The following is a 55,091-nucleotide window of genomic DNA, read 5'->3' as shown; positions in this document are numbered from 1 at the left end:
ATTTCCAGGTCGTCGACGACGCGCTTGCCGTCAACCTCGGTGAAGAACACGATCACCTTCACGCCGCTTTCGAGGCCGTCGAAGTTGAACTCCTCGGGAAGCGAATAGGTCTTCCCGTCGTCCAGCACCAGACTCAGGCCATCGACGTTGACCGCCTGAATGGTCGCTTCGACATCGTCGCTTCCCGCCAGCACGCTGAGCGGCGAGAGAAAGCTCGCGGTCGCCAGAAGCACTGAAATCATCATACGCATGCGGGTTACCTTTGCCAGTCTCGACGGATTGAGGATGTGTCTCAAAATAGGCCTCCAGAATGTGGCAAAAATCGCCCGTAACAATGACATTTTCGGTGCGATTGATGAACGGAAATACGACGCGGTTCAAGCACCCGGGACGGGCATCGCAAGCTTTGCCCTACTTTTCCGGAGGTTTTCGCCTGAAGCGGGCATTGCAGCATGCGCCCCTCTTTGGCGCGAACGTATTGACGCGGCAATACTATTGCCGATTCAATTCTATATTAACCCTCGCGCTTTAGGATTACCTCACAAGCTTGGGGAACATCCTGAATTGACCGTCTTCAATCGATACCGGCAACGTAATGGGGGGCAGACGCCCGGCGCGGCCGTCTTTCTCGTCGTCTGCGCGCTCATCGTTTTGACGATCGTCACTGCCGGCCTCGTGCTCGATCTGCGCAGCGGCATCGTCGCCGGCCTCGCCATGATCGTGCCGGTGCTCTTCAGCCTCCACCTGCTGCGCGAGCGCAATCGCAACATCGTGCAGTTGAAGGCACGCGAGGAAAAGCTGCTCGACCTGTCGCGGCGTTTCGACCTCGCCATGGAAACGGCCAATATCGGCATCTGGGAAGTCGACAATGGCGACGACCTGCTGTCCTGGGACGCGCGAGCCGCCGCCCTGCACGGCTTTGCCCCGCAAGAGGGCTTTGACCACATCGCCCACTGGTACAAGATCATCCATCCCGACGACGTCCAGAGCGTCGAAGCCGCCTTCGCGGCACGGCTCCACGGCGACTCGACCGCGAGCTGGGACATCAGTTACCGGATCACATTGCCCGACGGCATGACTCGCCACCTGCGTTCGGTGGGCGCCCATTCGAGCGGCGCGAACGGCCCCAGGCGACTGACCGGCATCGTCTGGGACGTCACCAACGACACGCTCTTCACCCAGGCCCTTCGCGAGGCGAAGGCGACCAGCGACATCAAGAATGCTGAGCTGGAACTGGCGCTCGACGAACTGTCGAGCCGCGAACACGAACTCTCGGAACTCTCGCACAAGCTGGATCTGGCGCTCGCCTCCTACAATTGCGGCATCTGGGAAGGCGACCCGGTGACGACCACCGCGATCTGGGACGAGCGGATGCGCCAGCTCTACAACGTGCCGAACAGGAACCGGCCCGTGAGCCGGCACGAGTGGCTGTCATCCATCCACCAGGAGGACAGGCAGCCCGTGCAGCTTGCGACCAACCGGGCCATCGCCTCCGGCACGACCGTAAACACCACCCAACGCATTGTCCTGCCCAACAACGAATTGCGCTATGTCCGCTCGGTCGGCCAGGTGCATGTGGGCAAGGATGGCAAGAAGAAGATCATCGGCATTGCCTTCGACGTGACCGCCGACGCCCTGCTCGCGGAACAGCTCAGGGCCGCCAAGTCGGACGCCGACAGCCGCAATCTCGAACTGGAACTCGCCAAGAACCGCATCGAGTTCAATGCCCTGCACGATCCGCTGACCGCGCTCGCCAACCGCCGCAAGCTCGACATCGAGCTCGACGAACTGAGCCAGTCCGGCCGGAACCATCGCACCAAGTTCACCATCCTTCACCTCGACCTTGACCGGTTCAAGGAGATCAACGACACGCTCGGCCATGCGGCGGGCGACGCAATGCTGGTGCATGCCTCCAGGGTACTGACCCGCAACGTGCCGCGCGGCGATCTGGTGGCGCGGATCGGCGGCGACGAGTTCGTCGTTCTCGCCCGCAGGGCCGTCACGGCCGCGGAACTCTCGGAATTGTGCGAGCGGATCATCGTCGAGATCAACAAGCCGATCGATTTCGAGGGCTTTTCCTGCCGGTGCGGCATTTCGATCGGCATTGCCCAGGCCTCCGGCATCTCGCCCGACGCGCGCCGTATCCTCGTCAATGCCGACATCGCGCTCTACCAGGCCAAGGAGAAGGGCCGGAACTGCCACGAGTTCTTCACCCCCGACCTGCAGGCCAACATCGTTTCCAAGAAGCGCATGGCCGACGAGATCCTGACCGGGCTCGAACGCGACGAGTTCACCGTCTGGTACCAGCCGCAGTTCGAAACCGCGACGATGCAGCTTTCCGGTGCGGAAGCGCTGGTGCGGTGGAACCACCCGGACAAGGGCGTGATCGCCTCCAACCATTTCATCAAGGTCGCCGAAGAGCTGAACGTCATGGCGCGGATCGACCAGCTGGTGCTGGAAAAGACCCTGCGCGACCAGATGCGCTGGACGGCGCTCGGCGTGAAGGTGCCGCGCATCTCGGTCAACGTCTCGTCGAAGCGCCTGCACGACGCCACCCTCGTCGAGCAGCTGCATGGCCTTGCCATCGACCCGGGCGCCATCTGCTTCGAACTGGTGGAATCGATCTTCCTCGACGAGAGCGACGACGTCGTCACCGAGAACATCGAGAAGATCAAGGCGCTCGGCATCGACATCGAGATCGATGACTTCGGCACCGGCCACACCTCGATCCTCAGCCTGCTGCGGCTGAAGCCGAAGCGGCTGAAGATCGACCGCCAGCTCGTCATGCCGATCCTCAACTCGCCGCAGGAGCGCGCCCTGGTGCGCTCGATCATCGAGATCGCCCGTTCGCTCGGCGTCGAGACTGTGGCCGAAGGCGTCGAAAGCCTCGACCATGCGGGCCTTCTGCGCCAGCTCGGCTGCGACTACCTGCAGGGCTATGCCTTCGCCAAGCCGCTTCCCTTCGACGAGTTCAGCCGATTCACCAAGGGGTTTCCCCAGCGCAAGGCGTCGTGAACCGACGACAAATCCCGAACGCAGCGTTTCCAAGAAAGGCTTGTCGCGCTTGGGCCTTTTCCACTATGAGTGAGCCCCAACAAAAGCCGCGGCGGCACGGTGAGATCCCAGTGCCGCCCGAACGTTCCGGTGCTTAGCCATGTCGCACAATACCTTCGGTCACCTGTTCCGCGTCACCACCTGGGGCGAAAGCCACGGGCCGGCGCTCGGCGCGGTGGTCGACGGCTGCCCTCCGGGCATCCGTTTCACCCTCGACGACCTGCAGTCCTTCCTCGACAAGCGCAAGCCCGGCCAGTCGCGCTTCGTGACGCAGCGCCGCGAGGAGGACCTCGTCAAGGTGCTCTCCGGCGTGATGCCGCAGGACGACGGCTCGATGATTTCGACCGGAACGCCGATCTCGCTTTTGATCGAGAATACCGACCAGCGCTCCAAGGACTATGGCGACATTGCCAAGCGCTATCGGCCCGGCCATGCCGACTACACGTATGACGTCAAATACGGCATTCGCGACTATCGCGGCGGCGGCCGATCCTCGGCCCGCGAAACGGCGGCCCGCGTCGCCGCCGGTGCCCTGGCCCGCCTCGTCGTGCCCGGCGTTACCATTCGCGGCGCGCTGGTGCAGATCGGCAAACACAAGATCAACCGGACCAACTGGGACTGGGCCCAGGTGAGCGAAAACCCGTTCTTCGCGCCGGACCCGGAAATCGTTCCCGTCTGGGAGGCCTATCTCGACGAAATCCGCAAGTCCGGCTCCTCCGTCGGCGCCGTGGTCGAAGTGGTGGCCGACGGGGTTCCCGCCGGCATCGGCGCACCGGTCTACGGCAAGCTCGACCAGGACATTGCCAGCCTGCTGATGTCGATCAATGCGGTGAAGGGCGTCGAGATCGGCAACGGTTTTGGCGCGGCCGAGATCACCGGCGAGGAAAACGCCGACGAGATGCGCATCGGGCCGGACGGCAAGCCGGTGTTTCTCTCCAACCATGCCGGCGGCATTCTCGGCGGGATTTCCACCGGCGAACCGATCGTCGCGCGCTTTGCCATCAAGCCGACCTCGTCGATCCTCACCGAGCGGCGCTCGATCGATGCCGACATGAACGAGGTGGACGTGCGCACCAAGGGCCGCCACGACCCCTGCGTCGGAATCCGGGCGGTTCCTGTCGGCGAGGCGATGCTCGCCTGCGCCATTGCCGATCATTATTTGCGAGACCGCGGCCAGACCGGCCGACTGAAGTGACGAGGACTTTCCCATGAGCTATGACCAGAGCCGCGTCGTCGACGCCATCCGCGCCTTCGAGGCCGGCGAAATCGTCGTCGTCACCGATGACGACGACCGCGAGAACGAGGGCGACCTGATCGTCGCCGCCGTGCATTGCACCGCCGAGAAGATGGCCTTCATCGTGCGCCACACCTCGGGCATCGTCTGCGCCCCCATGCCGAAGGAGGAGGCCAAGCGCCTCAACCTCAACGCCATGGTCGCCGAAAACGACAGCGCCCACACCACCGCATTTACCGTGACCGTCGACTTCAAGCACGGCACGACGACCGGGATTTCCGCCGAGGACCGCACGCTGACGGTCCGTAACCTCGCCAACCCGAATGTCGGCCCGGCCGATTTCGTCCGTCCCGGCCACATCTTCCCGCTGGTCGCCCGCGAAGGCGGCGTTCTCATGCGCTCCGGCCACACTGAAGCCGCCGTCGATCTCTGCAAGCTCGCCGGCCTGCCGCCGGTCGGCGTGATCGGCGAACTGGTCAACGACAACGGCACCGTCAAGCACGGGCCGGAGGTTTTTGCCTTCGCCGAGGAACACGGGCTGAAGCGCGTTTCGGTCGCCGATCTGATCGCCTATCGTCAGCGCAAGGAAACCCTCATCCAGCTCGCTTCGAGCTTCAGCATCGAGACACCCTATGGCCCGGCCAAGGCGCATGCCTATTCCCTGCCCTGGGACCCGATGCAGCATCTGGCCGTCGTCTTCGGCGACATCCGCGACGGCGTCGACATTCCGGTGCGCCTGCATCTCGAGCATGTCGGCACGGACGTGTTCGGCAAGGACCGCCAGATCGACGAGATCATGAAGAAGATCGCCGCCAAGGGCCGCGGCGTCATCGTCTACCTGCGCGAAGGCTCGGTCGGCGTCGGCGTCTCGACCACGGCCCGCACCGGCCTGCACGAGCGCGAAGCCCACGAACAGGCACAGGCCCGCGACAGCGAATGGCTGGAAATCGGCCTTGGCGCGCAGATCCTCAAAAACCTCGGCGTCAGCTCGATCCGCCTCTTTGCCTCGCGCGAACGCCATTATGTCGGGCTGGAAGGTTTTGGTATCCGCATCAGCGGGACGGAGATCGTTTGAGGGGCCTCACCCAGGACGGTCAGATCATACGGGCCATGGCTATAGGCCCCGTTTACCGGCCTCGTTGATTTGACGGGCCGGTATTGCCTGCTCTCCGGTACTCGCTGAGCGCGTCATGAGGCCGGACATCGACAGTGCAATTGGATCGGTACACTCTGCCCAGATCGGAAATGATTTCGATACAGCAAAGGGCTTTCGCCGAACCCATCATGGAAAACGTGATGGACGCATCCGCGAGCCAGCTTCGGGGCATCGCATTTGCGTCCATCAGCCGCGCTATGGCTCGTCGATAGTAGGCAGCCGAAGCGGTAAATATGGCATATTCAGGCACAGTCGACCCGTCTTGCAGCTGAAACACCAATTGGTCTTCGCCGCGGGCCATCAGGAAGGCTGCGTATTGACCCAGGGCCCAGTATCCGTCCAGATCGTTGTATCTGCTGACAAAACTATCAAGAATGTCGTGACAGATTCCTCTGAACTGCTTTCTTCTCGGCATAGGAACTCTGGTTCGCGCGTTGCCCGGCGGTTTCGGGAAGAGTGGCAAAGCTACCGCACGGTTTCACAATTGCAACCCCGGATGCCGGCTCGATTGCGAGGTTGAACCGCAGATCCGTCACAGCCGGCATGCTCGCTCCATCCGGCCGCTCCGCTGCCCTCTTTCCGCGCCCTGAGAACTTCGCAAGCCGCACGCCAGCCTTGAAATCTGCCGCCGCCCCGCGCTGCGAAAAAGCTTATCGGGCGAAGCGTTTTGCCCCGGCGACGCAGGCCACCACGGCGGCGGTGACCGCGACCATGGATCCGCTCACCGCTTCGCCGAGCAGGCCGGCCGCCAGCACCAGGCCGAAGAAGGGCTGCAGCAGCTGCAGCTGGCCGACGGCGGCGATGCCGCCCTGGGCGAGGCCGCGATACCAGAAGACGAAGCCAATCAGCATGCTGAACACCGAGACATAGGCAAGGCCGAGCCAGGCCGGCTGGCCGGTTTCGGCAAAGGACGAAGGCATGGTGGCGAGCGCCAGCACGACCATGACCGGCAGGGAAAGCACGAGCGCCCAGGAAATGACCTGCCAGCCGCCGAGCGTGCGCGACAGTTTTGCGCCCTCGGCATAACCCAGCCCGCAGACGATGATGGCGCCGAGCATCAGCAGGTCGCCGACCGGCGCGGCGGTCACGCCCTGCAGCAGGGCGAAGCCGGCGACCAGCAGGCTGCCCAGCCCCGAAAACAGCCAGAAGGCCGGCCTTGGCCGCTCGCCGCCGCGCAGCACGGCGAAGCTGGCGGTGGCCAGCGGCAGCAGCCCGACGAAGACGATCGAATGCGCCGAGGTGACGTGCTTGAGGGCCAGCGCGGTCAGCAGCGGAAAGCCGACGACGACGCCCAGCGCGACGACGACCAGCGAAATCATCTCGCCCGGCTTCGGCCATTTCTGCCGGAAGACCAGCAGCAGGCCGAGCGCCAGCGCGCCGGCAATGGCGGCCCGCGCCACGGTCAGAAAGACCGGATCGAAATCGGCCACCGCCACCCGCGTGGCGGGAAGCGAGCCGCTGAAGATCAGCACCCCGAGAAAGCCGTTGATCCAGCCACTTGTCGTCTTGTCCATCAAAAATCCATCCTCGTCGATTGGACGTGAGGATAGGCGATCGCGGATGGATTTTTCAGAGACAGTGCATTACAGTTTTGCCGAACTGTAATGATCACGAGAGCAGTACACATGTTGGACAAGGTCACAAGCGACGGCGAAGACGGCACGCGCGTCGGCCGCGTCATGGGCGCTATCCGCCAGAGGATCGGCGGGCGCACGCTGGCGCCGGGGGCAAGGCTGCCGTCGATCCGCGGTTTTGCCAAGGTCATGGCGGTCTCCACCTCGACCGTGGTCGAGGCCTATGACCGGCTGGCGGCCGAGGGGCTGATCCAGTCGCGGCCGGGCTCCGGCTTCTATGTCGCCGGCCATCTGCCGCCGCTGGTGCTGGCCGAGATCGGCCCGAGGCTCGATCGCGCCGTCGACCCCTTCTGGGTATCGCGGCAGTCGCTGGAGGCCGGCGCGGACACGCTGACGCCCGGCTGCGGCTGGCTGCCGGCCGCATGGATGCCGCAGGACGAGCTGCGCCGCTCGTTGCGCCAGTTGACCCGGGTCGCCGACACGGTGCTTGCCGACTACGGCACGCCGCTCGGGCTGCCGCCGCTCCGCCAGCTCCTGTCGCGGCGCATGGCCGAGCGCGGCATACAGGCCGCGCCCGACCAGATCATGCTGACGGAATCGGGCACGCAGGCGATCGACCTGCTCTGCCGCTTCCTGATCGAACCGGGCGACACCGTGCTGGTCGACGACCCGTGCTATTTCAACTTCCTGGCCCTCTTGCGCGCCCACCGCGTCAAGGTCGTTAGCGTGCCCTATACCGCGACCGGCCCGGACATCGCGCTGTTTGCCGCAGCACTCACCGAACACCGGCCGCGCCTCTACATCACCAATTCGGCCTTGCACAATCCGACGGGTGCCACGCTTTCGCCGGCGACCGCCCACCGGCTGCTCAAACTCGCCGAGCAATCGGGCCTCACCATCATCGAGGACGACATCTTTGCCGATTTCGAGCCCGAGCCGGCGCCGCGCCTTTCCGCCTTCGACGGGCTGGACCGGGTGATCCATATCGGCAGCTTTTCCAAGACGCTCTCGGCGGCGGCGCGCTGCGGCTTCATCGCCGCGCGCCCGGACTGGATCGAAGGGCTGATCGACCTGAAGATCGCCACGAGTTTCGGCGGCAATCCCGTCTCCGCCGAACTGGTGCTGAACATCCTCAAGGACGGGACCTATCGCAAGCACATCGCCACCTTGCGCGACCGCCTGTCGCGCGCCACGGGCGAGACCAACAAGAGGCTCAGGGCGCTCGGCATCAAACCCTTCCTCGAACCGCGCGGCGGCATGTTCCTCTGGTGCCAGTTGCCGGACGGCCTCGACGCCGCCGACGTCGCGCGCCGCGCACTCGCCGACAAGATCGTGCTCGCCCCCGGCAACGTCTTCAGCGTCTCACAGACGGCGACGCGGTTTCTCAGGTTCAATGTGGCGCAGTCGAGCGATCCGCGGGTGTTTGCGGCGGTCGAGCGGGCGATGCGGGGGTGATGGGGGGGGGGTGGCGGGGTAATCTTGTGCGCAGAAAGGTTGTGCGGTCCGCAGCAGTCATGTTTGGTGGCGTTCGAGGAGGTGCCCACCATCATTGAAGCCTCGGCAACCGAGCTTTCTAGGATGGTCAGGGGAACACAATCTAAGCCCTTTCAGCCAACTTAAATGGTTGAGCAAAAGAATGATTGCAATCAACGCATAAATCGCCCAACTGGTAATGGGGTTGGTTTGGGGGCCAAGTATGGAAGAAAATAAGCAGACCGTGAATTGGTTCGTTCGCATCATGATAATTGCTCTGAGCATTATGCTTGGCGCGATGGTGCTGTACAAATTTGTCGCGATATCTCCCGAAGGGGAGATCAGCGCTGGTGTAGTATCCTTCATTTGCCTAATATTGGTTTTGGTATTGTCAGAGGCTTTCGATAGCTTTTCTATCGGAAAGATGATTTCTATTTCTAGAGAGGTAAAGAAGAAAGAGAAGGAAGTATCCAAGCTGGAGCTGCAAAATTCTCAGCTTCTTTCTCAGCTTATCGCCATCTCAAATAACCAATCTCAACACCAGCAGCATACGAACATCTATGGCGACTATCACACTGTCTCAACCGTTCAAAAAGCTACGGATCAAGAGGTGGAGGACAAGCAGACTGCTGAGGCATCAATTACTACTCCGCCAGCCGTAGAAAATGGCGGGGCAGTGGCGGGTCCTGCAATAGTTAGAACGGATTGGCGGCGAGCCGAAGAAATTGCCTTAAACAAGTACGTTCAGCAGAAAAAGATCGATCCTTTGAAGGTCATATCTGATGCAAAGCTCGTAAATCACTTCGAGGGCGTCGATCCAATCAGCAAAAGTAATTACATCTATGACGCGTACATAAGAGATACCGATAGTGAAACATTCGTAGAAATAAAAAATGAGAGAGTATTCAGCCCAATTCTCAGAGACAGGATTTATGTTTTGCTATCGAAGATAAACTATTACCGGAACTCGAAGCGGGTTGATGCCCACCTTGATCTTGTAATAATGAAGATTCCAGGGGAAGAGCCGTCGAGATTTTATTCAGACACACGCTTCTTTGAAAGCTTTTCTCCAGCCATCGCTAGCGGCTTGCTGAATGTTGTACTTATAGAATTCAGCGCTGATGAAGCGGCGACATTGAGAGAGTAATAGTGGATACGGCGAACGTTACCTTGGAGGTGATCACGAAGGAACTTATGTGCGGTGAGAGCGCTTCCATCATCCGCCTAAGCCTTGAATTTCTTGATCCTGCCAGTGACCCGTTTGCGTCTCTGCATCGCACATGAGCGCGGCACGTGCAGCTGAAATTATATCGGCGCTACATCTTCTCAATAATGCTTGTCAGAATCAAAATCCGCCTTCTGACGGTTTGAACACTGCATGAGTAACAGTTGCATCAGGAAGGAGATCTTCCCGAAAGCTTGTAAAACCTCACTGTTTGTTTCCGCAGGGGTATACGCCTACGGATCTTGTTCGCTCCTAGATTTTGGATGTCCGGTAGGGATCTGTACCACCATCGTATAGCTTCAGTAATGAACAAGATCCCAACGGCCACGCCTGCAGGCCCTGCCTGCCATCCCCCTCACCCCAGCCACCCATCCCTCAGCACCCCCGCTCCACCCCCGCGAACTTCGCCAGCCGCACCAGCTCCGCCTCCAGCTTCTCCAGCCGTCCGGCCGACGGTTTGACGCCCTTTTCCAGCCAGAGCCGTTTCACGTCGAGCACGCCTGCCTTGCGGTCCGCCTTCATGTCGATGTGGCCGATCAGGCGGTCGGATTCCAAGAGCGGAAAGACGTGTAGCCATATTCGCGCTTCGGTTCGGGGATAAAAATCTCGATGCGGTAGAAGAAGCCGAACAGGCGTTCGGTGCGGTTGCGGTTACGGATCAGCGGTCGGGCATTCACGTCACGAAAGGCATGATGTCCACGCCGCCACCCGGAAAGACGGTGAGATGCGGGTGGTCGAGGAACAGCCGTACGGCGGCATCGGCGGTTTCTGCCTCCACGACCAGATAGCCGCAGAATGGATTGCGGGCTTCGGTCACGCCGTGCTTCGTCACACGCGTCGTCTTGCCCACCATGCCACCGCGATCGAGAATGCATGCGGCATTGCGTTCCTCCCACGCCGCCCATTGTCGTACGCCCTCCGCATTGATGGCATCCTGCTCGGCCTTGGGCAGGTTTCGAAACGATGCGAAGTCTTCGGGCTTCATGGTGTAAACGGCAAGAAATCGGGGCATCGGCACTACCTCCTCCTGACTTGATGGCGATCAGTTTACAGGCCGGGCGGCGAAAATCACCCCTGGGATCCAGGAGGCGGGTGCGAGGCGTGGGATGGCCGATCTCAGCGTTAGGCGGAACATTGCCACCCGCTGAACCACTGGACCTCCCCTCACCCCAACCACCCGTCCCTCAGATCCACCCGCTCCACGCCCGCGAACTTCGCCAGCCGGACCAGCTCCGCCTCCAGCCTCTCCAGCCGCCCGGCCGAGGGTTTGACGCCCTTTTCCAGCCAGAGCCGTTTCACGTCGAGCAGACCCGCCTTGCGGTCGGCCTTCATGTCGATGCGGCCGATCAGGCGGTCGGATTCGAGCAGCGGGAAGACGTAGTAGCCGTATTCGCGCTTCGGCTCGGGCACGAAGATTTCGATGCGGTAGAAGAAGCCGAACAGGCGTTCGGTGCGGTTACGGTCGCGGATCAGCGGGTCGAAGGGGCTTAAAGTGCGGATGCGGGCCGGCGGCTCGGGCGGGTTCAGGAGCGCGGGCAGGCTTTCGGCAAGTGCGAAGGAGGCGCGCGGCTTGCCGTCGACCGTCTCGATCGAGACCTCCTCCAGTTCGGCGCGGTGATCCTCCACCCAGGCCTTCGCCTCCTGCGGGGTGACCAGATCGAAGAAGGCGGCGATTTCGCCATGGGTGGCGAAGCCGAGCCTTGTCAGCGCCTGCCGGCAGGCCCAGTCGATGAAAGCGTCGGGATCGACCTCGGCGGCAAAGTGTTCGGGCGGGATGACGCGCTCGGAAAGGTCGTAGACCTTCTGGAAATTGTCGCGCCCGGCGATCGCCAGCTTGCCGGTGTGCCAGAGGAATTCGAGCGCGGTCTTCGACGGATGCCAGTTCCACCAGCCGCCCGACTTGTGGTCCTCGGCTTTCACCTCGCGCGCCATGATCGGGCCGCGTTCGCGGATCTTCTCATAGGTCTCGTCGAAGGCCTGGTCAAAACCCTCGCCCTGCCATTTCGCCCAGTTTTCCAGGATGCGGGCCTCGCGCCTGACGAAGCGGTGCTTCCAGTAGGGAAAGAAGGCGGACGGGATGATCGAGGCGTCGTGCGTCCAGTGCTCGAAGAGCGTGCGGTCCTTTTCCAGAAGGGCCGTCAGGTGTTCCGGCCGGTAGGTCTGGTTGCGGGAAAAGAGGATCTGGTGATGGGCGCGCTCGACGGTCGCGATGCTGTCGACCTGGACGAAGCCGAGGTCGTGGATCAGGTCATAGAGCCCGGCCTTGCCCAGCGCCCGCTGCGGCGGGCGGGACAGCCCCTGCCGCTCAAGGAAGATTTTTCGAGCCTGGATGTTGGAAAGGGGAATCGCCATGGGGAGGGAGGGTAGAGGATGTTCATGATATGTTCAATGGTCGATGCGAGGTTTGGTGCTCCTGTTTCGCCGCACGGGTCGGCACAATTGCCCCTCACCCCGCCCTCTCCCCGCAAGCGGGGCGAGGGAGACGAAACGTTGCAGCAAGTTCCTTTTCCCCAGCTCCGGCAGGGCCATCGGATATGGAACCTAAGGCGGCGCGGCATTCTTAACCCTCCCCCTTGTGGGGAGGGTGGCCGGCAGGCGGGAGGGGTTTTGCTGCGGAGCGAAGACCCCTCCCCAACCCCTCCCCACAAGGGGGAGGGGCTCCACCTGCCGACCCATGCCTTCATATGCGCTTGCTCCGTAGCCCTGGGGCATATTCCCCTCGCCCCTCCCCCGGTCTATAGAGACGCCCAGGACATCGGCGGGGATCACTACGCTTGCAGATCACATTCGACCGGGCAGAGGTGCGCTATGGCACGCAGACGGCGCTTCATCCGCTGACCGTCACGCTTAGCGAGCGCCGCATCGGCGTGATCGGGCTCAACGGGTCGGGCAAGACGACGTTTGCGCGGCTGATCAATGGCCTCGTCAAGCCGTCCGCCGGCACGGTTTCGCTCGACGGGCTCGATACGGTGAAGGATCACAAGGCGGTGCTGTCCAAGGCCGGCTTCATCTTCCAGAACCCGGCCAACCAGATCATCCTGCCGATCATCCGCGACGACATCGCCTTTGGACCGAAGAGCCGGGGGCTGAAGGGTGACGCCCTCGAACGGGCGGTCGATGCGGTGCTGCAACGCTTCGGCATAACCCACCTCGCCGGCCGGCGGCCGCACGAGCTGTCCGGCGGCGAATTGCAGCTGGCGGCGCTCGCGGCCGTCGTCGTCACGGAGCCGGAGCTTGTCATCTTCGACGAGCCGACCAACCAGCTCGACCTGAAGAACCGCGCCATGGTCAAGGCGGCGATCGACGGGCTCGCGCAGCAGGCGATCGTCATCAGCCACGATCTCGACCTGGTCGCCGGTTTCGAACGCGTGCTGGTCTTCCATCAGGGGCGGATCGCCTTCGACGGCGCGGCCGGCCAGGCCATCGCCCGCTACCGGGAGGTCGCGCTTTCATGAGAAGCCTGCATGTCGCCGGCGACAGCCTGATGCACCGGACGAAACCGGCGGTGAAGATCGCCGGGCTGGCGCTGATTGCCGTGCTGATCTTCCTGACGCGCGATCCGCGCCTTCTGGTCCCGGTGCTGCTCGCCGCAGGCCTGCTCTATTTCAGCCTCGGCCAGCCGCTGCGCGCGGCGCTGTCGCCGCTCAAGCCCGTCTTCCTCACCATCGCCATCGTCGGCCTCTTCAATCTGCTGCTGACCAGCGCCGAGGAGGCGATGGTGACGGTGCTTCGGCTTTCAACGCTGATGCTGCTGGGGGCGACGGTGACGGCGACGACCACGGTCTCGGCCTTCATCGACACGATCACCCAGGCCGCCTCGCCGCTCGAGCGGATCGGCCTCGTCAAGGCATCGGACATCGGGCTCTCGGTCGGGCTGGTGGTACGGTTCGTGCCGGAAATCCTTTCCCGCTACGAGGCGATCCGCGAGGCGCACCGGGCGCGCGGTATCCGGCCGAAGATCTCAACCCTGCTCGGGCCGCTGATCATCGCCACCCTCAAGGACGCGGATAATATCGCCGAGGCCATTGACGCCCGGGGCATTCGCGGGCAGTGACATTTTCCGTTGGGGAGAATTCCTGTTTCACATCTGTCGCTTTCGCCAGGCCACCTGATGGCCCTGCCCGACAGATCCAAGGGAGACATCATGCAGACTCGTGACCTCGTACTCATCTCGCTGTTTGCCGCGATCATCGTCGCGCTCGGCTTCGTTCCGCCGATCACGCTCGGCTTCATTCCGGTGCCGATCACCGCGCAGTCGCTCGGCGTCATGCTGGCCGGCGTCATTCTCGGCGCCAGGCGCGGGGCACTCGCCGCCGTGCTGGTCATCCTCCTGGTGGCGATCGGCCTGCCGGTTCTGTCCGGCGGCCGTGGCGGTCTTGCCGTCTTCGCCGGCCCGACCGTCGGCTTCCTGATCGGCTGGGTGCCGGCGGCCTTCGTCATCGGCCTGATCGCCGAGCGCTTCGCCCGTCCGGGCCTTTCCGCCGTCGCCCAGACGCTCGGCTTCTTTGCCGCGGCGGCACTGGGCGGCGTCGTCGTGCTCTATGTCTTCGGCATCGGCTATCTCGCCTTCGGCGCCGGCCTTGGCCTCGAAAAGGCCTTCCTCGGCTCGATGGCCTTCATCCCGGGCGACCTGCTGAAGGCCGCGATCGCCGGCCTTGCCGGCCGCGCCGTGATCGTCGGTTATCCGCTGCTGCCGCAGCGCGCCTGAGCGGCCGGTTTCCGGCAAAGTCTCACCGTCAGCTCTCTCGCCGCCGCAGCAGGAACCATGTTGCGGCGGCAAGGCCCAGCGCGCCGAGCCACGGGGCCAGCGAAACGGTCAGTGCGACGATGAAGGTCTCGTAGGACCGGCCTTCGAGCATCCACTGCAGGAAGAGGCCGGCGAGCCAGCCGCCGAGAGCGGCGGCAGCGGCCCATGCCAGGCGAACCGCCGACCCGCGCGGCGCCCGTGCCTGCGGGTTCCGCCTTCCGGAAAAAATCCAGTACCAGATTGCCGCCACCAGGGCGCAGACGATCGCCACCGCAGGGCAGATAATAAAAGCCAGCCCCATGGCGGCGGCCCCCTCGCGTTGCGACACCTCGAAAACGTCGAAGGCGACCAGCCCGACGCCGAGAGCCGCGAGATATCCCGCGACCAGAGCCGCAAGCGCGACCAGGACAGTTTTCAGCATTCTTGAAGCCATGCGATCCCGGCCGTTTGGCCGTCCTCCCCCGCCATGCACCATCGCCAGCGGCAGCAAAGCCGATGCGCGCCCGACGCCGGATCATAGCGAAATCCGCGACCGGCGCGAGCGGGATCTGGCTATCGGCGCGACCCGGCGGGGTGCGGCTGGTGCTTGCCCAAAACCGATACGTTTCGCTGTATTGCGGGCGTCGGACCCGCGCCCCTAAGATCGCAAGGCTTGGAGGAGTGTCCAGCCGGCAGCCTTCCGATCCGTCGGAAAATCGGCGTTTTGCTCTCGCAAAGGACGACAAGCGCGCTCTTCAACCTTGGGAGGAAGTACCATGAAATGGAATGCCCCTAAATTCGTCGAGGTCAGCTGCGGCATGGAAATCAACCGTTACGCCCCTGCGGACGGCGACGAGCCTGTGCTGTTCTGATTGAACGGTGACGGGGCACGAGGCGATGGCGCAAGTTCGTTTCCTCGTGCTCGGTGCCGCGGCCGGTGGAGGCCTGCCGCAGTGGAACTGCGGCTGCCCGAACTGTCGCGCGGCGCGTGATCCGGCGTCGGGCCTCAAACCCCAGACGCAATCGTCGCTGGCGGTCAGCCCGGACGGCGAGCGATGGGTCGTGTTCAACGCCTCGCCCGACATCCGCGCGCAGATCGAGCACAATGCCTGCCTTCATCCGCGCGCGCTGCGCGACAGCCCGATCAGAAGCGTGGTCGTCACCAATGGCGATATCGATCACATCACCGGGCTCCTGACGCTGCGGGAAAAGCAGAGCTTCACGCTTTTTGCCACGGCGGCGCTGATGGAGACGCTCGGGCAGAACCCGGTCTTCCAGGTGCTCGATCCCGCGCTCGTGCAGCAGCGGATGGTCGGCCTCGACACGTCGTTTTCGCCGCTTGACGGGCTGGAGATCCGGCTGTTCGCCGTGCCCGGCAAGGTGCCGCTCTATCTCGAAGGGGCAGACCTGAAGCTCGGCCAGGAAACCGACGACACCGTCGGCGTCGAATTCCTGATCGGCGGCAAGCGCGCCTATTACATTCCCGGCTGCGGCTCGATGCCGCCAACGCTTGCGCAGCGGCTCGAAGGCGCCGACCTGGTCTTCTTCGACGGCACCGTTTTCGAGGACGACGAGATGATCGTTGCCGGAGTGGGCCAAAAGACCGGACGGCGCATGGGGCACATGCCGATCAAAAGCGAAGGCGGAAGCCTCGCTGCCCTGTCGGCGCTGTCGATCGGCCGCAAGGTCTTCGTCCACATCAACAATACCAACCCGATCTGGCGGGCCGGGCCGGAGCGCGATCAGGTCGAGGCGCAGGGTTTCGAAATCGGCCATGACGGAATGGAGGTCATCCTTGTTGCCCACTCCTGACAGAGAACAATTCGAGGCGCGCCTGCGGGCGATCGGGGCGTCGCGCTATCACGACAAGCATCCGTTCCATCAGATGCTGCATGGCGGCGGCTGTTCGATGATCCAGGTGCGCGCCTGGGTGATCAACCGCTACTACTATCAGAGCCGCATTCCGATGAAGGACGCGGCCTTCCTGTCGCGCTGCGAGGATCCGCAATTGCGCCGCATCTGGCGCAGCCGCATCGAGGATCATGACGGCGGAGTGGACGAGGGTGGCGGCATCCGCCGCTGGCTGAAGCTTGCCGAAGCGGTCGGGCTCGATCCGGATTTCGTCGCCTCGACCCGCGGCGTGCTGCCGGGCACGCGCTTTGCCGTCGATGCCTATGTGCATTTCGTCCGCGAAAAGCCTTTGCTCGAAGCCGTCGCCTCGTCGCTCACCGAACTGTTTGCCCCGGCGATCCACGAGAACCGCATTGCCGGGCTGCTCAAGCATTATGCCTTCGCCGACGACAGCGCGCTTTCCTACTTCCGCCAGCGGCTCAACGAGGCGCCGCAGGACGTCAGGTTCGGTCTGGCCTTCGTGCTCGACCATGCCGACACGCTGGAAAAGCAGGATGCGGCAGCCGCCGCGCTCACCTTCAAGACGGATGTGCTGTGGTCGCAGCTCGATACGCTGCATTCGGCCTATGTGGCGCCGGCGCGCATCCCGCCGGGCGGCTGGGACGGGCGCGAGGGCGTGACCGGCGCGCTCGACGAAAACCCCTTGCGCGGGGCGGCGGAATGAGCGGCGAAGGGACGGCCCCGAGCACTGGCGAAGGCACGGAAGAGGCCGCCGCCGGCGGCACGGGCATCGCGGTCACCGGCGCAACCGTAGCCCGGCTGGCGCGCGGCGTGCGGCTGCGCGAGGACCCGGTGCGTGGCCAGACGGTACTGCTCGCGCCCGAACGGGCACTGGCGCTCGATGAGATCGCGGTCGCCATCGTCAAGGCACTGGACGGGGAACGCGACCTCGATACAATCGCTGCGGATTTTGCCCGTCAGTTCGAGGCGCCGCAGGATCAGGTGCTCGCCGACGTGATCGCCTTCATCCGCGAGTTTTCCGACCGGCGCCTGCTGGAGATCGTTAGATGAACGAACACGCCTCGCCCGTGCGCTTTGCCGCCCAGCGCCCGCCACCGCCGATCGCGCTACTGGCGGAACTCACCCATCGCTGTCCGCTCGCCTGTCCCTATTGCTCCAATCCGCTGGAGCTTTCCCGCGCCTCGGAAGAGCTTTCGACCGAGGAATGGATCGAGGTCTTCCGCCAGGCGGCAGACCTCGGCGTGCTGCACCTGCATCTCTCCGGCGGCGAACCCGCCTCGCGCCGCGATCTGGTGGCATTGACCAGGGCCGCCTCCGGCCTCGGGCTCTATACCAATCTCATCACCTCCGGCGTCGGGCTGACCGAGGCACGCATTCAGGAGTTGTCGGAGGCTGGTCTCGACCATCTGCAGCTGTCGATCCAGGGTGTCACGCCGGAAAAGGCCGATCTGGTGGGCGGCTATGCGGGCGGCTATGACCGCAAGATCGCGGTCGCCGGCTGGACCCATGCGGCCGGCATTCCGCTCACCGTCAACGCCGTCTGCCACAAGCAGAACATGGACGAGATCGAGGACATGGTGGGGCTTGCCATCGAGCTCGGCGCGCGGCGGATCGAAATCGCCACCGTGCAGTTCCACGGCTGGGCCGAACGCAACCGGGCCTCGCTCATGCCGACCCGCGCGCAGGTGGAAGCGACCACCGCCTTCGTCAATGAAGCGCGAAAGCGGCTCGCCGGCACGCTGGTGATCGACTATGTGCCGGCCGACCATCATTCGCGCTATCCGAAGGCCTGCATGGGCGGATGGGGCCGCACGGGCCTCAACGTCAATCCGGCGGGGCGCGTCTTGCCCTGCCATGCGGCCGAGACCATACCGGGGCTCACCTTCGACAATGTCCGCGCGACGAAGCTCTCCGAGATCTGGCTCGAGGGGGCGGCCTTCAACGCCTATCGCGGCGACGACTGGATGCAGGAACCCTGTCGCAGCTGCGAGCGCAAGCACATCGACTTCGGCGGCTGCCGCTGCCAGGCCATGGCGCTTGCCGGCGACGCCACCGCCACCGACCCGGTCTGCATCCGCTCCCCGCTCCACGCCGCACTTGCGGCGGCGGCCGAAGAGGACGGCGAGGCCGAACCCGGGCCGTTCGTCTACCGGGGACGGTGAGGTCGGCATCGCATCTCCTGCGGAATACGCCACTTGAAATGACACCTTAATGGTGGCATTCTTTTTCCGTGGAAAAGTTGCGCCCGGCCTATGATCTTGCGGCGATCAAGGCTGCGCTTGGCTCCGTCAGCACGTTGGCGATCACCTCGTCGGCGCTGCGGGACGCGATTGCGCTCGGCTTCGAGCGAAGCGGCATCGTGGCGACGATCGCAACCATCGAAGGGCGCATGTTCTACAAGTCGATGACGACGTTCGCCGACCACCGGGTCTGGCAGGACGTCTATCACGTGCCGACAGGTGACTTGCTGCTCTACGTGAAATTCCAGGCCGACGTCGTCACCGAATTCACCGTGATGTCGTTCAAGGAGAAATGATTATGACCTCGGTTGCGCGGACACTGCCGGATACGATGACCTCGCCCGAGACCGGAGCGATCCTGCGGCGCGACAGTCGCCCGTTCGAGCTTCGCTACAAGGGTGAAACCATGACGATCGACCTGCCCGGCTATTATCCCGAGGGCGACGGCGACGGCGTGCATGTCGGTGACGACATGGCCGTCGCGGACGAAGCCTTGCGCAGCCTGAAGGAAAAGATCGACGGCATTCCGTCGCCAAAGACGATCCGTCGGCTGAGAAAAAAGCTCGGGCTTTCGCAACGGGAGGCCGGGACGCTGCTGAAGGTCGGGGAGAGTGCCTTCGACAAATATGAGCGCGGCCTGATCGAGCCGAGCGGTCCGACCAGCCAGCTTCTGCGGCTGCTCGACCGGCATCCGGAGCTGATCGAGGATCTGCGCTGATTTTGCCGATCGTCAGTTCCAAGCGCTTCAGGCTTCGGTTATGGTTCCGGCGAAACTCTGAAGGAGACTGACATGACGGCCCTTTTCGCTCGCCTTGTCGCCATGATCGGCGCGGCGATGATCCTGATGCGGCGCTGGGGCAAGAGCCCGGAAAAGCCGGCTCTCGGCGGTGCACCGATCATTCCCGAAGCCCGGCCGCAGCGCATCCCGACACTGAAGATGCCGACCGCCAAGGGCTGGGACGACGGTCATGCGCCGACCGCCGCCCCCGGCCTCAAGGTCAATGCCTTTGCCAAGGGCCTCAAGCATCCGCGCTGGATCTATGTGCTGCCGAACGGCGACGTGCTGACGGCCGAGGCGCTGGGCGTCGACGGCGGTCGGATCAAGACCCCGTTCGACTATGCCATGTATTCGACGATGAAGCGCGCGGCGGCGGTCGGCAATAGCCCGAACCGCATCACGCTGCTGCGCGATGCCGACGGCGACGGGGTGGCGGAAGTGCGCCACACCTTCATGGAGGGGCTCAACCATCCCTTCGGCATGGCGATGCTCGACGGTACCTTCTATGTCGGCAATACCGACGGCATCATGGCCTTTCCCTATGCCGAGGGTGCAACGAAGATCCAGGCGCAGGGCCGCAAGATCGCCGACTACAAGCCGGCCGGCCACTGGACGCGCAGCATCCTGCCGAGCCGCGACGGCAAGAAACTCTATGTCGGCGTCGGTTCGCTCAGCAATATCGGCGAAGACGTCATGGACCAAGAGGAAGGCCGCGCCTGCATCTATGAGGTGAATCTCGAGACCGGCACGCAGAGAATCTTCGCCGGCGGCCTGCGCAACCCCGTCGGCCTTGCCTTCGAGCCGACGACCGGCGACCTCTTCACCGTGGTCAACGAGCGCGACGGGCTCGGCGACGAGACGCCGCCCGACTATCTCACCTCGGTCAAGGACGGCGGCTTCTACGGCTGGCCCTTCTGCTACTGGGGCCAGACGGTCGACGATCGCGTGCCGCAGGATCCGGCCAAGGTCGCGACCGCCATCCGCCCCGACTATGCGCTGGGTGGCCACACGGCTTCGCTCGGCCTCTGCTGGCTGCCCGCCGGCACGCTGCCGGGTTTTCCGGACGGCATGGTCATCGGCCAGCACGGCTCGTGGAACCGCTCCAACCTTGCCGGCTACAAGGTGATCTTCGTGCCGTTCGAGAACGGCCGCCCGTCCGGCCCGCCGCGCGACATCCTCACCGACTTCCTCGCCCCGGACGAGAAACATTCCTATGGCCGGCCGGTCGGCGTGACCATAGGCCCGGACGGCTCGCTGCTGGTCGCCGACGATGTCGGTGACGTCATCTGGCGGGTGACCGGAGCCGGGGCATAAGGCTTCGAGCGCCAGCCTGGCCGAGCAAATTTTGACCTCGCCGCAAAAGACGGCGGGGTCGTTGCCGAGGGCGATCAAATCCCCAAAATGGCCCGTGCTTCTGCGACGCGCTCCGTTAGCATGGACCTCCGTCGCGGCCGGCACGATGCCCGCCGCATCCAGCGTCCCGGGGCCTTCATGCGTCAGACACAGACTTTTCTTCTCGCCCTCTTCCCCCTGCTCCTCGCCTGCAGCGTCTCCACGCCGTCAAGGGCGCAGGGCTATGACGAGGCCTGCATGCAGGCGGTCGAAGAGCTCTGCGGCAAGACGCCGGTGATGCAGTGCTTCTCCGACGACGCCCAGTGGGGCAAGATCCCGGAGCGCTGCCACGGCGACGTGCAGAGCATGTTCGAGGCGGAAAACGATTCCGCCGCGGCGGACGGTGCGGCTTCCGCCGACGGCCAGGCGGCCACCCCGATCGAGGATCTTTCGGCGCTTTCCTATGGCGGCATCCTGCGCACCGGACCGAGCATGGATTCGAAGAAGAAGGCCAGCATCAGGCTCGGCCAGCCGATCGAGCTGATCGAAGCGACCGGGATCTGGACCGACGATTACCAGTGGTTCAAGGTCAAGACCGCCTCCGGCACCGGCTATCACTGGGGCGGCATCTTCTGCACCATGGGCGGTCCCAAGCCCGAAGGCGTTCTCTACGACTGCGACGAGAACCCGCCGGGAAGCTTCTGAAGCGGGTCGCCCGGCTTGGCGGTTCAGTGGAATTGCATCCTGGGTGAGATACAACCAAAATTCGAATCGAGCAGCCTAGATAAACTAAAAGTTGACAAAGGGTGCATGGCTCTCTATATGAAGCTTATCGAGATTTGCTTGCTGAGCTTTGGTTACCGCGCGTCTGGCACCGCGCCCTGAACGAACCTTCCTTTCAAAAATCGCTATCACCATCCGCGGCGCATCAGCGCTGTGGTCATTCAATATGCTATGAAAGGGTTCATCATGACCACTGGCACAGTAAAATGGTTCAATTCCACCAAGGGCTTCGGCTTCATTCAGCCTGACGACGGCGGCCAGGACGCCTTCGTCCACATCTCGGCCGTCGAACGCGCCGGAATGCGCGAAATCGTCGAAGGCCAGAAGATCGGCTACGACATGGAGCGCGACAGCAAGTCGGGCAAGATGTCTGCCTGCAACCTGCAAGCCGTATAATCGGTAACGGCTTTCCTTTGACCACGGATGTACTGGCACTGTCGAAAGCCAAGTTACCAAGCGAGGTCAGGCAAATTGCCTGGCCTTTTTTTATGCTTTTCGGTTCGTCTGACGGTTGTCCGGGCAAGATTTTCGCCGGCCGGCATGGTCCGAGCCGCGCGATCGGAGTGACCCATGACAGCAGCGGAAAAGGAACTCCAGGCGACCACCACCGCCTGGCAGATCGCCATCCAGGAAATCCTCAGGATCGTCGTGCGCGACATCTACCGGACCGGCAGCGAGGCCGAATTCAAGGCGCATATCAAGCGAATTGAAGAGGCCGCCGTCGACAGCATCTATACCGGCCTGATGCTTCGCGGTACAAATGAATGGACGGAGGTTCTGGTGAAGGAAAAAGCCAGCAACTTCGTCACCAGTCTCTTGACCTCGTTTACCTTTGACCGCGCGTAATTCTGGCGGGCATTGCCAAGATTGACGGGGTCGTTCAACGAACAGCAGCATGCGTGGCGGTCGCGGCAAGACAGCCATGCGACGGACCGCATCTTCTCCATTCGACGGAAAGCTGACCGATGACCAACCTTGCCAGTGCGCGGATCAAACCTTGAGCGGGTCGGACACGTCCTCATCGCTGGAACGGCTCGGCTGGTCGGATTTCTTTGCCGCTCAGGTGGAGCCGGGCGAGGCCGATCTCGAGCCCCGGCGCATTGCCTCGGTTCACCGGGCCCGCCTCGAAGCGATCGATGCCAAGGGACCGGTTGGGATCGAGATTGCGGCCAATGCCAATACCGCCGACTTTGCCGTCGGCGACTGGGTTCTGGCCGATCCGCTGACCGACATGGTTGTGCGCCGTCTTGAGCGAAAGACGCTGCTGCAACGCCACACCGAAGCCAGGAACGGACAGCAACTGGCGGCCGCCAATGTCGACACGCTGTTCATCACGACGTCCTGCAATGCCGACTTCAATCCGGGACGGCTGGAGCGCTATCTGATCATGGCCCACCAGGCCGGGACCTCGCCGGTGATCGTGCTCACCAAGGCGGATACGACCGCCGATGCCGAGGACTATTTTCGCCAGGCCGTGGCCCTGCAGCGCGACTTGCCGGTGGTGATCCTCAACGCGCGCTCGGCGGACGCGATCGACATCCTGAAGCCGTGGTGCGGCGCCGGGCAAACCGTGGCGCTGGTAGGCTCCTCCGGGGTCGGCAAATCGACACTGGTCAACACCCTGGCCGGATCCGGAAGTGAAACGGCGCAAAAGACCGGAACGATCCGCGAACATGACGCCCAGGGTCGACACACGACGACGGCGCGCTCGCTGCACGCCATTGCCGGCGGGGGCTGGGTGATCGACACGCCGGGGATCAGGACGCTCTATGTGAGCGACGTAACCGACGGCATCGACACGCTGTTCGGTGACATTTCCGATCTTGCGGAGCAATGCCGGTTCCGCGACTGCACCCATGTCCATGAACCGGGCTGTGCCGTGCAGGCGGCGGTCGCCTCCGGTCAGCTCGACGCCGACCGGCTGGGACGCTGGCGCAACCTGATCGAGGAAAGCCGTAGCCGAACGCCGGTCAAGACCGGACCACGCGGCAACAAGGTCGTGCGCCGCAACAAATACTGACGGGCCCTTGCCCGGACCGGATACCGGCCGATCAGGCCGCCTGCCGGCCCTGAGGGCAGCGCAAGATCATCTGCGCGTCCTTATCCTCTCACCCTCATCGCATCCCATGGCCCCGGTATCCCGCCGCGGCCCACACAACAGGAGACATTTCATGTCCGAGATCAAGACCAACGATTCGACGAAGAACCAGCCCTACGAGCCCGTTCAGTTCGCCAAGAAGCATCGCATCTCCGTCGAGGATGCAAAGGCCATCATCGACAGGCACGGCGCGGACCGCAAGTCGTCCGACAAGGAAGGCCGTCGTATCAGCCTTTGATCAATCCCGGTGTCCGCGGCAGCCTGGCTGTCCGCGGCCGCTGCCTTGGCGCAGAACGACGCGCCCGCAAGCATTTCTTCCATAGCGCACCCATTTGGACGACGCCCCGGACACATCCGGTCCGCCGGTCGTTCGGGCTGCCATGGCCCGATCTCCGTGCCTATTTCAGATAGCCATACAGCCAGTCGCGGATATCCTCCGGCAGTCCCACCGGGTCGGCGGTCTCCGGGTCGTTGGCGACCCAAATGATCTCGACCTCGGCGCACAGCGTCTTGTCTCTCTCGATCGCCACATTGAAGCCGATCGACTTGCCGCCGATCTTGTCGATGCGCACGGTGAGCCGCGCCTCGTCGTCCAGCCGCAGCGCCTCGTGCAGGCGCAGTTCGATCTTGGTGGCATGGAAATACGGTTCGTCTTCCAGCGGCGGACGGTAGCGCCAGAAATGGGAGAGCGCGGTTTCGGCATAGGCGAGATAGGCGGCATTGTGCAGCCGGCCGGTCATGTCGATGTCGCGATAGGGCACACGGATGTCCGTCACCTCGACGCGTTCTGTGTCGTCCATGGAACCTCTCCCCTTCTGCGATCGCCCTGACATTCAAGGGCATTTTCCCGGCGATCACAAGGCGCGGTCAAAAATGGCCATGCTGAACGGTGCCATCCGGCTCGGGCCATCCGCCCGCTCTGTCCACAGGTCACAGGCCTAAGTCTCAAGCGCACCGGTGGAACATGACGGCGGGGCGCACTATGTTGGCCTCGACCTTCGAGGAGAATGAGCGATGACCACACGCCTCTACGAGAACGCCGTTTTTCTCGAGCACGAGACCCCTGCCGGCCATCCGGAACGGGCCGACCGGCTGCGCTCGCTCAACATTGCGCTGGAGCACCCCAATTTTTCGCCGCTTGAGCGCGTCGAGGCGAAGATCGCCAATGAAGACGCCGTCCTGCTCGCCCATCCGGAAGAGCATCTCTTCGCCGTCATGCGGCAGATCCCGGAGGAAGAGGGCGAGATCAACCAGATCGAAGCCGACACCTACGCCTCCCCGAAGAGCCTGCAGGCGGCACTGACGGCGATCGGCGGAGCGATGGCGGCCGTCGATGCGGTGATGGCCGGCGAGATCTCCAATGCCTTCGTCGCCGGGCGCCCGCCGGGACACCATGCGGAGAAATCCAAGGCCATGGGTTTCTGCCTGTTCAACACGGTGGCGATCGCGGCGCGCCATGCGCAGAGGAAGTACGGCGCCGAGCGCGTGGCGATCGTCGACTGGGACGTGCACCACGGCAACGGCACGCAGGACATCTTCTGGGACGACCCATCCGTGCTGTTCTGCTCGACGCACCAGATGCCGCTCTATCCCGGCACCGGCGCCAGGGACGAGACGGGCACGAAGAACAACGTGGTCAATGCGCCGCTCTCGCCGAATGTCGGTTCGGATCATTTTCGCGAAGCGTTCAAGAGCCGCGTCCTGCCGGCGCTCAACGACTTCTCGCCCGACATCATCCTGATCTCGGCCGGCTTCGACGCGCATCACCGCGATCCGCTGGCGCAGATCAACCTGGTCGGCGAGGATTTCGACTGGGCGACGGGGCGGCTGATGGAGGTGGCCGACCGTTTTGCCCATAACCGGGTCGTCAGCATTCTCGAAGGCGGCTATGATCTGGAAGGTCTGGCCGAATCGGCCGGCCTGCATATCCTGAGACTGATGAAGGGTTGAGTATGACCGAGAATGCCGTTTCCGCCGAGATTTCCAGCTATTCCTTCGAGAAGGCGGTCGCCGAACTCGAAAGCATCGTGGCGCGGCTGGAGCGCGGCGACGTGGCGCTCGACGAGTCGATTTCCATCTACGAGCGCGGCGAACTGCTGAAGAAACATTGCGAGACGCTGCTCAACGCCGCCGAAAGCCGGATCGAAAAGATCCGGCTCGACCGCGCCGGAAAGCCCGCAGGCACCGAGCCGCTCGACCCGCAATAACCCGGCAGATCAGGGCGCCGACGCCCCGAATTCCCGTGCACCGGGCCCGGGCCAGCCAAGCCCGATCGGCAAAAGAGCATGCTAACGATTGACGGGGGCATGCCGCCTCCCCATGATGGCCCCTCATCAGAACGGTTTGGGAGGACCATTATGAAGATCACCAAAATCGCCAGAATGCTTGCCGGCGCGCTTGCGCTGTCCACCGCGCTCGCCGCCAACTCGGCCAGGGCCGAGGAGTTCATCAACGTTCTGACGGGCGGCACTTCGGGGGTCTACTACCCGCTCGGCGTGGCCTTGTCGAAGATCTACGGCGACAACATCGCCGGCGCCCGTACCCAGGTGCAGGCCACCAAGGCTTCGGTCGAAAACCTCAACCTTCTGCAGGCCGGACGCGGCGAAATCGGTTTCTCGCTCGGCGATTCCGTGCAGATGGCCTGGGACGGCAACAAGGAGGCCGGCTTCCCCGGCAAGCTCGACAAGCTGCGCGGCATTGCCGCGATCTATCCGAACTATATCCAGATCGTCGCATCGCAGGAATCCGGGGTGAAGACGCTGGCCGATCTCAAGGGCAAGAGCCTGTCGGTCGGCGCGCCGAAATCCGGCACAGAACTCAATGCGCGCGCCATCCTCAAGGCCGCCGGCATGGGCTATGACGCACTCGGCAAGACCGAATACCTGCCCTTTGCCGAATCGGTGGAGCTCATCAAGAACCGCCAGCTTGATGCCACGCTGCAGTCGGCCGGCATGGGCGTCGCCTCGATCCGCGATCTCTCCACCTCTGTGAAGATCAATGTCGTCGCGGTTCCGGCGGCCGATGTCGAAAAGATCGGCGCACCCTACATGGCGGCCGTCATTCCGGCCGGCACCTATGAGGGCCAGACCGAAGACGTGCCGACGGCCGCCGTCGGCAATTTCCTCATCACCCATGAGGGCGTCTCCGACGAGACCGCTTACCAGATGACCAAGCTTCTGTTCGACAATCTGCCGGCTCTGTCCGCCGCCCATGCCGCCGCCAAGGCGATCGACGTCAAGAAGGCGCTCGACGGCATGCCGGTGCCGCTGCATCCCGGTGCGGAGCGGTATTACAAGGAAATCGGTGTCCTGAAGTAGGGGCGGATTGCCGACGCGACACCCCCTCTGGCCTGCCGATGCTGCGAGCGGCCCCTCATCCGGCTGCCGCCACCTTCTCCCCGCAAGCGGGGAGAAGGAACATGCCGCACCCTCGCGGTTCTCGCAACCGTTCAGCACGATAGGAACCCGGACGCGAGCAGCATATTGCAGCAGCGTCCCCTCTCCCCGCCTGCGGGGAGAGGGTTAGGGTGAGGGGCATTTTTCAGGAGCAATGATGACCGATACGACAGGCCACCACGCACCGCACTCAGCCGAAGAAGCGATCGAGGGGCTGCCCTCCGGGTTCGGCGCCGGGCTGCCCGGCCAGGCGGCCTTCTGGATCGCCTTTGCCTTCGCGCTGTTCCAGCTGTGGACCGCCGCCTATGGCACGTTGCCGAGCCAGGTGGTGCGGGCCATGCATGTCGGCTTTCTGCTGCTGCTGGGTTTTTCGCTGTTCGGCAACCTCGTCGCCCAAAGCACGGCCGCGCGCATCTGGTTCTGGACGCTCGGCATTCTCGGCTTCCTCACCGGCCTCTACAACTGGGTGTTCTACGAGGGCCTGATCGAGCGTTCCGGCTTCCTGAACTCCCTCGACCTTGCCGTCGGCACGATCACGGTCATGCTCGTCTTCGAGGCCGCGCGCCGTCTCATGGGCCTGCCGCTCACCATCATTGCCGGGCTGTTCCTTGCCTATTGTTTCTTCGGGCAATACCTGCCCTCGCCCCTGGCCCATCGCGGCTATGACTTCGAGCTGATCGTCGAGCATTTCGCCTTCGGCACGGAGGGCATTTACGGCACGCCGATCTATGTCTCGGCCGCCTATATCTTCATCTTCGTCGTCTTCGCCGCCTTCCTCGAACGGGCCGGCATGCTGGCGCTGTTCAATGATTTCGCCCTGGGTCTCGTCGGGACCTGGAGGGGCGGGCCGGCGCAGGTCTGCATTCTCTCCTCCGCGCTGATGGGGACGATCTCCGGTTCGGGCGTCGCCAATGTGGTGGCAAGCGGCCAGTTCACCATTCCGCTGATGAAGAAGTTCGGCTTCCGCTCCGCCTTTGCCGGCGGGGTCGAGGCGACCTCCTCCATGGGCGGGCAGATCATGCCGCCGGTCATGGGCGCCGTCGCCTTCATCATGGCCGAGACGCTCAATGTTCCCTATGCCGACATCGTCAAGGCGGCGCTGATCCCGGCCATCCTCTATTTCGGCGTCTGTTTCTGGATGGTCTATCTCGAAGCCGGCAAGGCGGGCCTGAAGGGCATGGCCAAGGCCGAATTGCCCAATCCCTGGTCAGCGGTGAAGGAACACTGGCCGCTGGTATTGCCGCTGGCGGCTCTCGTCTACCTGCTGTTTGCCGGCTTTACGCCGATCTTCGCCGGTACGATGGGACTGGCGCTGGTCGTCGTGCTGATCCTCGGCACTCCGCTTGCCGCGCTGATCGGTCCCTTCGCCTTCCGCCTGGTGTTCTGGCTGGCGCTGGGTCTCGCCGCCGCCGCCTTTCTCAAGTTCGGCGTCAACATCCTGCTCCTGGTGATCGGCACGCTGGTCGTCGCCTGCGCCCTGTTCAAGGGCGGTCGCGAGACGCTCGCCATCTGCCGGGATTCGCTCGCCGAAGGGGCGAAGAACGCCCTTCCCGTCGGCATCGCCTGCGCCATCGTCGGCATCGTCATCGGCACGCTGACGCTGACCGGCATCGCCTCCACCTTCATCGGCGCGGTGATCGAGATCGGCCGCAACAACCTGTTCCTGTCGCTCATCCTCACCATGATCACCTGCCTGATCCTCGGCATGGGCATCCCGACCATTCCGAACTACATTATCACCTCGTCCCTGGCCGGCCCGGCACTCCTGGAACTCGGCGTGCCACTGCTCGTCAGCCACATGTTCGTCTTCTATTTCGGCATCATGGCGGACCTGACGCCGCCGGTGGCGCTCGCCTGCTTTGCCGCGGCCCCCATGGCCAAGACCTCCGGCCTGAAGATATCGCTGCAGGCGACCAAGCTCGCGACGGCCGGCTTCGTCGTGCCCTTCATGGCGGTCTATACGCCGGCGCTGATGCTGCAGGATGCCGGCCCGATGGCCGCCGCCTGGGGCTATCCGGTGGAGGTCGCCTATGTCTTCTTCAAGGCCTGCTTCGGCATCGCGCTTTGGGGCATAGCGGTGGTCGGATATCTCTTCGCGCGGCTCTCGCCGGTTGAACGCCTGCTCGCCTTCGTCGCCGGCTTCAGCGTCGTGCTCGCCCTGCCCTGGACAGATGAAGTCGGCTTCGCGCTCGGCGGCCTGCTTCTCGCCTTCCATTGGTGGCGCGCCCGCAAGGCGAGCGAAACGGCCGCCACTCCATGAGCGTGTGCGTGGTCGCAGGCGCCAAGGCCATGACCTTTGCCGTCTCGATCTTCTCGCTCACCTGGACCCATTCGGTGCAGAAGACCGAGTGGCAGGAGGACTGGGCGGTGACGCCGGCTGGCCTCCATCTGACCAAGGCCCGCGTCAAGGGCTCGGGCGCCGGCATGGAGCCGGGCGACGGCGCCGTGCTGAAAGACGGCTGGTGGGAGTGGCCACCGAACAATCCGCCGATCGCCGAACTGCGCCTCGCCGCCTCTGGCGCGACCGGCGGAGGCTGGAGGTTCTGCCATGCCGGAGGATGCGTGGAGTTGGGCGCGGCGGCCGGTGAGGATGTGGTGATTGGCCCCTGCGAACCCTGAAGGCGCCTTGCCACGGACCGGCGCCTCTCGACCAAAGAGCCGAAAGCGCCTATCTTATCGGTCATGGACAAGGACACCGTTATCGCCAAGCTGAGGGAACACCGCGAGGAGCTCGCGGCGTTGGGGGTGGAGCATATCGCCCTGTTCGGTTCGGTCGCTCGGGGAGACCAGACTTCTGAATCAGATCTGGACCTTCTGGTCCGTTTTTCCGAGCCTACGCTTAAGAGCGGGTTCAGTTTCTTCAGTTTGCTCGAGGATTTGACGATCCGCCTGAAGGAACTGACCGGCGCCCCCGACGTGGATGTCGTGATAGACCCCATCCAAAAGGAACGCGTGCGAAGATCCGTCGAAAAGGATCTCGTCAGTGCCTTCTAAACGTCCGCTGTCCCGTCTACGTGACATACGAGACAATGCTCTCAGCATTCGCGAGTATGTCGGAGCGATGGATGAATCGGCATTTCTCTCAAATAAATTGATACGCGACGCCAGCGAACGATGCCTTTCGAGGATTTCCGAAGCAGCGGTGAAACTCGGGCCAGTCGCAGAGGAGTTGCTTCCCGGCGAGGATTGGCGCGCCCTACGGAATCTCGGCAATGTTCTTCGGCACGATTACAACAACATCTCGTTGGTCACCATCTGGGAGCTGATCTCGAACCGGCTTGAGCCGCTTCTTGACCAGGTGGATCAGATCCTCACCCGATACCCGGAAGACCAGGACGATCTTTGAACGTCTGCCATCGCGCTTTAGCGACACAGCGTTCTTCTTTCACCACTATCGCTGAAACCGGGCCGGCGGTAACCTTCCTCAACATTTCAACATCAGTGGTGGTCCCATGTCCTTCTTTCCCGGCACCGATCCCCTGCCCGGCGATGCCTTCGCCAGTGACGCGATCGAGCAGCTGATCATTCCGCGTTCCAGCGATATCGGCGGCTTTGCGGTCAGGCGGGCCCTGCCGACCATTCGCCGGCGGCTGGTCGGGCCGTTCATCTTCTTCGACCGCATGGGACCGGCGCTGCTTCGGGCTGGCGAGGCGCTGGACGTCAAGCCGCATCCGCATATCGGCCTTTCCACCGTCACCTACCTTTTCGACGGCGAGATCAAGCATCGCGACAGCCTCGGCACGGAGCTGGTGATCGAGCCCGGCGACATCAACCTGATGACGGCGGGGCGCGGCATCGTGCATTCCGAGCGCACCCCGGAGAAGCTGCGCGGCCAGCCTCTGTCGATCTCCGGCCTGCAGACCTGGCTGGCGCTGCCGGACCAGATGGAGGAGATCGACCCGGCCTTCGCCCACACTTCGAAGAGCGCCATGCCCATGTTCGAGGCGGATGGTGCTTCGGGGCGCGTGGTGATCGGCTCGACCGCCGGTCTATCCTCTCCGGTGAAGGTCTTTTCCGACACGCTCTATGTCGACGTCACGCTGCAGCCGGGCGGCCGGTTCCATTTCGAGGCCGACCACGAGGAGCGAGCGGCCTATCTGCTGTCGGGTGAACTGGAGATCGCCGGCGACCGCTTTGCCCCCGACCAGTTGCTGGTCTTCCGCCCCGGCGATGCGCTGACATTGATTGGCGGTCCTCAGGGAGCGCATGTCATGCTGTTCGGCGGCGCAGCCATGGCCTCGAAGCGGCATATCTGGTGGAATTTCGTCTCGTCCTCGAAGGAACGGATCGAACAGGCCAAGGAAGAGTGGAGAACGGGCCGCTTCGACATCGTTCCCGGCGACGAGGATGAGTTTGTGCCTTTGCCCCAAGGCAGTTGAACTCTATATAGGGGTAGGCCATCTGTCCTTGACGCGAGCTTTTGCCTGATCGGTAAATCCTCTATAAGGCGAGCGACACGCCGAAAAGACGACAACGACAAGAGGCACGAGCCCCGTGACATCCCTGCCCGTTACGCCCTTGCTGGACAAGGTCAGCTATCCTGCAGACCTGCGCCAGCTTGAAGATCGCGATCTGCCGCAGCTCGCCCGCGAACTGCGCGACGAGATGATCGACGCGGTGTCGAAGACCGGCGGGCATCTGGGCGCGGGGCTTGGCGTCGTCGAGCTGACCATTGCCATCCACAAGGTATTCGACACGCCGAACGACCGGCTGATCTTCGACGTCGGGCACCAGTGTTATCCGCACAAGATCCTGACCGGCCGACGCGACCGCATCCGCACGCTTCGTCAGGAAGGCGGGCTTTCGGGCTTTACCAAGCGGGCAGAGAGCCTCTACGACCCCTTCGGCGCGGCGCATTCCTCGACCTCGATCTCGGCCGGCCTCGGCATGGCGGTCGCGGCGGACCTCTCCGGCACCGACCGCAAGGTGATCGCGGTCATCGGCGACGGCGCGATGTCTGCCGGCATGGCCTATGAGGCGCTCAACAATGCCGGCGCGCTCGACGCCCGGCTGATCGTCATCCTCAACGACAACGACATGTCGATTGCGCCGCCGACCGGGGCGATGAGCGCCTATCTGGCGCGCCTTGCGTCCGGCCGCACCTATATGGGCTTTCGCGACCTCGGAAAGAAGCTGACGGCCTATCTCGGCAAGAACATAGACCGCGCCATCACAAGGGCAGTCGAGCATGCGCGGGGCTATGTGACCGGCGGCACCATGTTCGAGGAGATGGGCTTCTACCATATCGGCCCGATCGACGGGCACTCGTTCGAGCACCTTTTGCCCGTCCTGCGCAATGTGCGCGACAACGGCCAGGGTCCGGTGCTGATCCATGTGGTGACGCAGAAAGGCAAGGGCTATGCCCCGGCCGAAGCCGCCGCCGACAAGTATCACGGCGTCAACAAGTTCGACGTCATCACCGGCACGCAGGCCAAGGCCAAGCCGAACGCACCGAGCTATACCGCCGTCTTCGGCGAGGCGCTGGTGCAGGAAGCAACGTTCGACGAGAAGATCGTCGGGATTACCGCCGCCATGCCATCCGGCACCGGGTTGGACAAGCTGGCCGAGATCTTCCCCAAGCGCACCTTCGACGTCGGCATTGCCGAACAGCATGCGGTGACCTTCGCAGCGGGTCTCGCGGCCGAAGGCTTCAAGCCGTTCTGCGCGCTCTATTCGACCTTCCTGCAGCGCGGCTATGACCAGGTGGTCCACGACGTGGCGATCCAGGGCCTGCCCGTTCGCTTCCCGATCGACCGCGCCGGCTTCGTCGGTGCCGACGGCCCGACCCATGCCGGTTCGTTCGATACCGGCTTCCTCGCCTCGCTGCCCGGCTTCGTCGTCATGGCGGCCGCCGACGAGGCGGAGCTGAAGCACATGGTGCGTACGGCGGCCGCTTATGACGCCGGCCCGATCTCGTTCCGCTATCCGCGCGGCGAGGGTGTGGGCGTGCAATTGCCGGAACGCGGCGAGATCCTCGCCATCGGCAAGGGCCGGGTGATGAAGCAGGGCACCAAGGTGGCGCTGCTCTCCTTCGGCACGCGGCTGGCCGACTGCCTGCTGGCGGCCGAAGACCTCGATGCCGCCGGCCTTTCGACCACCGTCGTCGATGCGCGCTTCGCCAAGCCGCTCGATCGCGATCTCATCCGCCAGCTCGCCCGCCACCACGCTGTGCTGGTGACCGTCGAGGAAGGCGCCGTCGGCGGCTTCGGCAGCCAGGTGGTGCAGTTGCTCGCCAGCGAGGGGCTTCTCGACAACGGGCTGAAATTCCGCTCCCTGGTGCTGCCGGATTTCTGGATGGACCAGGCCAAGCCCGAGACGATGTATGCCAAAGCCGGCCTCGACTGCCACGGCATCACCCAGACCGTTTTCAAGGCGCTCGGCCAGGCCGGCGTCGGGGTGAATGCGGCAGGCTAGAGTAACGTGGGATGACTGGCGAACGCTCGACGACGCTGACAATTACCGCTGAGGATCTCTCTCAGGCGCTGAAGCTCAATGCGCTCTATCAGTCTAAGCGCCCTCTCAATTTATTCGTGACGGCAACAACAGCTGGCTGTCTGCTCTTAGTTCTCGGTTTTCTCGGTTTCTATGGCACATCAGCGCTCGGAAATATTCTTCTTATTATACTAATTCCGGCAGTCCTCATTCTTGGACCGGTGGCCGGTATTCTTGTTTTGCCGCCATCTCTAGCCCGCTTTATATACAAGAGGCAAAAGACGCTGCAGCAACCCGTCACATATGAATGGTCGGAAGACGGCCTTACTGCGCTTGGGGCGACAGGACACTGGACGATCGCGTGGCGCGATTATCATCGGTTTCTCTCGAATGACCGGATACTGTTGTTTTATCAGGGGCCGAACATTTTCCAGATGCTTCCCACGCGCGCGCTCTCGAACGAACAGTTGAACGGCATCAAGCGCTGTGCAGAACGAATCTCTCGCGAAGCATAGGCAGCGCAGGCATCCTGCACGCGATGATCCCCCCGCTGGACTTCCGCCCCTCCCCCGGATAGACCGGATCAAAAGCCCGAACCCAAGGGCATATGCGCCTTGAGGGAGGCCGTCATGTCTTCGCATGCCATCGCCGAGGATTTCGCGCCCGACTGGGCGGCGATTGCCGTGGTCATTCTCGGCGTCACGGCCTTTTCCGTCGGCCAGGGGCTCACCTATCCCCTGATCGCGCTGGTGATGGACAGCCGCGGCGTTTCGTCGAGCCTTGCCGGCCTCAACGCCTCCGTCTTTGCCGCGGGGCTTGCCACTTCGACGCTGATGATCACCCGGCTGACGGCGCTGTTGCGCGGCGACCGGCTGATCGTCGCGGGCCTGGTCGGCGCCTCACTGTCGCTGTCGGCCTTTGCCCTGTTCGACAACCTCGCCGTCTGGTTCGTCGCGCGCTACCTGCTCGGCTTTTCGACCAGCATCATCTTCACCGTCAGCGAGGCCTGGCTCAACACCGCCTGCCCGGACCGCCTGCGCGGCCGGGTGTCGGGCATCTATGGCGCCAGCATGTGCGCCGGCTTTGCCGCAGGTCCGCTCGCCATTCCCTTCGTCGGCACCGAAGACGGTTTCGCCTTCGCGCTGATTGCCGTCTATGTCGCCTTCGTCGCCTTCGCCTCGGTCATGCTCGGGCGCTTTGCCCGCACGCGGCCGGAGGCATCGAGCGCCGGCGGCCTGATGCAGTTCGTGCGTGCCGCGCCGGTTCTGGCCCTGATGGTGGTCGCCTTCGGCTTTTCCGACATCGCGGCGATCTCGACCATTCCGCTCTATTTCGTCGAGCGCGGCTATTCGGAGAATTTTGCCGCCCTGGTGGTCACCATGGTGGCGCTGCCGACGGCACTTGCCCAGCCGCTGGTCGGCTGGCTGCTCGACCATGCGTCGCGCCCGCTGATCGCGGTCGGCTCGGCGGTCGCCTGCGGCGCGAGCTTCCTGCTCCTGCCCTTCCTGTCGTCGGAATATGCGCTGCTCGCCACCGTCTCGCTGCTCGGGGCGGCGAGCTTCTCGCTCTACACCTGCGCACTGACCCTGCTGGGCGACCAGTTTCGCGGAGGGCTGCTGGTCTCGGGTGCCGCGGCCTATGGCCTGGCCTATGCGATCGGCAGTGCGGCCGGCGCCGGCGCGACCGGGGTGATCATGGATCTGTCCTTGAGTGCCGGACCCATTTCCGTCGGCGCGATCATGCTGGTCTTCGCCGCCGTTTTCGCCACCGGCCTGACGCGCCGAGTGCCTCGCGCTTAAGCGACCCGGCAGATCGTGCTGGATTTTGCCGGCCCGATCTGCTTTGACCGGCCCATGCTGGAAACCTCGCCACCCGACATCTTCGACTGCCAGACCTGCGGCGCCTGCTGCGCCTATTCGGCGGAGTGGCCGCGCTTCTCGCTGGAGACCGACGAGGAGATCGCCAGGATCCCCGACAAATTCATCGCCGCCGACCTGTCGGGCATGAAGTTCGAGGCCGGACGCTGCGCGGCGCTGACGGGCGAAGTCGGCAAGCATGTCGGCTGCGCGGTCTATGCCGACCGACCGCAGGTGTGCCGGACCTGCATGCCGGGCGACGAAGAGTGCAAGATGGCACGCGCCGAATTCGGCTTCAGCACCGAGGCGCTGCCCGACCCGGACCGCTTTTTCTAGAACCCGTCAGGGGATGGTGACGCCCAGCGTCTCGGCCGGCAGTTCGCTGCCGAGTTCGACGGCGCGGGTCTGCTTGTCCATGACGCAGACATAGGAGACCGTCGCATCCGCGCCCTTCGCCTTGCCCGACAAGACGGCAAGGCCGAAGCGCTCGCTGCCGAACGGATCGACCGCGACGCGGGCGCTTTCCAGCATCGGTGCTGCGGCTTCGAGGCACTTCTTCCCGACCTCCTTGGCGAATTCCTGCCAGGCATCGTCGGAGGAGGCCAGAGCCGGAACGGCAGCAGCGAGAAGCAGCAGAAGGGCTGGAGCGAGACGTGGCATGAAGACATCCTTTCGACGAGAGGGGCCGCGTCCGCGACCGCAGAAAATGCTTCCCTTTCTAGTTCACCGGAGAAGATAAATCTTCCCCCACGGGGAACGATTTTGACCTTTGGCAGGTTGCCTCGGTAGGGTTCCGCTCCTATGTTCCCGATCACCGATTTCCGCATTCAGTTGCCAAAAGGAGATTTTACCATGGCTTTCGAATTGCCCGAACTTCCCTACGCCTACGACTCGCTTGCGCCCTTCATGTCGGCCGAGACGCTCGAATATCACCACGACAAGCATCACAAGGCCTATGTCGACAACGGCAACAAGCTCGCTGCCGAAGCCGGCCTCGGTGATCTCTCGGTCGAGGAAGTCGTCAAGAAGTCGTTCGGCACCAACCAGGGCCTCTTCAACAATGCCGCCCAGCACTACAACCACATCCATTTCTGGAAGTGGATGAAGAAGGACGGCGGCGGCACCAAGCTTCCGGGCAAGCTCGAAGCGGCGATCGCTTCGGATCTCGGCGGCTACGACAAGTTCAAGGCCGACTTCATTGCCGCCGGCACCACCCAGTTCGGCTCGGGCTGGGCCTGGCTCTCGGTCAAGGACGGCAAGCTTGCCATCTCCAAGACCCCGAACGGCGAAAACCCGCTGGTTCACGGCGCCTCGCCGATCCTCGGCGTCGACGTGTGGGAACACTCCTACTACATCGACTACCGCAACGCCCGTCCGAAGTATCTCGAAGCCTTCGTCGACAGCCTGATCAACTGGGACTACGTCCTGGAAATGTACGAAGCCGCATCGAAGTAAGCTTCGTCCGACGTCGAAAATGCAGGGAACCCGGCGCCGAAAGACGCCGGGTTTTCTTTTGGCATGAAGCCGCTTGCGGGGACGACCGCCGAGTGAAACAGTCGGATTTGTCGAACGGTTCGGATTTCATCAGACCAGAAGGAGCCATCCATGGCCGACAATTCCCTGCAGGCACAACTCCGCGAGCTTCAGGCACAAGTGACCGCACTGACGGAGAGCCTGGCGGAACAGGGCGACGCGGCGGCGGGGCGGCTGCGCAAGCGCACCACGGCCGCGATGCGCGACGCGTCTCACACCGCCGAGGAGGTCGCAGACTATGCCAGGTCGGAGGCGGAGAGCGTCGCCGGCATCGTGCGCGAGCATCCGGCAGCAACCTCGACGGCGCTGCTGACCGCCGGGCTGATCGGCGGGCTCCTCGGCTACCTGATCGGGTCGTCGCAGGCCCCCCATCATCCGCACCGCCGCTGGTATTGACGTTGTAGCAAATTAGCCGGGCGTGCCTGCCGGTGCGCCCCGTCATCTCTCCGGCGTGAATTCCCACGGATCCCGGTCAGCACCGCCACCGATCGCCTCGACGAGGAAATCGATGAACAGGCGCACCCGCGCCGGCAGCAAGGCGCGGTGGGGAAACAGGATATAGATCCCCAGCACGCCGCATTCGCAATCCGGGAAGAGCGATACGAGTTCGCCGCGTGCAAGGGCCTCGCCGCAGACGAAGGTCGGCAGGAGCCCGATGCCGACGCCGGCGCGTGCGGCCTGGAGCAGGGCTTCGGCGCTGGTGGACAACATGCGCGGCGTGATCTTCACCTGCCGCGCCTCGCCGCCATGCCTGATAGCCCAGGTGGTCCATGGCTGGGGAACGGCAAAGGTCAGGCAATGCCGGCGCGCCAGTTCCGCCGGCTCCACCGGATGGCCCTCCCGCGCGAGATAGGCCGGGCTCGCGACGATATGGAAACGCGACAGGGCGATGCGCCGGCCGACGAGGCTGGTGTCGAGATCGCGGGCGATACGGATCGCCAGATCATAGCCCTCCTGGACGATGTCGACGCTGCGATTGGTAAGATCGAGCGCAATGTCGATCGCCGGGTGGCGTTCGAGAAAGGCCGCGATCACCAGGGGCAGATGCAGGTTGCCGAACTCGGTGGGCGCGGTGATCCGGAGCGTGCCGCGCGGCGTGCTCGTATCGGCGCCCGCCTCCGCCTCGGCCGCATCAATGCTGCGCAGGATCGCGGTGCATTGCTCGAAATAGGTAGCGCCGGCCTCGGTCGGCCGCACATGCCGCGTGGTGCGATTCAGCAAACGCGCGCCGGTTCTCCCTTCCAGATGAGCGATATGCTTGCTGACCATGGCCGGCGAGAGATCAAGACCGCGCGCGGCTGCCGCAAAGCTGCCGAGCTCTACGACCCGCACGAAGACCTGCATGCTCTCCAGTGTGTCCATGCCCCCTCCACCGTTCACTGGCAGTAACGGGTCCGTTTACCCGCCGCACGCTTCTGCCGCAGGATGCGCTCCGATACAACCGCGCCATTCCACCAAACTCTTTAGCGGATGACCAGAATGACGACGTTGCTGCAATTCGATTTCCCCTTCGACGGCCCCTTCGGCGCCGAGATGACCGCCGCCCTTTCGGGTCTCGCTCACGACATAGCCGCCGAGGACGGACTGATCTGGAAGATCTGGACCGAGAACGAGGCCGAGGGCCGCGCCGGCGGCATCTACCTGTTCGCCGATCCGCTCTCGGCCGCCCGTTATGCGGACAAGCACAAGGCAAGGCTGGAAGGCTTTGGCGTGACCGGCATCGTCGCACGGTCCTTCGTCGTCAATGCCGACCTCTCCGCGATCACCCGCGCGCCGCTGTGAGGAGAAACGACATGTACACCACACTCGCAGAGGTCCGAATCGAGGATCTCGGCCGTTTCATATCCATCTTTGCCACCGGCGGCGCGAAAATGCGCGCCAGGCACGGCAGCCTCGGTGCAAGCGTGCTTGCCACGACTGAGCCCGGTCGCGTCTTCGTGCTGATCGACTGGCCGAGCGAGGCGGCCTTTGCCGCCTTCCGCGCGGATCCGGAGGTTCCCGGCACCATGGCCTCGGGCGGGGCGCTGGCGCCGCCGAGTTTCACCGTCGTCGAGCGGGTGGCGACCCTGCCCGCCTGAGGCACCCGGCGGGCCTTCGCACGGGGCAAAGGAACCTTACCCTCGGCACCGCGTTTCCCCCGGGAACAATGCCCTCAACAGGAAAGGATCCCCCATGGCCAGCAACAACAGCGACATGATGAACGAACTGCGCAGCCTCCAGGCTCAGGTCATGCACTTCAAGGACCTGCTTTCGGAAGAAGGCGAAAAGGTCGCCGGCGAGGCGCGTGGCCGGGCTGCGACGCTGCTGAACGGTGCCGGCCGCAAGGCTCAGGACGTTGCGAACTATGCCAAGGACGAGGCCGTCAGCATCGGTTCGGTGGCACGCGAACACCCGACGGCGACCTCGACCGCGCTGCTCACCGCCGGTCTCGTCGGCGGCCTGATCGGCTATTTTCTCGCCACCTCGTCGCAGGCGCCGAGCCATTCGCCGCGTCGCTGGCTCTAAGCCCTCCGGACACAGGTCCAAGAGTCAAAAAAACACCCGGCCCTCGCAAGAGAGCCGGGTGTTTTCGTATGGTCCGTCCGCCAGAGGGCGGAGATCAGAATTCCGACCATTCCTGCTTGGCGGCCGTGTTGCCACCGGCAAACGCCTGGGAGATACGGCCGGCAAGCGCACGGGCCGGAGAGGCGGCGGGCCTCGCGTTGCGATCGGCTGCGGAAGGCGGGGCGCTGCGGGTTCCGCGCACAGGCGCCGCCGGCTGAGCCTGGCCGAGCTGGAACTGGGCCAGAAGCGCGTTCAGCGATGCGGCCTCGGTTGCCAGCGAATGGCTGGCGGCCGTCTGCTCTTCCACCATGGCGGCATTCTGCTGGGTGCCCTGGTCCATGGTGTTGACCGCGGTGTTAATCTCCTGAAGGCCGGTCGACTGTTCGCGGCTGGCGGTGACGATCGCCGAGACATGGGCGCTGATCTCTTCGACCGCAGAGACGATCTTCTCGAGTTCCGTACCGGTCTCGCCAACCAGAGCCACGCCGTTGCCGACCTGGGTGGAGGACGTCGAGATGAGCGCCTTGATCTCCTTGGCGGCATTGGCCGAGCGCTGCGCCAATTCGCGCACTTCCTGGGCGACGACGGCAAAGCCCTTGCCGGCCTCGCCTGCACGAGCCGCTTCGACACCGGCATTCAAGGCCAGCAGGTTGGTCTGGAAGGCGATATCCTCGATGACACCGATGATATTGCCGATCTCGCCGGATGACTTCTCGATCTGGGTCATGGCGGTGACGGCGTTGCGCACCACCTGGCCGGAGCGTTCGGCGCCGGTGCGGGTGCTGGCGACCAGCTGGCCGACATCCTCGGCCCGGCGCGCGGTGTCCTTGACCGTCGTCGTCACCTGCTCGAGCGCAGCAGCCGTTTCCTCGACGGAGGCTGCCTGCTGCTCGGTGCGGCGGGCGAGATCGTCGGCCGAAGCGCGGATTTCAGAGGCACCGGCATTGATCGCCGCAGCATTGGCGCCGACCGAGCGAAGCGCATCCTGGAGCTTCTCCAAAGAGGCGTTGAAGTTCAGCCGGAGCGCGTCGAGGCGCTCGGCGAAGGTCGTGTCGATGCGGTGGGCGACATTGCCGTCGGCGAGCGCCGACAGGCCGGCCGCCAGTTGATTGACGGCAAAGGCGATCTCCTCGGCCTCGCGGGCCTTGTCGGCCTCGGCGCGACGACGCTCCTGCTCGGCGCTGGCGCGCATGGCTTCCGTCTCGCCGGCAAGCCGCTGCTTCTCGACGGCGGCATCCTTGAACACGACGACCGCCTTGGCCATCTGACCGACTTCGTCTTCGCGGTCGAGGGCCGGCACGTCGACGTCGTGATCGCCATCGGCCAACCGCGACATGGCGCTCGTCATACCGACGATCGGCGTGACGATCGAGCGCGAAAGAAGCCAGATCAAGGCGACGGCAACGAAGCCGGCGATCGAACCGCCGATCAGCAGGGCGAGCTCAAGCGTGAGATGGGCGTTGGCAAGGGCCGCCTGGTTCTTGGCCGACATGGAAGCGATCTGTTCCTTGATCTTTGCCGCCTCTTCACGGAAGGCGTCGAGCTGACCCTTGGAAGCGTTGCGGCCGATCTCGATGATCTCGGCAATCGGAGCCTCGGTGTTCTTGCGGGCGGCAAGCTGCGGCTCGGTCAACTGGGTGTGGAAAACGTCGGCGGCGGCCTTCATCGCGTCGAGCGAGGCGACGATCGTGGCATCGCCGGCGGCGGCCTTCTTCGCTTCCTCGATATAGCCGAGCATCTTTTCGCGCTGGGCGAAGACGTCCTTGTAGGTGCTTTCGCTGCGGAACAGCAGGAACCCGCGCTGGTTCACTGCCTGCTCGAGCATGGATTCCAGCGCGCGGTCGGAGAGGGAGAGGATCTCTTCGGAGCGCTGCTGCTCCACCGAAGCAAGCTTGGCGCGATAGGCCTCGACGAAAACAATCGCCGTCGCGAGAAAACAACTGGCCATGATGCCGAGGAAGGTGAGGATCAGCTTCTTGTTCAGGGACAGGTTCTTGAGGGACATGCAGGACTACTCTCTCGCGGACGCCCGTCCCGAAGGACTCGGGATTGAGCATGCGGACACGCTGGGACTGACGCATGATTGCGTCCTGCCGCAGCGCTGCCGTCATGGTGCACCATTGGGTCGCGGAGTTTGTACAATCGTACCGAACTTGCACAAAAGCTGTTAGAATTCCGTTATGACGCAGTGCAAAATTTGGCCTGCCGGAATTTACTGGCTCGGAACCACCAGCAGGATGTGGAGGTCCTTCTCCGGATAGAAATCGGTGGCCGTCATTTCGAAGGTGGTCGGCCCGACCTTGCGGACGTTCTGGCCACAGAAACTGACGTAGTTCTTCGTGTCGCCCTTGTCGACGGTCAGCTTGAACTGGCCGATCGGGCCGGCCCAGTTGGCACCGGTGGTCAGGATGTAGGACATCCATTTTTCGTAGAAATAGATGCCGGCATCGTAGTTCTGCTGCTTCTCGAGCTTGATCGCCGTCTTGAGCAAGGCGTCGTCGACGCAGTAGCGCTCGCGGTATTCTTCCAGCTCCGGGGTCGGCGCGCCGTCGCGCACGAAGGTCATCGCCACCGTTCCGCCAACGCTCGGCTTGTAGCTGTGGTGAACCTTGACCTCCTTGCCCGCCGGGAAGGTGGTGCGCCACCAGAAGACGGTCTCCAGCTTCCACAGGGGGTAGTAGTCCGGCGCCACCGGCTTTTCCGGGTCGTAGGCGGTGTTGAGGATGAGGCCGCGCGTCTCCCAGTCCTTCAGCACGTCTTCCGGCAGCTTGGCGATGGCCGCGCGGGTCGTTTCGCTGAGCGGCAGAAGCGAGACGCCCTTGCTCTTCACCTCTTCTGTCATATCGATGCCGTTGACGGTGACCCGCTGTTGCAGTTCGGGTTCGATCTCCTTGCCATCCTGCGAGACGGTGAAGCTCATGAAATTGTCGTGCTCGTAGTCGTCGAGCGCGGCATTGAACTCCAGGAAACCGCCGATCGCGGGCATCGGAAAGGCGACCACAGTTTCCAGATCGGTTTCCGCCTGGTTCTTGAAGACGTAGTCGACCGTGATCTCTTCCTGGGAGATGAACAGGTCCTCGCTCAGCATGTCGACCGAATCCTGGCGGGTGTAGACGAGCCCGCCAGCCTCGAGCACCGCGGACGTGTCGTTGGCCATCGCCGTAGCCGCCATCGTCAGGGCGGCAAGCCCGCCAAGCATCGCTTTCTTCATCACGCTCTCCCAGAAGTAACGAACGGCCGAAGCGGCCTTTGCCGCAGTTAGGCGGCAAAGCCTCAGCAAGTCAATCGGCCGAGACGGCCTGATCTGGGCGGTTCGGCCGCGTCGCTATTCCGGGCCCCGGACAAGCAAAAGCCCTCCGGCGCCGAATACCGAAGGGCTTTGCTTGTCAGCGGATCCGGGAGGACAGATCCGCCTTCAGAACTCGGTCCATTCCTCGGTTTTCAAGGCCGCATTGCCGTGGCTCGCAAGCGTGGCGCGGCGAGCCGGCATGGCGGCCCGCGGCGCGCTGACGTGCGAGGCGGCACGTGGGGCCGCGGTTGCTGCCGACGGCGCCCAGCCATGGCTGAGCTTGAAGCGGGCAATCAGGTCGCTCAGACGCTCGCTTTCCATGGCAAGGCTGGCGCTCGCGGCGTTGGATTCTTCCACCATCGCGGCATTCTGCTGGGTCACCTGGTCCATCTGGTTGACGGCGGTGTTGACCTCGCTCAGCCCGCTGGACTGTTCCCGCGCCGAGGTGGCGATGGCGTTCATGTGGTCGTTGATCGAGAGGATGAGGTTTTCGATGCCCTTCAGCGCCTCGCCGGTCTCCCGCACGAGTTTCACGCCGTTACCGACCTCGCCGGCCGAGTTCTGGATCAGGCCCTTGATCTCCTTGGCGGCCTGCGCCGAGCGCTGGGCCAGTTCACGGACTTCCTGGGCGACGACGGCAAAGCCCTTGCCGGCTTCGCCCGCACGGGCCGCCTCGACGCCGGCATTGAGCGCCAGCAGGTTGGTCTGGAAGGCGATCTCATCGATCACGCCGATGATGTTGGAGATCTGGTTCGAAGATCCCTCGATCCGGCTCATGGCATCGACCGCCTGGGCAACGACTTCCCCGGACTTCGTCGCGCTGGACTTCGCCCGCGTCGCGATTTCTCTGGCCTCTTCGGCGCGCTGCGTGGAATTCGTGACGTTGACCGTGATCTGGTCAAGCGCGGCAGCGGTTTCCTCGAGCGAAGCTGCCTGCTGCTCCGTGCGCTTCGACAGGTCCTCGGTGCCGGCGGAAATCTCCCGCGTGCCGCCGTCGATGGTGCGGGTGGCGGAGGCAACGGAGGCGAGCGTGTCGCCGAGCTGCTTGACGGCAGAGTTGAAGTCGTCGCGCAGGGCCTCGAAGTCTTCCGAAACCGGCTCGTTGATCTGGTAGGTCAGGTCTCCGGCGGCGAGCGCCTTCATGCCGACGGCGAGTGCGCTGGTCGCCTCGATCAGCTTGCGACGTGCATCTTCCTCGGCGCGGCGCTGGAGAGCGATACGCTGTTCCTCGTTGGAGCGGCGGCTTTCCTCGGCCTCCTGCGTCATGCGGATGTTGGCGATCGCGGCATCGCGGAACACCTGGACGGTGGCGGCCATGGCACCGATCTCGTCCTGACGGCCAGCGAAGGGAACTTCGGATGCGGTGTCACCATCCGCAAGCTTACGCATGGCGCCCGTGATCTTCTGGACCGGCTGAGCGATGCCAATGACGGCGAAGACAGAAGCGCCGATGATAATCAGCATGAGGACGGCGACCGTTATGTAGGTTTCCGTCAGAGCCGAATGGTAGGATCCTTCGGCAATGGCCACGGACTTGGCGGCGCCGTCGACATTGACCTGAACCAGTTCCTCCACCAGCGCCAGAACGGGCTTCATCAGGCCGCGCATGTCGTTCAGGACGACGACGGCTTCCTCATTGCGGTTGACGCGGGAGAGTTCGAGCATGTCCTCGCCCCGCTTCTCGTAGGCGTGCACGCCGTCTACGATCTGCTTCATGAGTTCGGCCTCGTGGGGGGAGGAGATCAACGGCTCGTAGCGCTTGGCGGCTTCCTCGACCTTGCCCTGATTTTCCGCAATCGCCTTGTCGGCGGCGGCAATGGCCTCCGGCGTGCGGACCGTGATGTGATTGAGATAGGAAATGCGAAGATTGAAGATCTCCGTCTCCAGGTCCTTCACCGTCTTCACGCTCGGCAACCAGTTGGTGGCCACGTCGCCGGCTGCGCGGTCGATCGAGCCGAGGGAGCGGATTGTCATCCACGCATAGCCGGACGAGACGACGGCAATGGTCACGAAGATGGCAATGAGAGAAGTCTTGATGCTTGGGCGCCGCATAGGCGTTCGATCCTCGGTTCGCCATCCCGACGGATGGGTGTACATCACGGACGTGCCTTCATGGCGCTCGTGTCAGCTGGAATGCCGCTCTCATGGCGGCTCGAATGGAATTTGCGAGCTAATTCTAGCCGAGGCTTGTTAAAGCATTGCTAATTTATAATTTGACAATATTCAATTTGAAGGCGGCGGTGAGGCACGCCCCTGCCTGCCCTCACCCAACAAAAGGCTTGCACTTGTGCGCCCAGACCGCCATTGACAGGCTATGTCATCACTTCCCGAACCCCAGCGTCTCGACCAGCTCCTGGTCGCCCTCGATCTTTTCGCCAGCCGCTCGCGCGCGCGCGACGCGATCCAGCGCGGCACCGTCAAGGTCGACGGCAAGGTCGTCACCAAGCCAAGCCTGGTCTTTTCCGCCGAACACGAGTTCACCATCGACGATCCCGCCCAGGACTATGTTTCGCGCGCTGCCTTGAAGCTCGTGGCGGGGCTCGACCATTTCGGGCTTAATCCTGAAGGCCACGACTGTCTCGACGTCGGCGCATCGACCGGCGGCTTCACCGAAGTGCTGTTGAAGCGTGGTGCTGCGCACGTGACCTCGATCGACGTCGGGCACGGCCAGTTCCATCCCCGGCTTGCCGACGATCCGCGCGTCACCAACATCGAAGGGCTGAACGCCCGCTACCTGGAACCCGAAGACATCGGCGACCGGCCGATCGATTTCATCGTCTCCGACGTGTCCTTCATCTCGCTGAAACTGGCGCTGGCCCCTGCCCTCGACATGGCAGAACCTGGCAGCCACTGCCTGCTGCTGGTCAAGCCGCAATTCGAGGCAGGGCGCGAAGCGATCAGCAAGGCGGGACTGCTGAAGGAGCCCGAAACGGCCCCCCTCGTCGCGGCAGAGCTGGAACGCTGGCTGGTCGAGGAGATGGGTTGGGAAAGCCTCGGACTGATCCCCTCGCCGATTGCCGGCGGCGACGGTAACGAGGAATTTCTGCTCGCCGGGAAAAAATCCGAGGACAGCGAATGAGCACGGAAACCGTCACCATCGACATGCTCGGCGCCCAGGGCGACGGCATCTTCCATGCATCGAACGGCCCCGTCTATGTGCCCTTCTCCCTGCCCGGAGAAACGCTCGCCATCGCACGGGTGAAGAACCATGGCACAATCATCTCCTATGGCGAGACCTCGCCGGACCGTATCGCCCCCGCCTGCCGGCATTTCGGCCCGGAAGGCAAGGGCGGCAGCTGCGGCGGCTGTTCTCTGCAGCACATGGCGAGACCCGCCTACAACGCCTTCAAGCGATCGCTGGTGATCGCGGCGCTGAAGTCCAAGGGCATCGACGTGCCCGTCGGCGAGCTGATCGAGGCCCATCCCGGCGAGCGCCGGCGCGTGGTGTTCGCCGCGCGGCGCACCGAAAAGGAATTGCTGATCGGCTACAACCAGGCCGAAAGCCACCACATCGTCGCCATCGAGGAATGTCCGATCGCCGCGCCGGGCATTCTGGCCGGCCTCGACGCCCTGAAGAAGATTGGCAACGCGGCCGCGACCACGGCCGAACCATTCCGCATGACGGTGATGGAGACACTTTCCGGCCTCGACGTGGCGATCGACGGAATCAAGACGCTGGCCGACAAGGAACGCCGCGCGGTCACCGAGACCGTGCTGGCGATGCGCGGCATTGCCCGCGTCTCGTTCAACGGCGAGATCGTCATCGAGCAGCGCCGTCCGCTGATCGACATGTCCGGCGTCAATGTCGCGCCGCCGCCCGGCGCCTTTGCCCAGGCGACGGTTGCCGCGGAGGAGGCCATGGTGCGCCTGACGCTCGAACATATCGGCAAGGCCAAGCGAGTCGCCGACCTGTTTGCCGGGGTGGGCACGTTTGCGCTCAGGCTCGCACGCGTCGCCCAGGTTCACGCGGTCGAGAGCGACGAAAAGGCGATCAAGGCGCTCGACCATGCGGCGCGCAATGCGCAGGGGCTGAAGCCCGTCTCCGTCGAACGACGCGACCTCTTCCGTCGTCCGCTGATGGTGTCGGAACTGAAGACCTTCGATGCGGTCGTCTTCGACCCGCCACGGGCAGGCGCCGAAGAGCAGTGCAAGGAACTCGCCCGCTCGGTGGTGAAGAAGATCGTCGCCGTCAGCTGCAATCCGCTGACGCTGGCCCGCGACCTGTCGATCCTGACCGGCGCCGGCTATCGGGTCACATCGGTCACGCCGATCGACCAGTTCCTCTGGACGTCGCATGTCGAAGTGGTGGCAACCCTCGTCAAGGGCTGAGACGAGCCCCGCCTATCGCGCGTAGAGCGTGCCGCTGCCGACCATGCCGGAGCAGCGGCAACGGCCGCCGACCCGTCCCGGGCTGGCCGGACAGGAATACATCATCGAGGTTTCAGCACTGTCCGGCGGCTGGATGACGCAGAAGAAACGCTGCGGCCGCACACCGGGCGGCAACGGATCGCGGTTCGAATGGCTTTCGACGATCACATCGTCGCTGTCGGCCAGCGCGACAGCCGCGCCGGAGAAGACCGGCTCGGCCGCTCCCGCGAGAATTGCCACCAGCATCAGGGCAAGGCCCTTCATCCCTTTGCGCATCGTCCGCTCCTTCTCCTCAGTCGGTTTTCAACAAGAAACCGCGAAAGCATTAAAGAAGCGCGAAGGGGCAAGATTGTGGTCAGCCACGCCCCTTCGTCATGAAGGCTTCGAAGGCGGTGCGGGCCTCGGCGCTCTTCAGCCGCTCGACGAAGAATTTCAGCTCCTCGTCCATGCGGGCCGCGAGTTCGCCGCGGTCGCCGCGGATCAGGTCGCGGGCAATGCGCATGGCTTCCGGCGGCTTGGCGGCGAGCGAGGCGGCAAGCTTCAGCGTCTCCGCCTCGACCTCGGCCGGGGCGACGACCTTCCAGATCAGCCCGGCTTCCGTCGCCTGCTCGGCGGAGAAACCTTCGCTGGCAGCGAGCATGGCAAAGGCGCGCTGATGGCCCATCATCTTCGGTGCCAGCAGGCTGGAGCCGGCTTCCGGCACCAGTGCCAGATCGACGAAAGGCGTCTTGAACAGGCTGCGATCGGAGGCGATCGTCAGGTCGCAGTGCATCTGGATCGTCGTGCCGATGCCGATGGCGAGGCCGTCGACGCCGGAGACGACGGGCTTGGACACGCTCCACAGGGCCTTCAGGAAGCCGAAGGCGGCGGGCTCGCCGACGGCGCCGGCCATGGCGAAGGCGAGGAAGTCGGCCATGTCGTTGCCGGCCGAGAAACAGCCTTCGGTGCCGAGGAAAGCGACGGCGCGGATACCCGCATCATCTTCAGCCTCCAGCAGACCCTCGGTCATGCGCCCATACATGGCTTGCGTGATGGCGTTCTTCTTTTCCGGGCGGTTGAAGCGGATCACCAGCACGCCGGGATGGGCTTGCGGCCGTTCGATCAGGATATGGTCGTTCATGGGTATGTTCCCAGTTGGTGTCGCACTCCCGATGAGGGAGGCCGGTTCAAACGAATTCCCCCTCTGGCCTGCCGGCCATCTCCCCCACAAGGGGGGAGAAAATCCGGGGCGGGCCTTCCGCCATACCGCGAACAGCAGCGGCACGTTAAGCCCCTCCCCTTGTGGGGAGGGGTTGGGGAGGGGTTTTAGGCGAAAAGCACACGCGCCGCAGTCAGGCTCGCTTCACCGTTGATGACGCGATCCTTGAGCGCCGCGGTCTCGGCGATCAGGTTCTCGGCGGAAAAGCGGCAGAGCGCGATGCGGTTGTCGCGGCCGTGGTCCTCGTCGGCGAGCGCGCCCTTGGCGAGATAGGTTCCGGTCAACGCCAGGCCGAACAGCCGCTGGTAAGGGGTAGCGCCGGCAAGGGCTGCGGCGGCATTGCCTTCAGCGAGGCGGGCGAGCAGCCATTCCGTGGTGTCCTCGAGGTCGACGAGGCTCGCATCGAGGCGGTCGGCGGTGGTGCCGAAGCCTTCGAGGTTGGAGCCGCGCACGGCCTTGGCGATCTCCTTCAACTCGGCGATGAAGCCGCGCACCTGGGCGCCGTCCGACAGGGGAAGCTTGCGGGTGACGAGGTCGGCGGCCTGGATGCCGTTGGTGCCTTCATAGATCGGGGCGATGCGGGCGTCGCGCAGGTAGCGGGCGGCACCGGTCTCCTCGATGAAGCCCATGCCGCCATGCACCTGGATGCCCATGGACGCGACGTCGACGCCGGCATCGGTGGCGAAGGACTTGGCGATCGGGGTCAAAAGTGCGCCGCGCTCGGCCCACTTCTTCGCGTCCGCGCCGTCCGTGTGGTGCGACATGTCGATGGCGTGGGCACAGGAATAGCAGATGGCGCGCGAGCCTTGCGTCAGCGCCTTCATGGTGACGAGCGTGCGGGCGACGTCCGGATGCTCGATGATCGGGCTCATGCCCGAACCGGTCCAGCCCGGCGCCTTGCCCTGGGTGCGCTCCCTGGCGTATTCGACCGCCTTCTGGGTGGCGGCTTCGCAGATCGCCACGCCCTGCATGCCGACCGCCAGCCGGGCATTGTTCATCATGGTGAACATGCAGGCGAGGCCCTTGTTCTCCTCGCCGATCAAATAACCGATGGCGCCCGGCTCGTCGCCGAACTTGCCGTCGCCGTAGATCATCGTGCAGGTCGGCGAGCCGTGGATGCCGAGCTTGTGCTCGAGCGAATGGCAATGCAGGTCGTTTCGGGCGCCGATCGAGCCGTCGTCGTTCACCAGGAACTTGGGCACGAGGAACAGCGAGATGCCGCGCGTGCCGGCCGGTGCGTCGGGCAGACGGGCGAGAACCAGGTGGACGATGTTCTCGGTGATCTCATGCTCGCCCCAGGTGATGAAGATCTTCTGGCCGAAGATGCGGTAGCTGCCGTCGTCGCGGCGCTCGGCGCGCGACTTCATCACGCCGAGGTCGGAGCCGGCATGCGGCTCGGTCAGGTTCATCGAGGCGGTCCACTCGCCGGACACCATCTTGTGCAGGAACTTTTCCTTGAGCGCGGCGCTGCCGTGCGTGGCCAAGGCTTCCGAGGCGCCCATGGTCAGCGTCGGGCCAAGCGCGAAGGCCATGGAGCCGGAATTCCACATTTCCAGTGCTGCCACGTTGAGCATGTGCGGCAGGGCCTGGCCGCCGAATTCCTCAGGCGCGACAAGCGCGTTCCAGCCGCCTTCGGCCCAGTGGCGATAGAGGTCGGCCCAGCCGTCCGGCACGAGAACCTTGCCATCGACCATGCGGGCGCCCTGCTTGTCGCCGATCTCGGCGAGAGGCGCGACTTCATCGGAGGCAAAACGGCCGGCTTCGGTCAGGATGGCATCGACGAGGTCGTCGCTCAGATCACCGAGCCGGCCCTGTTCGAGCGCCTCGGCCATTCCGGCGACATGCTTGAGGGTGAACGCGATTTCGTCTACCGGCGCCTTGTACATGGGCATGCTCCTCCTGCTTGCGACTGGCGGTTTGCCGCGCGTCCGGCCTTGCGGCGGTGGCGGAAACGTGTCGATTTGGCTAATTGATTTTTACGTAAACGTCAAACCGTTTTGCGCTCCCCAAACGTTCGGGCCGCTGGCGCAAGGCTATCGCATCGCGCCGGTTCGCAACAGGGCCGGCGAACCGGGATACGCCCAAAGTTGGACGTTACCTGAACGTCGCAACTGGCCTACGAACGGCGTCAGCGAAGCTGAAGCAAAAAACGGAAATCCATGACACTCGACAGATCGCTCGCCCTTGTCATCGCTGTGCTGTTCGGTCTCATCCTGTCTGCGGGCGCCTTCGTGGTCGTCGGCGGCGGCAATAGGCAGCTTTCCACCAGCAAGATGAACGAGATGCAGGCCACCGCGCTGCTGCTCACCTCGTCCATGGCGCAGGCCGCCAGCCTGTCGGCCACCCATGCCGATCGCATGGCCAAGGACCCCCTGGTGATCGCCCTGATGAAGGCCGGGGACCGGGACGGATTGACCCGGCTGCTGCAGCCGGCCTACGCGGCGCTCGCCAGCGAAGCCGGCGTCAACATGCTGCATTTCCACACCGCCGACATCAAGAGCTTCCTGCGCGTCCAGGACCCGAAGAATTTCGGCCAGGACCTCTCCTCGATCCGCCCGATGATCCTTGCCGCCAATCGCAGCCGCGTGCTGCAGAAGGGGCTCGAAGTGGGGCTGGCGGGCCTCAGCCTGCGCGCCGTCGCGCCGATCGTCGAGGGCGACACCCTCATCGGCACGGTGGAAGTCGGGGTCGAGCTGAAATCCCTGATCGAGCTGGCGAAATCCGCGTCCGGCGCCGATTTCGCGCTGTTTCTGAGCCCGGCGATGACAGGCCTTTCGCCGCAGGGTGCAACCCCGCCGAAGGACCTCGCGGGCCTTGCGATCGAGGCCGCGACCGACACCGCCTTGTTCCAGACGCTCTACGACCGGCGCGAGATCGGCCTGTCGCGGGAACCGGTGCAGGGCATGGCCGAGGTCGAGGGAAAGCGTTTCGGCACGTTTGCCCAGCCGCTGCTAGACTATTCCGGCCGCATGATCGGCACCATCCTGATCGCGCGCGACTTCTCCGACCTCGACAGCGGCTTCCGCCGCGCCGTCGCCACCGCCGCCATCGTCACGATCGTCGGCATGATCGCCGCCTTCTCCGTGGTGACGATCGCCATTCGTGCCATGGTGATCCGGCCGCTCGCGGAACTCGCGGACTATGCCGAGGCCGAAGCTGCGGGCACAGGCGCAAAAGCCTCCCCCGCAGAGGATGGACTGGCCGACTACAGGCGCCTGCGCCGCGCCGTCGGCGCACTGTCAGACAGGGCATCGACAAGGACGCCCGATGGAGGTGCCGCGTGACGGCGCGGTTCGTCCGAAGCCTCGGCCTGCTTCTCCTGTCCGGGTGGCTGGCGATCGCGGGATCCGCTTGCGCCGAGGAGACCGCGCGGCCGCTGCCGTCCGGCATCCATCTTCCCCTGCCCGTGCACTTCTCCATGCGGGTGCTCAGCCTCTCGAGGCTCAGCGAGACCGCCGGGGAAGCCTCTATGATGGTAGAGATCACCGAACGCTGGACGGACCCCGGCCAGGCCTTCGACCCGAAGGTGACGGGCTTCGGCCGCTTCGACCATGTGGGAGCCGATGCCGAGGCCAAGCTCGCCGAGATGTGGACGCCAGGAACCGAGATCGAGAACCAGATCAGCAAACCGCGCTCGGGCTCGGTGTCACTTTCGCTGCGCGCCGACGGCACCGTGACGCGCATTCGCCGGCTTGACGCGGATTTCCGCGTCGACGTCGACATGACGACCTTCCCGTTCGACCGGCAGAAGCTCACCTTGTCCTTCGTGACGCCGCGTCATTCGGCCGACGAGGTGATCTTCGTGATGAACGACATCGACCGGGAACTGTCGTCGGTCGCCGAGGAGCTTTCCGCCACCAACTGGACGGCGCGGTCGCTGCAGTTCGTCATGGAGCGCTTCCATGGCTGGAACGCCAAGCCCTTCGTGCGCATCAAGGCCTCGACGGTGATCGAACGGCAATGGCCTTATTATCTGTTGCCGATCTTCATTCCGTTCGTCGCCGTGCTCTCGGTGTCGCTGTTCATCCTGTGGGCACCGGAAAAGCTTCTCGGCGACAAGGCGCCGATGACCTATTCGGCGCTCTTGGCGCTCGCCGCGCTGAGCTTTACCTACGAATCGAGCTTTCCGGGCTCGATCTCGATGAATTCGCCGGTCGCCTTCATGGTCTCGCTCGGCTATTTCTATCTCGTCTTCGTGCTGCTGTTGAACATCATCCTGGTGTACTCGAACTTCCCGGGCAAGCATCGCTACCCGCATCTCGAAACCGCCATCCGCGACAATATCCGCTACAGCGTGCCGACCAGCTTCGTCCTTATCTGCATCTGCTCCGTGGCAAGATCGCTCCTTTGAGCGGCGCTGTGGATACGGGCCGGACCGTCATAGGGCTGTAACGCAGGCCCGCTAACCGCAGGTTGGAAAGTCCACCCCTGACCAACCGCGGAGCACATCCATGACCGATCTGAACAAGAGCAAACTGTCCTGGGACGAATGGGACGAACTGCAGAACCCGCCGCCGGCCGAAACCGATTTCGACCGCATCGTCGAGACCGCCCTTTCCCGCCGCGGCTTCCTCGGTGGCGTGCTGGCGCTCGGTTCGGCTGCGGCCGCCATGGGCACGCTTGGCACCGCCGCCAACCTGATGTCCTCGACCTCCGCCCAGGCGCAGGACGCCGCCTCGCGCTTCTCCTTCAAGCCGATCGCCATCCAGACCGATGCCACGGTGCATGTTCCGGAAGGCTACAGCTGGAAGCCGCTTGCCAAATGGGGCCAGCCGCTGTTTTCCAACGTTCCTGACGTCGATCCCGCCAAGGGCGTTTCCGTCGAACATTCCGACAAGGTCTTCGGTGAAAACACCGACGGCATGGAACTGTTTGTGGTCGGCGAGCACCAGATCATCGCCATCAACCACGAATACGTAAATCCGGAAATCAACCTGCCGCACACCGAAAAGGGCGTGCCGGCCAGCGCCGACGACGTGAAGATCCTGCAGAACATGCAGGGCGTGACCGTCATGGAAGTGGCCGAAGGGGAGAATGGCTGGGAGATCGTTCTCGACAGCCCGTTCAACCGCCGCATCCACCACAACACGCCGATGAAGCTCTCCGGCCCGGCCGCCGGCTCCGAGTTGATCAAGACCGCCGCCGACCCGAACGGCACCGACTGTCTCGGGACCTTCAACAATTGCGGCGCCGGCAAGACGCCGTGGGGCACCTACCTGACCTGCGAAGAGAATTTCAACGGCTATTTCGGCACGACCGACGCCGCCTTCAAGCTGCCGGACGACTACAAGCGCTACGGCATCGTCGCCGAGACCCGCTATGCCTACGAGAAGTTCGACGAGCGGTTCGACGTGGCGAAGAACCCGAACGAACCGCGCCGCGCCGGCTATATCGTCGAGATCGATCCGTCGGATGCGTCCTCCACCCCGGTCAAGCGCACCGCGCTCGGCCGCATCAAGCACGAGAATGCCGCTGTCGTCATCGCACGTGACGGCCGCGTGGTCGTCTACATGGGTGACGATGAGCGTGGCGAGTTCCTCTACAAGTACGTCTCCAACGGCATCTACGTACCGGGCGGCGACACCTCGAAGCTGCTCGACGAAGGCACGCTCTTCGTCGCCAAGTTCTCCGATGACGGCACCGGCGAATGGGTCGCGCTGACGCCGGAATCGACCGGCATGAAGATGGACGAAATCTGCGTCTTCACCCGTCAGGCAGCCTCCAAGGTGGGCGCCACCACCATGGACCGCCCGGAATGGGTCGCCATCAACCCGGTCGCCATCGAAGCCTATTGCGCGCTGACCAACAACAGCAATCGCGGCGTTCTGAAGGACGGCAAGATGCGCACCAATGCCGGCGGCGACGTGATGGAACTGAGCGCCGTCAACCCGCGCGAAAAGAACGAGTACGGCCAGATCGTGCGCTGGTATCCGGAAAACGACGACCATGCCGATGGCAAGTTCAAATGGGACCTGTTCGTCATGGCCGGCAATCCGGACGTGCACAAGGGCGACGCCTATGCCGGCTCGTCCAACATCAACTCCGGCAACATGTTCAACTCGCCGGACGGCATGATGTTCGACTCGACCGGTCTCCTGTGGATCCAGACCGACGGCGAAGACAGCAATGAGGGCGAGTTCCTCGGCCAGGGCAACAACCAGATGCTCGCCGGCGATCCGGTCACCGGCCGCATCGAACGCTTCCTCACCGCTCCGAAGGGCGCGGAAGTCACCGGCCAGACCTGGTCGGCCGACAAGCGCACCCACTTCGTCGGCATCCAGCACCCCGACGCGCCGTTCCCGGACGGCGAAGGCAAGCTGCCGCGCTCGACGGTCGTCGCCGTCAAGCGCGACGACAACGCCATGATCGGCTGATCGCGCATTCTCGATCGACCTGGAGGCGCCGGCCAGCCCGGCGCCTCTTTCCATTTTTCCGCGCGGCCTTCATGATCGACCCCTCGCTTGATCCGATGGCCGCTTCCGTCAAAGATCCGCCAGACCGATGCCGCAGGAGGATCGCCGCCCATGCTTCCGCTGATCAATGCCGTTCCCGGCCTCGTCTGGGCCTATCGCATCATGCCGCAGACCGGCCGCGCCGAGCGGCTTCCGGTCGACTGCGCGCCGGCGGCGCTGAAAGAGGGCGAGGGTTTCGTCTGGCTGCATCTCAACCTGGCGGACGTGCATGTCGGCGCTTTTCTCGAGAGCTTCCCCGGCCTGACCGACGCCGCCCGCGCCGCACTGACGACCCACGAGACCCATGCGACCCTTGCCGCCGACGACCGGCTGCTGTTCGGGACGCTGGTCGATTTCCAGCGCGAGTTCGACGCGGCGACGCGCGACATCGGCTGGCTGCATTTCGCCCTCTCGGACCGCATCATCATCACCACGCGATTGCAGCCGATCCGCTCCATCGACCCGGTGCGCACCGCGAT

At 64.0% G+C, this 55,091-nt stretch carries 58 protein-coding genes and 1 pseudogene (2 of these 59 only partly in view); 44 read left to right on the top strand and 15 right to left on the bottom strand.

Going from position 1 to position 55,091, the window contains the following annotated elements; translation table 11 throughout:
• A protein-coding gene (locus L867_RS0110825; protein ID WP_028736899.1) for a DUF1344 domain-containing protein crosses the window boundary here: on the bottom strand, nucleotides 1-251 show its 5' portion. Its footprint begins 10 nt before the window's first position; the window shows 251 of its 261 coding nt (coding positions 1-251); the start codon lies at nucleotides 249-251; the stop codon falls past the left edge of the window.
• A gap of 313 nt (nucleotides 252-564) precedes the next feature.
• Here L867_RS0110825 and L867_RS25050 point away from each other — a divergent pair, with 313 nt between their 5' ends.
• The 3 genes from L867_RS25050 (at nucleotide 565) to ribB (ending at nucleotide 5,363) form a co-directional block, all read left to right on the top strand.
• The gene (locus L867_RS25050) at nucleotides 565-3,015 is read left to right on the top strand and encodes a sensor domain-containing protein (protein WP_232363918.1); all 2,451 of its coding nucleotides are present in this window, start codon (nucleotides 565-567) and stop codon (nucleotides 3,013-3,015) included.
• 139 nt (nucleotides 3,016-3,154) lie between these two features.
• Complete coding sequence (gene aroC, locus L867_RS0110815) at nucleotides 3,155-4,249, top strand: chorismate synthase (protein WP_028736898.1); 1,095 nt, start codon at nucleotides 3,155-3,157, stop codon at nucleotides 4,247-4,249.
• Nucleotides 4,250-4,262: 13 nt separating this feature from the next.
• Nucleotides 4,263-5,363, top strand: a complete 1,101-nt coding sequence (gene ribB / locus L867_RS0110810; protein ID WP_028736897.1) for a 3,4-dihydroxy-2-butanone-4-phosphate synthase — start codon at nucleotides 4,263-4,265, stop codon at nucleotides 5,361-5,363.
• Between the two features lie 731 nt (nucleotides 5,364-6,094).
• Here ribB and L867_RS0110800 read toward each other — a convergent pair.
• Nucleotides 6,095-6,958 carry a DMT family transporter gene (locus tag L867_RS0110800; protein ID WP_028736896.1) on the bottom strand — a complete coding sequence of 288 codons (864 nt, stop codon included), beginning with the start codon at nucleotides 6,956-6,958 and terminating at the stop codon, nucleotides 6,095-6,097.
• 111 nt (nucleotides 6,959-7,069) lie between these two features.
• Here L867_RS0110800 and L867_RS0110795 point away from each other — a divergent pair, with 111 nt between their 5' ends.
• Nucleotides 7,070-8,473 carry an aminotransferase-like domain-containing protein gene (locus L867_RS0110795; RefSeq protein ID WP_028736895.1) on the top strand — a complete coding sequence of 468 codons (1,404 nt, stop codon included), beginning with the start codon at nucleotides 7,070-7,072 and terminating at the stop codon, nucleotides 8,471-8,473.
• A 241-nt stretch (nucleotides 8,474-8,714) separates the two neighbouring features.
• A complete protein-coding gene (locus tag L867_RS0110790; RefSeq protein WP_146086602.1) occupies nucleotides 8,715-9,638 on the top strand; it encodes a hypothetical protein in 924 nt (307 codons plus the stop codon).
• A gap of 433 nt (nucleotides 9,639-10,071) precedes the next feature.
• Here L867_RS0110790 and L867_RS26820 read toward each other — a convergent pair.
• From L867_RS26820 to L867_RS0110770, 3 genes and pseudogenes are all read right to left on the bottom strand, one after another.
• A pseudogene (locus tag L867_RS26820) lies at nucleotides 10,072-10,381 on the bottom strand (DNA glycosylase AlkZ-like family protein); the annotation flags it as partial.
• Between the two features lie 8 nt (nucleotides 10,382-10,389).
• Nucleotides 10,390-10,728: a hypothetical protein gene (locus L867_RS0110775; protein WP_028736892.1), complete on the bottom strand. Its 339-nt coding sequence runs from the start codon at nucleotides 10,726-10,728 to the stop codon at nucleotides 10,390-10,392.
• A 152-nt stretch (nucleotides 10,729-10,880) separates the two neighbouring features.
• Nucleotides 10,881-12,068, bottom strand: a complete 1,188-nt coding sequence (locus tag L867_RS0110770) for a winged helix-turn-helix domain-containing protein (protein WP_028736891.1) — start codon at nucleotides 12,066-12,068, stop codon at nucleotides 10,881-10,883.
• A 422-nt stretch (nucleotides 12,069-12,490) separates the two neighbouring features.
• Here L867_RS0110770 and L867_RS0110765 point away from each other — a divergent pair, with 422 nt between their 5' ends.
• The 3 genes from L867_RS0110765 (at nucleotide 12,491) to L867_RS0110755 (ending at nucleotide 14,424) form a co-directional block, all read left to right on the top strand.
• A complete protein-coding gene (locus tag L867_RS0110765; protein WP_028736890.1) occupies nucleotides 12,491-13,171 on the top strand; it encodes an energy-coupling factor ABC transporter ATP-binding protein in 681 nt (226 codons plus the stop codon).
• Nucleotides 13,168-13,770 carry an energy-coupling factor transporter transmembrane component T family protein gene (locus L867_RS0110760; RefSeq protein WP_028736889.1) on the top strand — a complete coding sequence of 201 codons (603 nt, stop codon included), beginning with the start codon at nucleotides 13,168-13,170 and terminating at the stop codon, nucleotides 13,768-13,770. Before L867_RS0110765 ends, L867_RS0110760 begins: the two co-directional genes overlap by 4 nt.
• A gap of 90 nt (nucleotides 13,771-13,860) precedes the next feature.
• Entirely contained in the window at nucleotides 13,861-14,424 is a 564-nt protein-coding gene (locus tag L867_RS0110755) for a biotin transporter BioY (RefSeq protein ID WP_028736888.1), read from the top strand.
• A gap of 28 nt (nucleotides 14,425-14,452) precedes the next feature.
• Here the strand turns inward: L867_RS0110755 and L867_RS0110750 are convergent, their stop codons facing one another.
• On the bottom strand, nucleotides 14,453-14,884 hold the full coding sequence (locus tag L867_RS0110750) for a hypothetical protein (RefSeq protein ID WP_028736887.1): 432 nt from the start codon (nucleotides 14,882-14,884) through the stop codon (nucleotides 14,453-14,455).
• Nucleotides 14,885-15,218: 334 nt separating this feature from the next.
• Between L867_RS0110750 and pqqA the strand changes: the two genes are divergently transcribed.
• From pqqA to L867_RS27690, 13 genes are all read left to right on the top strand, one after another.
• Complete coding sequence (pqqA, locus tag L867_RS0110745; RefSeq protein WP_028736886.1) at nucleotides 15,219-15,314, top strand: pyrroloquinoline quinone precursor peptide PqqA; 96 nt, start codon at nucleotides 15,219-15,221, stop codon at nucleotides 15,312-15,314.
• A 25-nt stretch (nucleotides 15,315-15,339) separates the two neighbouring features.
• Nucleotides 15,340-16,254, top strand: a complete 915-nt coding sequence (gene pqqB, locus L867_RS0110740) for a pyrroloquinoline quinone biosynthesis protein PqqB (RefSeq protein ID WP_037173117.1) — start codon at nucleotides 15,340-15,342, stop codon at nucleotides 16,252-16,254.
• Nucleotides 16,217-17,017: a pyrroloquinoline-quinone synthase PqqC gene (gene pqqC / locus L867_RS0110735; RefSeq protein WP_051438926.1), complete on the top strand. Its 801-nt coding sequence runs from the start codon at nucleotides 16,217-16,219 to the stop codon at nucleotides 17,015-17,017. Before pqqB ends, pqqC begins: the two co-directional genes overlap by 38 nt.
• Nucleotides 17,014-17,364: a pyrroloquinoline quinone biosynthesis peptide chaperone PqqD gene (gene pqqD / locus L867_RS0110730; protein WP_084638518.1), complete on the top strand. Its 351-nt coding sequence runs from the start codon at nucleotides 17,014-17,016 to the stop codon at nucleotides 17,362-17,364. The genes pqqC and pqqD overlap by 4 nt, the downstream gene beginning before the upstream one ends.
• A complete protein-coding gene (pqqE, locus tag L867_RS0110725; RefSeq protein ID WP_028736882.1) occupies nucleotides 17,361-18,476 on the top strand; it encodes a pyrroloquinoline quinone biosynthesis protein PqqE in 1,116 nt (371 codons plus the stop codon). The genes pqqD and pqqE overlap by 4 nt, the downstream gene beginning before the upstream one ends.
• A 68-nt stretch (nucleotides 18,477-18,544) precedes the next feature.
• Complete coding sequence (locus tag L867_RS0110720) at nucleotides 18,545-18,850, top strand: type II toxin-antitoxin system MqsR family toxin (RefSeq protein WP_028736881.1); 306 nt, start codon at nucleotides 18,545-18,547, stop codon at nucleotides 18,848-18,850.
• 2 nt (nucleotides 18,851-18,852) lie between these two features.
• The gene (locus tag L867_RS0110715) at nucleotides 18,853-19,272 is read left to right on the top strand and encodes a type II toxin-antitoxin system MqsA family antitoxin (protein ID WP_028736880.1); all 420 of its coding nucleotides are present in this window, start codon (nucleotides 18,853-18,855) and stop codon (nucleotides 19,270-19,272) included.
• A gap of 72 nt (nucleotides 19,273-19,344) precedes the next feature.
• Nucleotides 19,345-20,646, top strand: coding sequence for a PQQ-dependent sugar dehydrogenase (locus L867_RS0110710; protein WP_037173113.1), 1,302 nt, complete (start codon nucleotides 19,345-19,347; stop codon nucleotides 20,644-20,646).
• A gap of 177 nt (nucleotides 20,647-20,823) precedes the next feature.
• On the top strand, nucleotides 20,824-21,369 hold the full coding sequence (locus L867_RS0110705) for an SH3 domain-containing protein (protein WP_146086603.1): 546 nt from the start codon (nucleotides 20,824-20,826) through the stop codon (nucleotides 21,367-21,369).
• 264 nt (nucleotides 21,370-21,633) lie between these two features.
• Nucleotides 21,634-21,843 carry a cold-shock protein gene (locus L867_RS0110700; protein ID WP_028736877.1) on the top strand — a complete coding sequence of 70 codons (210 nt, stop codon included), beginning with the start codon at nucleotides 21,634-21,636 and terminating at the stop codon, nucleotides 21,841-21,843.
• 174 nt (nucleotides 21,844-22,017) lie between these two features.
• Nucleotides 22,018-22,293 carry a hypothetical protein gene (locus tag L867_RS0110695; protein ID WP_028736876.1) on the top strand — a complete coding sequence of 92 codons (276 nt, stop codon included), beginning with the start codon at nucleotides 22,018-22,020 and terminating at the stop codon, nucleotides 22,291-22,293.
• Nucleotides 22,294-22,444: 151 nt separating this feature from the next.
• On the top strand, nucleotides 22,445-23,467 hold the full coding sequence (gene rsgA / locus L867_RS0110690) for a ribosome small subunit-dependent GTPase A (protein WP_028736875.1): 1,023 nt from the start codon (nucleotides 22,445-22,447) through the stop codon (nucleotides 23,465-23,467).
• 151 nt (nucleotides 23,468-23,618) lie between these two features.
• Entirely contained in the window at nucleotides 23,619-23,783 is a 165-nt protein-coding gene (locus tag L867_RS27690; protein WP_169734072.1) for a hypothetical protein, read from the top strand.
• A 160-nt stretch (nucleotides 23,784-23,943) separates the two neighbouring features.
• On the opposite strand, the gene L867_RS0110680 is transcribed toward L867_RS27690, so the two are convergent.
• Nucleotides 23,944-24,345 carry an acyl-CoA thioesterase gene (locus L867_RS0110680; RefSeq protein ID WP_028736874.1) on the bottom strand — a complete coding sequence of 134 codons (402 nt, stop codon included), beginning with the start codon at nucleotides 24,343-24,345 and terminating at the stop codon, nucleotides 23,944-23,946.
• Between the two features lie 214 nt (nucleotides 24,346-24,559).
• Between L867_RS0110680 and L867_RS0110675 the strand changes: the two genes are divergently transcribed.
• The 12 genes from L867_RS0110675 to L867_RS0110620 all read left to right on the top strand — a co-directional run bounded on the left by L867_RS0110675 (nucleotide 24,560) and on the right by L867_RS0110620 (nucleotide 35,564).
• Complete coding sequence (locus tag L867_RS0110675) at nucleotides 24,560-25,495, top strand: histone deacetylase family protein (RefSeq protein WP_028736873.1); 936 nt, start codon at nucleotides 24,560-24,562, stop codon at nucleotides 25,493-25,495.
• 2 nt (nucleotides 25,496-25,497) lie between these two features.
• On the top strand, nucleotides 25,498-25,752 hold the full coding sequence (locus L867_RS0110670) for an exodeoxyribonuclease VII small subunit (protein ID WP_028736872.1): 255 nt from the start codon (nucleotides 25,498-25,500) through the stop codon (nucleotides 25,750-25,752).
• Nucleotides 25,753-25,902: 150 nt separating this feature from the next.
• Entirely contained in the window at nucleotides 25,903-26,862 is a 960-nt protein-coding gene (locus L867_RS0110665; RefSeq protein ID WP_028736871.1) for a TAXI family TRAP transporter solute-binding subunit, read from the top strand.
• Nucleotides 26,863-27,097: 235 nt separating this feature from the next.
• Entirely contained in the window at nucleotides 27,098-29,200 is a 2,103-nt protein-coding gene (locus L867_RS0110660; protein WP_028736870.1) for a TRAP transporter permease, read from the top strand.
• Entirely contained in the window at nucleotides 29,197-29,559 is a 363-nt protein-coding gene (locus tag L867_RS0110655) for a DUF1850 domain-containing protein (RefSeq protein WP_028736869.1), read from the top strand. The genes L867_RS0110660 and L867_RS0110655 overlap by 4 nt, the downstream gene beginning before the upstream one ends.
• 63 nt (nucleotides 29,560-29,622) lie before the next feature.
• The gene (locus tag L867_RS0110650; protein WP_028736868.1) at nucleotides 29,623-29,934 is read left to right on the top strand and encodes a nucleotidyltransferase family protein; all 312 of its coding nucleotides are present in this window, start codon (nucleotides 29,623-29,625) and stop codon (nucleotides 29,932-29,934) included.
• Complete coding sequence (locus L867_RS0110645; protein WP_269748262.1) at nucleotides 29,924-30,286, top strand: HepT-like ribonuclease domain-containing protein; 363 nt, start codon at nucleotides 29,924-29,926, stop codon at nucleotides 30,284-30,286. The genes L867_RS0110650 and L867_RS0110645 overlap by 11 nt, the downstream gene beginning before the upstream one ends.
• 106 nt (nucleotides 30,287-30,392) lie before the next feature.
• The gene (locus tag L867_RS0110640; RefSeq protein ID WP_028736866.1) at nucleotides 30,393-31,319 is read left to right on the top strand and encodes a pirin family protein; all 927 of its coding nucleotides are present in this window, start codon (nucleotides 30,393-30,395) and stop codon (nucleotides 31,317-31,319) included.
• A gap of 115 nt (nucleotides 31,320-31,434) precedes the next feature.
• The gene (gene dxs, locus L867_RS0110635; RefSeq protein ID WP_028736865.1) at nucleotides 31,435-33,354 is read left to right on the top strand and encodes a 1-deoxy-D-xylulose-5-phosphate synthase; all 1,920 of its coding nucleotides are present in this window, start codon (nucleotides 31,435-31,437) and stop codon (nucleotides 33,352-33,354) included.
• 11 nt (nucleotides 33,355-33,365) lie between these two features.
• Nucleotides 33,366-33,887 (top strand): YcxB family protein, encoded by a 522-nt coding sequence (locus L867_RS0110630; protein WP_028736864.1) that lies wholly within the window; start codon nucleotides 33,366-33,368, stop codon nucleotides 33,885-33,887.
• 114 nt (nucleotides 33,888-34,001) lie between these two features.
• Entirely contained in the window at nucleotides 34,002-35,171 is a 1,170-nt protein-coding gene (locus tag L867_RS0110625; protein ID WP_028736863.1) for an MFS transporter, read from the top strand.
• A 54-nt stretch (nucleotides 35,172-35,225) separates the two neighbouring features.
• Complete coding sequence (locus tag L867_RS0110620; RefSeq protein WP_028736862.1) at nucleotides 35,226-35,564, top strand: YkgJ family cysteine cluster protein; 339 nt, start codon at nucleotides 35,226-35,228, stop codon at nucleotides 35,562-35,564.
• A gap of 6 nt (nucleotides 35,565-35,570) precedes the next feature.
• On the opposite strand, the gene L867_RS0110615 is transcribed toward L867_RS0110620, so the two are convergent.
• On the bottom strand, nucleotides 35,571-35,888 hold the full coding sequence (locus tag L867_RS0110615) for a hypothetical protein (RefSeq protein WP_028736861.1): 318 nt from the start codon (nucleotides 35,886-35,888) through the stop codon (nucleotides 35,571-35,573).
• Nucleotides 35,889-36,080: 192 nt separating this feature from the next.
• Here L867_RS0110615 and L867_RS0110610 point away from each other — a divergent pair, with 192 nt between their 5' ends.
• Together L867_RS0110610 and L867_RS0110605 are read left to right on the top strand one after the other, a co-directional pair.
• Complete coding sequence (locus L867_RS0110610) at nucleotides 36,081-36,683, top strand: superoxide dismutase (RefSeq protein ID WP_028736860.1); 603 nt, start codon at nucleotides 36,081-36,083, stop codon at nucleotides 36,681-36,683.
• A gap of 150 nt (nucleotides 36,684-36,833) precedes the next feature.
• Complete coding sequence (locus L867_RS0110605) at nucleotides 36,834-37,157, top strand: hypothetical protein (RefSeq protein ID WP_051438924.1); 324 nt, start codon at nucleotides 36,834-36,836, stop codon at nucleotides 37,155-37,157.
• Between the two features lie 42 nt (nucleotides 37,158-37,199).
• On the opposite strand, the gene L867_RS25040 is transcribed toward L867_RS0110605, so the two are convergent.
• Nucleotides 37,200-38,123: a LysR family transcriptional regulator gene (locus L867_RS25040; RefSeq protein WP_037173110.1), complete on the bottom strand. Its 924-nt coding sequence runs from the start codon at nucleotides 38,121-38,123 to the stop codon at nucleotides 37,200-37,202.
• Nucleotides 38,124-38,240: 117 nt separating this feature from the next.
• Here L867_RS25040 and L867_RS0110595 point away from each other — a divergent pair, with 117 nt between their 5' ends.
• The 3 genes from L867_RS0110595 to L867_RS25030 all read left to right on the top strand — a co-directional run bounded on the left by L867_RS0110595 (nucleotide 38,241) and on the right by L867_RS25030 (nucleotide 39,266).
• On the top strand, nucleotides 38,241-38,543 hold the full coding sequence (locus L867_RS0110595) for a monooxygenase (RefSeq protein WP_028736858.1): 303 nt from the start codon (nucleotides 38,241-38,243) through the stop codon (nucleotides 38,541-38,543).
• Between the two features lie 11 nt (nucleotides 38,544-38,554).
• The gene (locus L867_RS25035; protein WP_051438923.1) at nucleotides 38,555-38,839 is read left to right on the top strand and encodes an antibiotic biosynthesis monooxygenase family protein; all 285 of its coding nucleotides are present in this window, start codon (nucleotides 38,555-38,557) and stop codon (nucleotides 38,837-38,839) included.
• Nucleotides 38,840-38,933: 94 nt separating this feature from the next.
• Nucleotides 38,934-39,266, top strand: coding sequence for a hypothetical protein (locus tag L867_RS25030; RefSeq protein WP_037173108.1), 333 nt, complete (start codon nucleotides 38,934-38,936; stop codon nucleotides 39,264-39,266).
• 94 nt (nucleotides 39,267-39,360) lie between these two features.
• Here the strand turns inward: L867_RS25030 and L867_RS0110580 are convergent, their stop codons facing one another.
• The 3 genes from L867_RS0110580 to L867_RS25025 all read right to left on the bottom strand — a co-directional run bounded on the left by L867_RS0110580 (nucleotide 39,361) and on the right by L867_RS25025 (nucleotide 44,646).
• Nucleotides 39,361-41,310, bottom strand: coding sequence for a methyl-accepting chemotaxis protein (locus L867_RS0110580; protein WP_028736857.1), 1,950 nt, complete (start codon nucleotides 41,308-41,310; stop codon nucleotides 39,361-39,363).
• Nucleotides 41,311-41,517: 207 nt separating this feature from the next.
• Complete coding sequence (locus L867_RS0110575; protein ID WP_051438922.1) at nucleotides 41,518-42,516, bottom strand: DUF4424 domain-containing protein; 999 nt, start codon at nucleotides 42,514-42,516, stop codon at nucleotides 41,518-41,520.
• Between the two features lie 204 nt (nucleotides 42,517-42,720).
• Nucleotides 42,721-44,646 (bottom strand): HAMP domain-containing methyl-accepting chemotaxis protein, encoded by a 1,926-nt coding sequence (locus tag L867_RS25025; protein WP_037173105.1) that lies wholly within the window; start codon nucleotides 44,644-44,646, stop codon nucleotides 42,721-42,723.
• 262 nt (nucleotides 44,647-44,908) lie between these two features.
• On the opposite strand from L867_RS25025, the gene L867_RS0110565 reads away from it, so the two are divergent.
• Complete coding sequence (locus tag L867_RS0110565) at nucleotides 44,909-45,673, top strand: TlyA family RNA methyltransferase (protein WP_028736855.1); 765 nt, start codon at nucleotides 44,909-44,911, stop codon at nucleotides 45,671-45,673.
• Nucleotides 45,670-46,923: a class I SAM-dependent RNA methyltransferase gene (locus tag L867_RS0110560; protein ID WP_028736854.1), complete on the top strand. Its 1,254-nt coding sequence runs from the start codon at nucleotides 45,670-45,672 to the stop codon at nucleotides 46,921-46,923. The genes L867_RS0110565 and L867_RS0110560 overlap by 4 nt, the downstream gene beginning before the upstream one ends.
• Before the next feature lie 12 nt (nucleotides 46,924-46,935).
• Here the strand turns inward: L867_RS0110560 and L867_RS25020 are convergent, their stop codons facing one another.
• The 3 genes from L867_RS25020 to L867_RS0110545 all read right to left on the bottom strand — a co-directional run bounded on the left by L867_RS25020 (nucleotide 46,936) and on the right by L867_RS0110545 (nucleotide 50,046).
• Nucleotides 46,936-47,238 carry a hypothetical protein gene (locus L867_RS25020; protein ID WP_051438921.1) on the bottom strand — a complete coding sequence of 101 codons (303 nt, stop codon included), beginning with the start codon at nucleotides 47,236-47,238 and terminating at the stop codon, nucleotides 46,936-46,938.
• A gap of 79 nt (nucleotides 47,239-47,317) precedes the next feature.
• Nucleotides 47,318-48,082: a crotonase/enoyl-CoA hydratase family protein gene (locus L867_RS0110550; RefSeq protein WP_028736853.1), complete on the bottom strand. Its 765-nt coding sequence runs from the start codon at nucleotides 48,080-48,082 to the stop codon at nucleotides 47,318-47,320.
• Between the two features lie 185 nt (nucleotides 48,083-48,267).
• Nucleotides 48,268-50,046, bottom strand: a complete 1,779-nt coding sequence (locus L867_RS0110545) for an acyl-CoA dehydrogenase (protein ID WP_028736852.1) — start codon at nucleotides 50,044-50,046, stop codon at nucleotides 48,268-48,270.
• A gap of 273 nt (nucleotides 50,047-50,319) precedes the next feature.
• On the opposite strand from L867_RS0110545, the gene L867_RS0110540 reads away from it, so the two are divergent.
• The 4 genes from L867_RS0110540 to L867_RS0110525 all read left to right on the top strand — a co-directional run.
• Nucleotides 50,320-51,444: a cache domain-containing protein gene (locus tag L867_RS0110540; protein ID WP_028736851.1), complete on the top strand. Its 1,125-nt coding sequence runs from the start codon at nucleotides 50,320-50,322 to the stop codon at nucleotides 51,442-51,444.
• Nucleotides 51,441-52,511: a ligand-gated ion channel gene (locus L867_RS0110535; protein ID WP_037173103.1), complete on the top strand. Its 1,071-nt coding sequence runs from the start codon at nucleotides 51,441-51,443 to the stop codon at nucleotides 52,509-52,511. The genes L867_RS0110540 and L867_RS0110535 overlap by 4 nt, the downstream gene beginning before the upstream one ends.
• Before the next feature lie 100 nt (nucleotides 52,512-52,611).
• Nucleotides 52,612-54,534, top strand: a complete 1,923-nt coding sequence (locus L867_RS0110530; RefSeq protein WP_028736849.1) for a PhoX family protein — start codon at nucleotides 52,612-52,614, stop codon at nucleotides 54,532-54,534.
• A gap of 150 nt (nucleotides 54,535-54,684) precedes the next feature.
• Nucleotides 54,685-55,091: the start of a CorA family divalent cation transporter gene (locus L867_RS0110525; protein WP_028736848.1), read on the top strand. Its footprint extends 589 nt past the window's final position; only the first 407 of its 996 coding nucleotides appear in the window; it begins with the start codon at nucleotides 54,685-54,687; its stop codon lies beyond the right edge, outside the window.

Origin of the sequence: Paenirhizobium selenitireducens ATCC BAA-1503 (genome assembly GCF_000518785.1) — a bacterium.
Taxonomy (GTDB): domain Bacteria; phylum Pseudomonadota; class Alphaproteobacteria; order Rhizobiales; family Rhizobiaceae; genus Allorhizobium; species Allorhizobium selenitireducens.
The sequence above is the reverse complement of the archived record's forward strand: the minus strand, read 5'-3'. Positions and strand labels throughout refer to the sequence as shown.

Coding starts and splice junctions, on each gene's coding strand:
- aroC (WP_028736898.1), top strand. CDS start 3,155: ATGTCGCACAATACCTTCGGTCACCTGTTCCGCGTCACCACCTGGGGC.
- ribB (WP_028736897.1), top strand. CDS start 4,263: ATGAGCTATGACCAGAGCCGCGTCGTCGACGCCATCCGCGCCTTCGAG.
- L867_RS0110800 (WP_028736896.1), bottom strand. CDS start 6,958: ATGGACAAGACGACAAGTGGCTGGATCAACGGCTTTCTCGGGGTGCTG.
- L867_RS0110795 (WP_028736895.1), top strand. CDS start 7,070: ATGTTGGACAAGGTCACAAGCGACGGCGAAGACGGCACGCGCGTCGGC.
- L867_RS0110790 (WP_146086602.1), top strand. CDS start 8,715: ATGGAAGAAAATAAGCAGACCGTGAATTGGTTCGTTCGCATCATGATA.
- L867_RS0110775 (WP_028736892.1), bottom strand. CDS start 10,728: ATGCCCCGATTTCTTGCCGTTTACACCATGAAGCCCGAAGACTTCGCA.
- L867_RS0110770 (WP_028736891.1), bottom strand. CDS start 12,068: ATGGCGATTCCCCTTTCCAACATCCAGGCTCGAAAAATCTTCCTTGAG.
- L867_RS0110760 (WP_028736889.1), top strand. CDS start 13,168: ATGAGAAGCCTGCATGTCGCCGGCGACAGCCTGATGCACCGGACGAAA.
- L867_RS0110755 (WP_028736888.1), top strand. CDS start 13,861: ATGCAGACTCGTGACCTCGTACTCATCTCGCTGTTTGCCGCGATCATC.
- L867_RS0110750 (WP_028736887.1), bottom strand. CDS start 14,884: ATGCTGAAAACTGTCCTGGTCGCGCTTGCGGCTCTGGTCGCGGGATAT.
- pqqA (WP_028736886.1), top strand. CDS start 15,219: ATGAAATGGAATGCCCCTAAATTCGTCGAGGTCAGCTGCGGCATGGAA.
- pqqB (WP_037173117.1), top strand. CDS start 15,340: ATGGCGCAAGTTCGTTTCCTCGTGCTCGGTGCCGCGGCCGGTGGAGGC.
- pqqC (WP_051438926.1), top strand. CDS start 16,217: ATGACGGAATGGAGGTCATCCTTGTTGCCCACTCCTGACAGAGAACAA.
- pqqD (WP_084638518.1), top strand. CDS start 17,014: ATGAGCGGCGAAGGGACGGCCCCGAGCACTGGCGAAGGCACGGAAGAG.
- pqqE (WP_028736882.1), top strand. CDS start 17,361: ATGAACGAACACGCCTCGCCCGTGCGCTTTGCCGCCCAGCGCCCGCCA.
- L867_RS0110715 (WP_028736880.1), top strand. CDS start 18,853: ATGACCTCGGTTGCGCGGACACTGCCGGATACGATGACCTCGCCCGAG.
- L867_RS0110710 (WP_037173113.1), top strand. CDS start 19,345: ATGACGGCCCTTTTCGCTCGCCTTGTCGCCATGATCGGCGCGGCGATG.
- L867_RS0110705 (WP_146086603.1), top strand. CDS start 20,824: ATGCGTCAGACACAGACTTTTCTTCTCGCCCTCTTCCCCCTGCTCCTC.
- L867_RS0110700 (WP_028736877.1), top strand. CDS start 21,634: ATGACCACTGGCACAGTAAAATGGTTCAATTCCACCAAGGGCTTCGGC.
- L867_RS0110695 (WP_028736876.1), top strand. CDS start 22,018: ATGACAGCAGCGGAAAAGGAACTCCAGGCGACCACCACCGCCTGGCAG.
- L867_RS27690 (WP_169734072.1), top strand. CDS start 23,619: ATGTCCGAGATCAAGACCAACGATTCGACGAAGAACCAGCCCTACGAG.
- L867_RS0110680 (WP_028736874.1), bottom strand. CDS start 24,345: ATGGACGACACAGAACGCGTCGAGGTGACGGACATCCGTGTGCCCTAT.
- L867_RS0110675 (WP_028736873.1), top strand. CDS start 24,560: ATGACCACACGCCTCTACGAGAACGCCGTTTTTCTCGAGCACGAGACC.
- L867_RS0110670 (WP_028736872.1), top strand. CDS start 25,498: ATGACCGAGAATGCCGTTTCCGCCGAGATTTCCAGCTATTCCTTCGAG.
- L867_RS0110665 (WP_028736871.1), top strand. CDS start 25,903: ATGAAGATCACCAAAATCGCCAGAATGCTTGCCGGCGCGCTTGCGCTG.
- L867_RS0110660 (WP_028736870.1), top strand. CDS start 27,098: ATGACCGATACGACAGGCCACCACGCACCGCACTCAGCCGAAGAAGCG.
- L867_RS0110655 (WP_028736869.1), top strand. CDS start 29,197: ATGAGCGTGTGCGTGGTCGCAGGCGCCAAGGCCATGACCTTTGCCGTC.
- L867_RS0110650 (WP_028736868.1), top strand. CDS start 29,623: ATGGACAAGGACACCGTTATCGCCAAGCTGAGGGAACACCGCGAGGAG.
- L867_RS0110640 (WP_028736866.1), top strand. CDS start 30,393: ATGTCCTTCTTTCCCGGCACCGATCCCCTGCCCGGCGATGCCTTCGCC.
- L867_RS0110630 (WP_028736864.1), top strand. CDS start 33,366: ATGACTGGCGAACGCTCGACGACGCTGACAATTACCGCTGAGGATCTC.
- L867_RS0110625 (WP_028736863.1), top strand. CDS start 34,002: ATGTCTTCGCATGCCATCGCCGAGGATTTCGCGCCCGACTGGGCGGCG.
- L867_RS0110620 (WP_028736862.1), top strand. CDS start 35,226: ATGCTGGAAACCTCGCCACCCGACATCTTCGACTGCCAGACCTGCGGC.
- L867_RS0110615 (WP_028736861.1), bottom strand. CDS start 35,888: ATGCCACGTCTCGCTCCAGCCCTTCTGCTGCTTCTCGCTGCTGCCGTT.
- L867_RS0110610 (WP_028736860.1), top strand. CDS start 36,081: ATGGCTTTCGAATTGCCCGAACTTCCCTACGCCTACGACTCGCTTGCG.
- L867_RS0110605 (WP_051438924.1), top strand. CDS start 36,834: ATGGCCGACAATTCCCTGCAGGCACAACTCCGCGAGCTTCAGGCACAA.
- L867_RS25040 (WP_037173110.1), bottom strand. CDS start 38,123: ATGGACACACTGGAGAGCATGCAGGTCTTCGTGCGGGTCGTAGAGCTC.
- L867_RS0110595 (WP_028736858.1), top strand. CDS start 38,241: ATGACGACGTTGCTGCAATTCGATTTCCCCTTCGACGGCCCCTTCGGC.
- L867_RS25035 (WP_051438923.1), top strand. CDS start 38,555: ATGTACACCACACTCGCAGAGGTCCGAATCGAGGATCTCGGCCGTTTC.
- L867_RS25030 (WP_037173108.1), top strand. CDS start 38,934: ATGGCCAGCAACAACAGCGACATGATGAACGAACTGCGCAGCCTCCAG.
- L867_RS0110580 (WP_028736857.1), bottom strand. CDS start 41,310: ATGTCCCTCAAGAACCTGTCCCTGAACAAGAAGCTGATCCTCACCTTC.
- L867_RS0110575 (WP_051438922.1), bottom strand. CDS start 42,516: ATGAAGAAAGCGATGCTTGGCGGGCTTGCCGCCCTGACGATGGCGGCT.
- L867_RS25025 (WP_037173105.1), bottom strand. CDS start 44,646: ATGCGGCGCCCAAGCATCAAGACTTCTCTCATTGCCATCTTCGTGACC.
- L867_RS0110565 (WP_028736855.1), top strand. CDS start 44,909: ATGTCATCACTTCCCGAACCCCAGCGTCTCGACCAGCTCCTGGTCGCC.
- L867_RS0110560 (WP_028736854.1), top strand. CDS start 45,670: ATGAGCACGGAAACCGTCACCATCGACATGCTCGGCGCCCAGGGCGAC.
- L867_RS25020 (WP_051438921.1), bottom strand. CDS start 47,238: ATGCGCAAAGGGATGAAGGGCCTTGCCCTGATGCTGGTGGCAATTCTC.
- L867_RS0110550 (WP_028736853.1), bottom strand. CDS start 48,082: ATGAACGACCATATCCTGATCGAACGGCCGCAAGCCCATCCCGGCGTG.
- L867_RS0110545 (WP_028736852.1), bottom strand. CDS start 50,046: ATGTACAAGGCGCCGGTAGACGAAATCGCGTTCACCCTCAAGCATGTC.
- L867_RS0110540 (WP_028736851.1), top strand. CDS start 50,320: ATGACACTCGACAGATCGCTCGCCCTTGTCATCGCTGTGCTGTTCGGT.
- L867_RS0110530 (WP_028736849.1), top strand. CDS start 52,612: ATGACCGATCTGAACAAGAGCAAACTGTCCTGGGACGAATGGGACGAA.